The following is a 57,671-nucleotide window of genomic DNA, read 5'->3' as shown; positions in this document are numbered from 1 at the left end:
TGATGCCGGGGCCGGCGGCCAGATCGCGCACCGTAAACCCCTTCTGAATCAGGGCGTTGTTCAGCGCCTCGCTGAAGCTGGTGCTGTCGTCGTACTGCGTCTGTTTGCCGCCAGACAGCTGTCGGGCCGGCACAAACACCGCCACGGCGCTGTTCAGTGCCAGCGGAGCAATTGCATCCCGCGCCTGTGCCGGTTCAACGCAGGCCGCAACCCGCACGGTGATACTGTCACCATTGTTCTGCTCCTTGATCAGGCGATGGCTGGTCACCACACCCTGGGTGCGGGTGGTGATGATATCATCCAGCAGGGCCGAATCCTCAATAATGGTGCGGCTGTTGACCTCCACACCCGCCACCTGCTCCACAGCGGCCCATTTGGCGCGATTCATGGCTTCGATCCTGGCCGAAGGCAGATCGCCCCGCACAATCACCGCCTCTCCCTCGTTCTCCACACAGAGCGGCTTGGCAGAAACAGGGCAGGGCAGGGTGGTCAGCGCCAGAGCAAGACAAAGCGCTGCAGGTATGATCGAACGTACCATAGTGGCCTCCAGCAGACAGTATGGCTTATCTATACTGTAAAAACCGTATCCGTGCAAAGTCGAAAACCTGTAGCAACACCACTGGACAGACCATTCTCGGCTGGTATACTCTTTGACTACGCCGTTGAAAACGCTGTACCCGTTTGCCCCATCTTGCCACACAGTCAGGAACCCTACACCATGCCGATCAGCGTCTTTGATGCCATCAAACCGGCTATCAGCAGCCTGCTGGGAGATGCCGCCATAGCCTTTGTACCAGTTGACGAGTCGGAGACTACGCCCCACGGTGTCGAAGGTGGTCTGACGCAGACCATCGACATCGAGGGACGCAGCTATGCCTTCTCTGCTGTCAGGCCCGGTCTCCCCTTTACCAAAACCGAAACGCGCTTCTGTCATGAGCTGCTGGCGGCCTTCTCGGGCCTTTACAGCGGTTTCAAGCTTGAAGGGTTTGTCGCCCACTTTCGTACCGCCCTGTTGGCCTCCATCATGGATATCACTGTGGCCCGCTTTCTGCGGGGCGACAGCAGCAAAGGCTTTTGGCCGATCCAGCAGCTGATCCAGCTGCTCAAAAATCTCTCCTATCAGCGCTACGAAGGCAAACCGGCCACCACCGGCTTTCTGGTACACCGCACCACTGAACCGGCCCTGCGCAAGACCTTCCGGGCCCGTGGCCACAACTTGATTCCGTTGCAGCCACATCAGGGCATCTCACCCAATTTTCTGGAGAACCCGCTCACCTATCGCTTCATTGACGGCAACAACCTGTTCTTTGTGGCCGGCATCCAGATGCAGGTGATCGGTGTCCTGCGGACATCACCCACTATCGTTCAGGCCGATATCGAACGGCTGACCCAGCGTGAGATGTTTTCGATGGTCAGGCGGGCCGGCAGCGGTGCCTTTGCCATCACCGTCAATGAGGTCTCCGAGATCGAGGTGCTGATCAGCCCGGGCAAGCTGCTGATCCGCCGCAAGGGGATGTGGGCGATCTTTGATCCGGATATCTTCCGTTCCTTCCTGGGGGATGAGATGGACCAGGAAACCGTGGATGACCTGCTCTGGACGGTCTATGCCGTCTCCAAGCTGCGTCACGGCACCGTCATCCTGATCCATGCCGGCACGGCCCGTCAGCTGGCGCCGCTCAAGAAAGGTTCGGTGGGGGGCGATGACCCGATTGTGCGCCTATTGATCAGCCGGGTCAAAGGGCAGGGGATTGCCGCTTTGAAACAATCCGGCACCCTGCTGCGGATACTCTCCTCCGACGGTATGACGGTGCTGGACCCCCATGGCAAACTGCTGGAGACCGGCTTCATCATCGACACCTCCCATGCCCGCGAGATGGTGATCGGTGGCGGCCGTACCACCGCCGCCATTGCCGCCTCCTTCTTCGGCAAGGTGATCAAGGTGTCGCAGGATGGCCCGATCGAGCTGTATCAGGATGGCAGGCTGGTCTATCGGTTTGGCTAATACCGGCTAATACACCTGCAGAACGGTTGGGCTTGCTTGTCGTTTTTGCCGTATTTTTTAGGACGTTTTTGCTTTTTGTTAAATTTATAATATTAGATTGTTAGCTGTGCGAGTGACGGAAAAAACGACAAAATGTCGTTTTTGACAGAAATTTAGGGTGTCTAATAAACGTTGGGCTATACCAAGGATTTATAAATATGACATTTCCTATTCTTGAATACGACTCAACTCGTATAGCTTTTATTGAACCTTCAAAGGTCATCAAACCTCTGGACATGCCTGAGCTTTGTGTAATCTGCTTTTTCAGAGAAGTGATCGATAAAGTGGTAATCGAGCACAATGCAAAGGTATTGGTAACAGACTATTGGGAGGATGGACCTCATCCCATTTATGAAATTGAATACTGTGACCAGCGATTGGCATTCTTCCATCCAGGTGTCGGCGCTCCACTGGCTGCAGGCCTGCTCGAAAAGGTCATCGCTTATGGTTGTCGTAAATTCATGGTTTGTGGAGGTTGTGGAGTTCTTGACAAGCCTATAACGGTTGGTACCTTGGTTGTTGTATCCAGCGCAATTCGCGACGAAGGCGTTTCGTATCATTACCTGCAGCCAAGTCGAGAAGTGTTTGCGCACGAAGCGGGGGTGAAGGCCCTTGTAAACACCCTGAGCAATACGAACGTTCCGTATCATATCGGTAAAACTTGGACGACCGATGCGCCTTTCAGGGAGACACCGGATAGAATTGCCATGAGAAAAGAAGAAGGCTGTCTTACAGTAGAAATGGAAAGCGCTGGGATGATGGCAGTTGCTCAATTTCGTGGTGTAGTCCTAGGGCAGGTATTATATGGCGGTGACGATTTGAGCTGTTTAGAATGGGATGAACGTTCATGGCAATCAAGAGCCGCCATACGCGAGAAGCTTTTCTGGCTGTGTGCAGATGCCGTTTTACGTACCTGAGCAATGCGAACGAGAACAGCTTTTCCCCGGAGGTTTTTATGTTGCAGGAGAAAATGATAGAGCGCGTCCGCGAGCTTTGTGTGCAAGATGCCCGTATTGAGGGCGCGTTTATGTTCGGTTCATTTGCAACTGGAGAGGGCGACCGATTCTCCGATATTGAATTTATATTATTCTTTAAAGATGAGAGTTTCCCCAATATCGATCAGGAACACTGGGTTGCACAGATTGAAACGCTTGAGCTTTATTTTGCCGATGACTATGGACATCATACTGCGATTTTTACAAACCTGGTCCGGGGTGAGTTTCATTTCGAACCGGCATCAAGAATTCCGATTATCGAAACATGGCAAGGATATGCCTGGTTCCCTTCTCTAGAGTCAACGATCATTGTCGATCGAACAGGCGCAATCGAAAGATATCTGCGCCCCTTTGTCGGGAATCCTCCCGATCGCAATACGACCACCGAGGTAATGTCGGTTGCGGCTAACTTCATAAACCTGGTGCTGTTTGGAATAAACGTGCTGGCAAGAGGAGAATTTGCAAGAGCCTGGGCCTTATTGAGCGACAGTCACAGTAATCTACTCAAATTGGTCCGTCTGGCAGAAGGAACAACAGAGCATTGGCCAACCCCATCAAAGGGGCTGGAAAAAGATATCTCCGTGGAAGCATATGGGCGCTACCGTTCCTGTACAGCCGACCTCGATCAAGCAAGACTTTGGCATGCTTACCGTGAGACGTGGAAGTGGGGTTGCGAGTTGATGAAAAGAGCAGCACGAAACGATAACATCAGCTTACCTACAACAATTATCGAAGAACTCACCAAGCGCATCGAAACTGGGATAGATGCATGAGTATTGAACCAACCAGCCCAACAAAATAATCCACCGGACGGCTTTCAGCCGCCGGTGATCCTTACGTTAGGCATTGGTGACTCAGATGCAATCCATCCGCAGAAAAGACCGCAAAATTAGCTCCCAGGAAACCGCTGAATTACTCGCTTCTGCCGAATACGGCACCTTGTCGACGGTCGGCAAGGACGGGCAGCCTTACGGCGTGCCACTGAGCTACGCATACAATAATGGATGCATCTATTTTCACTGTGCACTGAGCGGACAGAAGCTAGACAACATCGTAGACAACCCAAGAGTTTCTTTTTGCGTGGTTGGTACGACCAAAATCCTGCCAGATAAATTTGGAACCGAGTATGAAAGTGCTGTGGCTTTCGGCATTACCTCGGAGATATTCGGGCAAGAACGCTACAATGCGCTTATTCTCTTGCTGGAAAAATATTGCCGGGACTTCATCGAAGAGGGAAAACAGTACATCGAGGCCAAGGACAAAGTTACAAGAGTTTTCAAAATTGAAGTCAGCCATATCAGCGGCAAAGCCAGAAGGTAACTTTGTCAAACAGGCCTAACGGCTCAATCAACTCGGACTGGCTTACTCTGCGCTGAATTTCACCAGTTCCTCAGTCGTCAGTTGGTCGGCAGTTCAGGCAGCATCGCTTCGGCATCGCCAGCCGGTTATCTCGTGAACGTTAGACCATAGCCGAACCTAGTTACCCCCAAAGGATATTTTCATCATGGTAGACATCCCACGGATATTCAATATCACCGAAAGCGCTCACCGTATCCACAACCCGATCACACCAGATAAACTCGCCACGCTTGGCGCAGCACTGCGTCTAGCACCAGGAACGAGGGTTCTCGACCTTGGTAGCGGTTCGGGGGAGATGCTGTGTGCCTGGGCACGTGATTACGGAATTATCGGCACCGGCATTGATATGAGCCAGTTGTTTACCGAGCAGGCACGACTCCGTGCTGTAGAGCTTGGTGTCACCGATCAGGTAACGTTTATTCATGGCGATGCTACGGGCTATATTTCTGAAGAGAAGGTCGGTGTGGCAGCCTGTGTCGGCGCCACCTGGATTGGCGGTGGAGTCGCGGGTACTATCGAGCTGCTGGCGCGGAGCCTGCGCACCGGAGGGATCATCCTGATTGGTGAGCCCTACTGGCGGCAGTTGCCGCCGACAGAAGCTGTTGCCAAGGGGTGTCTCGCTAACGCGATCTCTGACTTTCAGATGCTTCCGGGACTTCTCGCGTCTTTTGGCCAGCTTGGCTACGATGTTGTTGAGATGGTTCTGGCCGATCAAGACGGTTGGGACAGATATGAAGCGGCAAAGTGGCTCACTATGCGCCGCTGGCTTGAAGCCAATCCCGACGATGAGTTGGCCAAAGAGGTTCGCGCTCAATTGACCTCGGAGCCTGTGCGTTACGCCACCTATACGCGTGAATACCTGGGATGGGGAGTGTTCGCCCTGATGGCACGGCACTAGGGGGCGCTGTCTGATGGATTAATCAACTCGGACTGGCTTATTTGTAGGATATACAAAAGGGCAGCACAGCTTGACGCTGTCTGCCCTTTTGTAATTAGTAGCTGCAGAAGCAGGAGCTTATTTGGCCGCCTTCACCATCAGCTCGCTGACCAGCTTGGTGAACTTGAGCGGATCTTTGATCGGCGTGCCTTCGGTCAGCAGGGCTTGATCGTAGAGCAGGTCGGCGTAGTCCAACAGCCGGGCGTCGTCGGCGCTCTGCTGGTACATGTCGCCCATGACCCGCACGATCTGGTGATCTGGGTTCAGCTCCAGCACCCGCTTGGATTCAGGCACGGCCTGATTCATGGCCCGCATGATCCGCTCCATGTTGGCGTTCATGCCGTAGTCGTCAGCCACCAGGCAGCAGGCGCTGTCGGTCAGGCGGTTCGAGAAACGCACCTCTTTTACCTTGCTCTCCAGGCGGTTCTTGATCAGCTCCAGCAGGCTGCCGAACTCCTTCTTGGCCTCCTCCTGTTTCTTTTCTTTCTCCTTCTTTTCCTCTTCGCTGTCCAGGTCCACATCGCCCCGGTCAACGGCCTTGAGTTGCTTTTCCTGATATTCGTGCAGCGACTGCACCACCCACTCGTCCACCGGGTCGGTCATGAACAACACCTCAAACCCTTTGGCGTTGAAGGCCTCCAAGAGCGGCGACTGCTCCAGGGCGGCCCGCTCCTCGCCGGTGATGTAGTAGATCTCTTTCTGGTTCTCCGGCATCCGCTCTACGTACTGCTTGAGCGAGACAAATGCGCCTGCCTCGGTGCTGCTGCTTTGGAACAGCAGCAGCTCCTGCAGCTTCTCCTTGTTGGCAAAGTCGAAGTGCAGACCTTCCTTCAGCACCGGGCCGAACTCCTTCCAGAAGGTCAGGTACTCGTCGTACTCTTTTTCCTTCAGATCAGTGAGGGTGGAGAGGACCTTGTTGACCAGGCTCTTCTGAATCCGCTTGATCTGCACATCTTCTTGCAGGATCTCGCGGGAGACGTTGAGCGGCAGGTCGGATGAATCCACCACGCCGCGTACGAAGCGCAGGTAGTCGGGCAGCAGGGCGTCGCACTTCTCGGTGATGAAGACCCGCTTCACATACAGCTGGATGCCGCGCTTGCGCTCTGCCATAAACAGGTCGAACGGCTTCTTGGCCGGCAGGTAGAGCAGGGCCTTGAACTCGCTGGTGCCCTCGGCGGCAAAGTGGATCGTCTTGAAGGGGTCCTCGAAGTCATGGGAGACATGCTTGTAGAATTCCTTGTATTCCTCTTCGCTCACCTCGCTCTTGGAGCGGGCCCAGATCGCCTTCATGGAGTTTAAGGTCTGCTCCTCGGTCTTCTCGATGGTGCCGGCCCCTTCGATCTCCTTGCCGTCCGGATCGCGGGGTACCTCGCTGCGGGTGATGTCCATGCAGACCGGATACTGGATGAAGTCGGAGTACTTCTTGACGATCGAGCGGATCTTCCACTCGTCCAGGTACTCCTTGAATTCGTCCTTCAGGTGCAGCACGATCTCGGTGCCGCGCTCGGCCTTGGTGCAGTCCTCGATGGTGTAGGAGCCGTCGCCCAGCGATTCCCAGCAGGTGCCATGGGCCGCATCACCGGCCCGGCGGGTGGTGAGGGTCACTTTATCCGCCACCATGAAGGAGGCGTAGAAGCCGACCCCGAACTGGCCGATCAGTTCCGGCTGCTCAGCGGTAGCGGCGTCCTTCATGGCCTGCATGAACGATTTGGTGCCAGACTTGGCGATGGTGCCGATGTTCTCCTCCACCTCGGCCATCGACATGCCGATACCGTTGTCGCGGATGGTCAGGGTGCCGTTGTCTTTGTTGGGGATCAGCTTGATCTTCCAGTCGCTGTTGCCCTCCAGGATCGCTTCGTTGGACTGGGCCTCGAAGCGGGCTTTGTCAATGGCGTCGGATCCGTTGGAGATCAGCTCCCGCAGAAAGATGTCGCGGTTGGAGTAGAGTGAGTGAATCACGAGATCCAGCAACTGCTTTACTTCGGTCTGGAACTGTTTGGTGGCCTTGGACATGGTACGAAGACTCCTCCTGAACAAGATATAATTTCAATTGATAAGCATCCCCAGCGCCAATTTCAAGGGGCGGGCAACTATAGGGTGGAATCGGTTGAAATGCAAGGCTTGTCGGGAGTTAGCAATTGACGAACCTGGCCAAAAGCAGGTATATAAGACGATTCAATGCTGACCAAAAAACTGTACATAGCCACCTTCGGCTGCCAGATGAATGTGAATGACTCTGAGCGGATCGTGACCATGCTGGCCGAGTTGGGGTATGCCCCCACCGAGCATCTGCGTGAGGGTGACCTGATCCTGTTCAATACCTGCACCGTGCGGGGCGGCGCCTCTGACAAGGTCCATCAGCACTTGGCCAACCTGCGCAACCTGAAGAAGAAACGGCCCGCTACCCTGATCGGCATCGCCGGCTGTGTGGCCCAGGAAGAGGGGGATCGGCTGCTTAACGACTATCCCTGGCTGGATATCGTGGTCGGCACCCATAATCTGCATCTGGTAAAGGATATGGTGCGGGATGCCGAGAAAGGCGCGCGGCGCAGCGAGACCGATTTCCTGGACAGCAGCCAGCGCCTGGACCTGTTCCCGCCCATCGCCGGTATCAACCGCTCTTCGGCCTTTGTAACGGTGATGCAGGGTTGCGACAACTTTTGTGCCTACTGTATCGTGCCCTATGTGCGTGGCCGCGAGATCAGCCGCCGCTTTGACGAGATCATGCTTGAGGTGCGCGAACTGGCCGACCAGAGGGTGCAGGAGATTGTCTTGTTGGGGCAGAATGTCAACTCCTACGGCCTGAAAGGGGAGGGTCAGCCGCCCTTTCACGAGCTGCTGCGGGCCGTGGCCGAGGTGGCGGGGGTCAGCCGCATCCGTTTCATGACCTCGCACCCCAAGGATATGTCTGACCAGTTGATCGCCTGTTACGCCGATCTGCCCACATTGTGCGGCGCCTTGCATCTGCCGGCCCAATCGGGCAACAACCGTATCCTGAACGCCATGAACCGGGGCTACAGCCGGGAACGCTATCTGGAAACGGTTTACAAACTTAAAAGTGCCCGGCCCGATGTCAAGCTGACCGGCGATATGATCGTCGGCTTTCCAGGCGAGACTGAGGCGGAATTCGAAGAGACCCTCTCCCTGATGGAGGCGGTCAACTATTTTGACCTGTTCTCGTTTGTGTATTCACCCCGTCCCGGCACCAGGGCGGCTGAGCTGGCCGATGACCTGCCCAAGCAGGTCAAGCTGGAGCGGCTCGATCGCCTGCAAAAGCTGCAGCTGCAGCACAGCCGGGCCCACAACGAGGCCTATGTCGGCACCATCCAGCAGGTGCTGGTGGATGGGCTGGCCAAGCGGGAAGGGCAGGTCACCGGCCGGGTAGAGTCAGGCCGGATCGTCAATCTAAGCGGCACCCCCGACTTGATCGGCACGCTGGCTGAGGTGAGGATTTTAGAAGGTTACGCCAACTCCCTATTGGGAGAGCTGCTGTAATCTGTTTACATCTGAGAGGCATTCATGAGTACGACTGAAGCACCAACCACTCCCACCAACTTTCTGCGTACGATTGTCAGCGATGATCTCGCCAGCGGTAAGCATCAGTCCGTGGTGACCCGTTTTCCGCCGGAGCCCAACGGCTATCTGCATATCGGCCACGCCAAGTCGATCTGCCTCAATTTCGGCCTGGCCCGCGATTTCGGCGGGGTCTGCCATCTGCGCTTTGACGACACCAATCCGGTCAAAGAAGATAGCGAGTACATTGCATCCATTAAAGAAAGTGTACGCTGGCTGGGGTTTGACTGGGGCGAGCATCTCTACCACGCCTCGGAGTACTTTGAGCAGCTCTATCAGTGGGCTGAATACCTGATTGAGCAGGGCAAGGCCTATGTGGATGACCTGCCCCCGGAGCAGATGAAGCAGTACCGCGGCACCTTGACCGAACCGGGCACCGAGTCCCCCTTTCGCAGCCGTTCGGTTGAGGAAAATATCGACCTGTTCCGCCGCATGCGGGCCGGTGAGTTCGCTGACGGCACCAAGGTGTTGCGGGCCAAGATCGACATGGCCTCGCCCAATATGAACCTGCGCGATCCGGTGCTGTACCGGATCCTGCACGCCAGCCACCCCCATGTGGGCAATGCCTGGTGCATCTACCCGATGTACGACTTCACCCATGGCCAGTCCGATGCGATTGAAGGGATAACCCACTCGATCTGCACCCTGGAGTTCGAGTCCCATCGACCGCTGTACGAGTGGTTTCTGGAGCAGCTGCCGGTACCCTCCAAGCCCCGTCAGTACGAGTTTGCCCGCCTGAACCTCTCCTACACCGTGATGAGCAAGCGCAAGCTGCAGGAACTGGTGCAGACCGGCCTGGTCAACGGCTGGGACGACCCGCGCATGCCGACCATCATGGGACTGAAGCGACGTGGTTATACCCCCGGTTCAATCCGCACCTTCTGTGATCGGATTGGGGTAGGGCGTAGTGATGCCTGGATTGGCTATGAAGTCTTGGAGGAGTGTGTCAGAAACGATCTGAACGAAACCGCTTTGCGTGCCATGGCTGTGCTGCACCCGATCAGGTTGATCATTGATAATTATCCCGAGGGGGGCAGCGAGGAGCTTGAGGTTGCAAACCACCCGGCGAAGCCGGAGCTGGGCAGTCGCAAAATCCCCTTTTCTCGTGAAATACTGATTGATGGCGACGATTTTATGGAAGATCCCCCTAAGGGATTCCATCGTCTGACAGTGGGGGGGGAAGTCAAGCTGAAGTACGCGTACGTAGTCAAGTGCACCGGCATGATTAAGGACGAACAGGGTCGGATCATCGAGTTGCATGGCGAGTATGACCCCGGCTCCACCAACGGTCCGGTTACCTCCGATGGTCGTAAGATCAAGGGGGTGATCCACTGGGTCTCAGCACCCCATGCCGGTCAGGTCGAGGTACGCTTGTTTGACCGATTGTTCAGTGATGCCAACCCGGACCGAAGCGGGGCAGACTACAAACAGTTCCTCAATCCCGAATCCCTTTCGATCCTGCCGCAATGCCGGGTTGAGCCGTCACTGCTGCAGGCCGCACCGGGCCAGAGTTTTCAGTTTGAGCGCTTGGGCTATTTTTGTGCCGATGAGAAGGATTCACAGCCCGGCCAGCCGGTATTCAATAGAGTGGTTACCCTGCGCGACACCTGGGGCGGAAAGAACTAATCATGAGCGATGTAGCATACAAATCTGGCTTCGTGTCGATCATCGGCCGTCCCAATGTGGGCAAGTCCACCCTGCTGAACCGTATCCTGGGAGAGAAGATCGTGGCGGTCTCGGACAAGCCCCAGACCACCCGCAACGTGATCCGCGGCATCCTGTCCGACGAGGGCAGCCAGATCGTATTTGTTGATACACCCGGCATCCACAGTGCCCGTAACCGGATCAACAAGGCCATGGTTGATGCTGCCATGACCGCCGTGACCGGCATCGATCTGTTGCTGCTGGTGGTGGATGCCACCCAAAGGATCGACGAGCCGTTTGTAAAGGATATCTGTACCAGAGCCGGGGCCCCGGTCTGGTTGGTGCTGAACAAGATAGACCAGGTGGAACCCAAGGAAAAGCTGTTCAGCCTGATAGAGGGCTACACCAGGCTGCATGCCTTCCCCGAGATCATCCCGATTTCGGCCCAGAGCGGCAGTAACGTGGAACGGCTGGTGGGGTTAGTGCGGGAGCGGCTGCCGGAAGGGGAGGCACTCTTTCCTGAGGATATCCTGACCGACCTGCCGGAGAAGTTCATCTGCGCCGAGCTAATCCGCGAGAAGGTCTTCCGCCTGACCACCAAAGAGATCCCCTACGGCACCGCCGTGGTGGTGGAGGCCTTCCAGGAACGGGAGAACGGCGTGGTGGCCATCACCGCCACCATCATGGTTGAGCGTGACACCCATAAAGGGATCATCATTGGCAAGCGGGGCAGCATGCTCAAGAAGATCGGGGAGCAGGCCCGCCGCGATATCGAGCGACTGTTGGGCACCCGGGTCTTTCTGGAGCTGTTTGTCCAGGTGCAGGAACGCTGGACCGAGCGCACCGCCATGCTGCGGGAGCTGGGGTACGAATAGGCCCTGGTTTCTTGCTTGGCAACGGTCTGATCACTATGCTATATAACCAGCGTCCGCAGGTCGGCCGCAGTGCTCTCCGCACTGTGGCTTTTCTTGTGCATATCTTAAAACAAAGTTGGGAGTTTTGCCGTGTCGCATCACCGCATCAAATGGTCGCATCTGTCGCTGAAGCAATGTGCCTTGCTACTGCTCGTTGTCGTGTTTCTCTCCATGTTGTTTGTCGCCGGCTGTCAGGACCGTAAGCCTCCATCGTTGCCATCGTCGAATGTGGCGCAGCAAGTTATGTCGTCAACCGGCTTCCCGTCGCCTTCATCGTCAAAAATAGCACCCTTTGAGCACCACAGTACGGTTTTGGGCACTGAATTGGCGCCACTTCAGATGTACAGCAGCGCCAAGGGCAGGGTGAAGATCAAGTATAATTCCGGTGAAGACCCGGAGTTTGCCGCCCGCAAAGGGTGGCCAAAAAAGCATCCCGCACCGTTGCCGGGGGCGATCCTGCCCCAGAAGCGGATTGTGGCCTACTATGGCAACCCGCTTTCAAAGCGGATGGGAGCACTGGGTGAGTTTCCCAAGGACGAGATGCTGCGGCGGCTGAAAGCTGAGGTTGCCAAGTGGGAAAAGGCTGACCCGGCAACTCCGGTGCAGCCGGCCTTGCACCTGATAGCGGTGGTGGCCCAGGGTGAACCGGGTAAATCAGGTAAATATCGGATGGTCATGCCGGATGAGATCGTTAATCAGGTCTATGGCTGGGCCAAGGAGATCGGGGCAATCCTGTTTATCGATATCCAGACCGGCCATGACGACATCAGGGCCGTACTGCCGCGTTTTGAACATATCCTCAAAAACCCGGATGTGCATCTCGGTATTGACCCTGAATTTAACCTGATCAGCAGCCTGGCCAAGCCAGGCAAAAAGATCGGCACCTATGACGCTGCTGATATCAATTATGCCAGCGGCTATCTGAAGGAGCTGGTGAATAAGTATCAACTGCCGCCCAAGGTGTTGGTGGTGCATCGTTTTACCCGTAATGGTGTGACCAACGCCGACAAGATTGTGTTGCGGCCCGAGGTGCAGGTGGTGATGCATATGGACGGTTGGGGGGCGCCGTGGCTGAAGCGTGATTCGTACAAGGATTACATTGTCGCCGAGCCGGTTCAGTTTACGGGCTTCAAGTTGTTCTATCACAACGACACCAAGAAGGGCGATCCGTTGATGCTGCCCCAGGATGTTCTCAAGCTTAATCCCAAGCCGCTCTATATCCAATATCAGTAGGGGTGTGCAGACAAACAATACCTTATTTAGAGATACATAGCGTACTTTACATAATATATCTTATGGGCGCTATAGGGGTGGTTATCGATAAAACTTGCAAAACATGCTGAATGTAGGTACTGTTGCACGTTGTCGAATTTGTTGAAAAAGGAGCTTGCTGCTGCATGAGCAAAGAAGAAGCGATTGAAGTTGAAGGCACGGTGATCGAGCCGCTGCCCAATGCGATGTTCCGGGTTAAGCTTGAGAATGATCATGTTGTTCTGGCTCACATCTCCGGCAAGATGCGTAAGTACTTCATCAAGATCCTGCCTGGCGACAAGGTCACGGTGGAGCTCTCTCCCTACGACCTGAGTCGTGGCCGGATCACCTATCGCGCCAAGTAGCACATACAGTTTGACATACTTTAAAACTCATGCCTGACAGTTCCTGTAGTGCATGAGTTTTTTGTTCTTAACTATTTGATTTTAAGGAGATTGTATGCTGTCTGTTGCTGATTTGAAAAAAGGCACCAAGCTGATCATTGATGGTGACCCCTATCTGGTGACCGCCTTTGATTTTGTTAAACCCGGCAAGGGCCAGGCACTGTACAAGTGCAAGATGAAAAACATGATCAACGGGGTAACCCTTGATCGCACCTATCGCTCCGGTGAAAACTTCGAGCCGGCTAGTATGGATGAACGGGACATGGAGTATCTCTATAAGGAGGGTACTCACTATACCTTTATGGACCAGCAGTCCTATGAGCAGGTGGTGATGGAGGAAGAGACCGTGGGCGACTCCAAGAACTTTCTGCTGGAAAACACCAAGGTGTCGGTGCTGCTGTTCGGTGAAAAGCCGATCGGTGTTACCCTGCCCAACTTTGTGAACCTGCGGGTTGTTCAGACCGACCCCTGGCTTAAGGGCGACACCTCCGGCAGTGATTCCAAGCCGGCCACCCTGGAGACCGGTTACGTACTGCGGGTACCGCCTTTCATCGAAGAGAACGAGCTGATCGTGATCGACACCCGTACCGGCGAATACTCGACCCGCGTGAAAGGCTAGCATGATGCACTCGGCCCTGATACTCCGGGCTCAGGTGGTGCAGGCCATACGTCAGTTTTTTGTGAAGCGGGGGTTTCTCGAAGTGGAGACCCCTCTTCTTATTCCGGCCAATGCACCTGAAGACTATATTGATCCGATAGCTGCCCTGCCCTCCTGGCAGCTGCAAACCTCTCCCGAAATCTGCATGAAACGCCTGCTTTGTCGGGGGCATCAAAGGATCTTCCAGATCAGTCACTGTTGGCGCGCCGACGAACGGGGTTCTCGTCATCTATCGGAGTTCACCATGCTGGAATGGTATCGAGCCGATGCTGATTATCATGACCTGATGGATGATTGTATCAGTCTGTTGCGTCAGGTGGCGCAACAGTGTACCGCAGACGGCAATTTCACCCGTTTCAGTAAAAAAATTGACCCAAAGCCAGAATGGGAGAATGTCAGCGTCCAGGAGGCATTTTTGCGTTTTGCGCAGGCCGATGCCCTGGCCAGCGCCGAAAACGACCTCTTTGACGAATTGCTGGTGTCGCGAATTGAGCCTGCTCTGGAGAATATTCCGGTGCCGGTCATCATGACCGACTATCCGGCTCAACTGGCCGCCTTGTCGCGAACTAAGGTTGATGATCCTCGCTTTGCGGAGCGCTTTGAGTTGTATCTGGCTGGTCTGGAGCTGGCCAACGGTTTCAGCGAACTGAACAACCCCCAGGAACAGCGGGCACGCTTTGTGGAGACCAATCGCAGGAGAGCTGCGGCTGGTCGCTCAACACTTCCGTTGCCTGAGCGTTTTCTGAATGAGCTGTCGGTCATGCCCCCTTCGGCCGGCATCGCCCTGGGGGTTGATCGACTGGTAATGCTGGTTGCCGGGTTGGATTCGATTGATGACGTGGTGGCCTTCCGGCCCGAGGAGTTGTAAACCATGCTGCAATTCAGTTTACTGCATAAAGACCGTTCATCAGCGGCCCGCTTGGGTATGCTGACCACCAGTCGTGGCGAAATTCCTACCCCGATATTCATGCCGGTGGCTACCCACGGGGCCATGAAGCCGCTGACTCCGGTGCAGATTGAGGAAACCGGCGCCAAGATCATCCTTTCCAACACCTATCACCTGCACCTGCAGCCGGGGGAGGGCTTGGTACAAAAGGCAGGCGGCCTGCACCGTTTTATGGCCTGGGACAAGCCTATTCTGACCGATTCAGGCGGTTTTCAGGTCTTTTCTCTGCCAAAAAAGCGGATCACTGAAGATGGCGTTTTTTTTAAGCATGAGCTGACCGGTGAAGAGATCTATCTTGACCCGGCCGCTGCGATCCGCATCCAGCAGGATCTGGGGTCGGACATCATGATGGCCTTTGACGAGTGCATCCCCTACCCCTGCGACAAAAAGTACGCCGAGCAGTCCACCAAAAAGACCATCCGCTGGCTGAAGGAATGCCAGAAGGCCTGGACCAGTCCGGATCAGGCCCTGTTTGGCATTGTGCAGGGCAGCGTGTATGAAGATCTGCGCATGATGTGCGCCCGTGAGATGGGCAAACTGGATCTGCCAGGCTACGCCATCGGCGGGGTCTCGGTGGGCGAGGGGCTGGAGCTGCTGAAAAAGGTGGTGGGCTGGACTGCGCCCCATCTTCCTGAACATAAGCCGCGCTACCTGATGGGGGTCGGCCTGCCGGAGGATATCCTGGAGAGCGTTGAGCGGGGTATGGATATGTTCGACTGCGTGATTCCCACCCGCTATGCCCGCAGCGCTACCCTGTTCACCCGGCGGGGCAAAATCCGTCTGACCAACAAGAATTACAAGCGGGATTTTTATCCGATTGATCCCTCATGTTCCTGCTATACCTGCCGCACCTTCAGTCGGGCCTACCTGCATCACCTGTTCGTGGCCAATGAAGTGCTGTCGGCCGTGCTGTCGGCCATCCACAACATCAGCTTTTACTTGACCATGATGGCGGAGATACGGCAGGCCATTGCCGACAACCGCTTTATGGCCTACAAAGGGGCGTTTTTGCAGGAATACCTTGGAGGGGACAAGCAGGGGCAGGGCCGAAAAGGGTAAGCCGGATTATCGCTTCCGCTTCTTCTCCATTTCTAGATCAAGGTCTTTCAAACGTTCGATGTTTTGACGCAACTCTCTGTTTTCACGTATTAATTCCCTGTTTTCACGCAGCAGGTGTGTAATCTGTTCCCGGTCACGATCACGCCCCCCTTTGGGGCTGGTCAGCCAGGCAAGCAGCAGATTGGCCTGCGGCGTCCAGCTACTTTGGGGGTGTTCTTTACGCAACCGCTCCAGTAGCGCCTGAGCACGCGGCGCACTCTTGGGACCCACTTCTTCGGTGATCAGCAGCAAGGATAGCCTGAAGATCGCCTCGTCCGTTACTCCGCTGACTGCTGGTGCATTGACCACATCTTCAAGCAGATCATGGGAACGCCGTACCTCCCCCGCCTTGAGCATCTCAAGGCTGGCGCTGAGTTGTTGTTCCTGACGGTTTTGCCAGCCCAGTCCCGTACAGCCGGCTAAAAACAGTGAAGATACGGTTAAAACTGTTTGTAACTGCCGTCGAGTCAGCTTAACCACTGCCTGCCTCCCGCACGATGATGTAGTTACTGCCCGATGATTCCTTGACCCGGTCCTTGACTTCGGCGGCTGCCGTGGCGATCTCGGCTGCCGTGCTATATTTACCAGGCTGACAGTTCAGGACCGCAATCGAGATGGTCACCAGCGGGAAACGACGGGCAACGCCATAGCGGTCAACCCCTTCAATAAATCCGGCTGCCCGGTCATGTTCCGAATAATAGCGCGGTATCATGGCGTCGAAATCCCGGATAATGGTCTGGCAGGCGGTCTTGGCAAGCATATGGTTGATAATAACCACAAAGTCGTCACCGCCGATATGCCCCACAAACGCTTCAGGATCTCCCAAGCCCTCAACCACAGTATGGATTAGATAACCGGCCTCCTTGATCAGTTCGCTGGCTTTGATGTAACCATAGTGATCATTGTATGACTTGAAGTTATCCAGATCGAGGTAACACATGGCAAAGGGTTGCTGTTCCCGTAGACGTTTGGTGATGGAACGCTCAATAGCTATGTTGCCCGGCAATCTGGTCAGTGGGCTGGCATCAAGGCTGATCTGCTCGAGCTCCTTCAGCCGTTGCCCCATCCGCATGAAATCCTGGGCCAGGGTGCCGATCTCATCACCGGCAGGAATCTGGGGGTCGTGCTCGAAATCACCGGCAGCAATACGGTGCGTTGCCTGCTGTAGTTTGTTGATTGACGTGGAAAAAGTATACACAAGCACGACAGCAACCACCACCGACAATGCGACACCGCTGAACGCCAGGACAAGTGCCCAGGCAGAGGTTTGGGCCTCCTTTGATTTTGCAGCCATCAGCTTTTGTTCCAGGATCTGTTGCTGTTCAGCGCGGAGGCGTTCGATGGCCGTCTCCACCGTAACAGCAGCTGATTTGAGTGCAGACTCACGCACTGATTTTTCATTGAAGAGTTTGACGGTTAAGGCGAGATAGGCGTCATGACTGGCGATGAGATGCGGCAGAGTGCTGAGTTGGGTCCGCTCCTTGAGCAGGTTGATCGACTTTTTGAAAACTTCAGCCTGACGAGCATGCACCTCAATCAGTTCAGCTTGGCCGAGGATCATGAATCTGCGAGCGGTTCGTTCCTGGGCCAGCATGCCGTCGCGTAATGTAATAGTCGCTGTAGCGGCAGCGAGGTCATTGTGGGCAATATCACCCACCGTGCGGTGCATGGTGGTGAGGCCGGCAATGGCATACACTAAAGCCGCCAGCATACAGGCGCCGTTGATGACGAAGCTTAAGATCAGTTTGCGCCTGAAGGGCAGGTGTAGATGCTTTCGCTTCTGCATAGGTGGGTGTATGCTACTCCAAACAGGTGTCTAAGGAAACACAAAACCTTTGCTGGTACGACTTTTCACTAGTGCTAATCGAGGAGTTTTTCGCATGTCTGATGACCGTACAAATCGCTTTGACCAGATTATATCCATTATGCGTCGCCTACGCGCACCGGGTGGCTGCCCCTGGGATGCTGAACAAACCCATGAGTCCCTCAAACGCTATCTGATTGAAGAGGCTTACGAGGTGCTTGAGGCCGTTGATAGCGGTTCTGACGAACACCTGAAGGAGGAGCTGGGCGACCTGTTGCTGCAGCCGGTGTTTCATGCCGCCATCGCCGAGGAACGCGGCAGTTTTACCATGGATGATGTGCTGGATACGCTGGCTGACAAATTGATCCGTCGCCATCCGCATGTCTTTGGTGATCTTGAGATTACCGACAGTCAGGCCCAGATTGAAAACTGGGAAAAGATCAAAAAAGAGGAAAAAGGCGAGGAACGGCGCTCGGCATTGGCTGGAGTGCCACCCCACCTACCCGCCTTGCTCAAGGCCCAGAAGATCACGGAAAAGGCCTCACGGGTCGGTTTTGACTGGGAGCATGTGGATCAGGTGATGGCTAAGGTGATGGAAGAGCTGCATGAGTTTGAGGAGGCATTGGCCAGCGGCAACCAGGAACATACCGAAGCAGAGCTGGGCGACCTGTTGTTTGCCATAGCCAACCTGGGGCGTTTCCTGGCCCTGGACACCGAGGAGGCGTTACGCAAGACGATCAACCGGTTCCAGAGCCGTTTTGGGTATGTTGAGGAGCAACTTCACACCAAGGGTATCAATCTTCAGGACGCTGGATTGGATCAAATGGATGCTTTGTGGGAAGAGGCTAAACGCAAGGAACGTAATATATGACTTTTCTCATGTAATCACCCGCTTCATGCAATTCCAGCGGGTTAAATCCTTATCCACACAATCTGTGGACAAGCTGTTGATAACGGTGTGGATGAATCGGAAAAGCAACACGCTTACAAACGATTTTTTCCCATTGCCTATTTTTTAATCACTTATTTTATATTGAAAAAACAGCTGGTTACGGCCTTGGTGCCTGATTACAGCAACTTCTGCAGCTAAAGTTGTGTCAAGGAAAATAAATTATTTTTGGATTAAAAGTTCCTGTGTAAAACAGTCGATTTTGGAAGCAGTTTTCTTGCCCATGAATTCAATACCTTCCAGGGACAATAGGATTTTTTTCATTGCTATGCCACCTGGTCCACTGTAGCCGGTTAAGGCACCCGATGTTGCGACTACCCGGTGACAAGGGATGATGATCGGGATTGGGTTGGCCGCCATGGCACCACCAACCGCACGCGCTGCCCCAGGGTAACCCGCCAGCTTCGCGAGACAGCCGTAACTGACAATCTGACCGTAGGGGATCTGCATGGCAAGCCTAAGTATCTGCTGCTGAAACCCGGTACGACCATGCAGATCAACCGGAAGTTGCGCAAAGTTGATCGGTGTATGATTGAAATAGCACTCCAGCAGCTCAGCTGCCCTGCGGGTGAGTGCTGAACTGTTGCAGTCCCCGGTGGTGCCTCCATCTTTAAACGGTGGCAATTCCAGGCGGCATATACCGATCTCGGTGGCAGCCACTAGGCCCACCCCATAGGGAGTCTGGAAAAAGGTCTGATAGATCATGCTAACCTCTGCCAAGCCTGCGCTTGAGGATAGCTCCGAATTCCAGCATTTCTTCTGACCTGAGCAGGTACATCACCACGCTGTAACAACCAACGGCAAGCAGCACCGCCAGAGCAAGTCCGCCTGCCTTCACAAGTTTCTGCCCATCCAGAGACCAATCTACCAGACCGATTGCCCACCAGGCGACTGTACCAGCCAGTAATGCCCCAACCAACGCGGAAAGCGCCGTGCGCAGCATCCGGCGTCCACCCAGCAGACCTGTCTTGCGACGCAGTAACCAGAACAGAAGCGACATATTGACCAGGGCAGACAGCGAAGAGGCCAGCGCCAGACCGCCATGCAAGAGCGGCCCCATCAGCCAGAGACTAAAGACCAGGTTGAGCAGAAAGGCTATGAAGGCGGTGGCCACTGGTGTTTTGGTGTCTTGCAGGGCGTAGAAGGCCGGAGCCAGCACCCGCACCAGGGCGACGCAGGACAGGCCCAGCGAATAGTAGATCAGCGCCTTGGCGGATTGCAGCGCCATGGTGTGATCGAACTGCCCACCCATAAACAACAGCGTCATCAGCGGCTCTGCACAGACCATCAGCCCTACCAAGGAGGGGATGGTTATAAACAGTGTCAAGCGGACTCCGTAATTAAGGGAGTCTTTCATAGAGCCCAGGTCGCCCTCAGCCGCCTGGCGGCTCATGGTAGGCAACACCGCCTGGGCCACCGAAACGGTGAAAACCCCCTGCGGAAACTCGAACAGGCGCTGGGCATAATAAAGATAAGAAACGCTGCCTTGCGGCAGCAGCGAGGCCAGTATGTTGCCAACAGTGATATTCAGGTAGTAGACCCCTACCCCCAGTGTGGCCGGCAGCATAAGCAGGGCGATCTTTTTAAGTTTGGGGTGGTTGAATCCGAAGTGCGGCTTGATCGGATAGCCCATCCGCCACAGCACCGGCAGTTGCAGGGCCAGCTGTATCAGCCCCCCCACCAGTACCCCTACCGCCAGGGCCGTTATCGGATACTGGTAGAGCGGTCGCAGCGCCAGGGCACAGACGATCATGGCAATATTCAGGAAGACGGTGGAGATGGCTGGTGTGAAGAAGTGTCGCAGGGTGTTGAGGATGCCCATGCACAACGCCACCAGCGCGATAAAGAACAGATAGGGAAACATCACCCGGTTTAGCAGCACAGTCAGTTCGAATTTGCCGGGGGTGGTGCTGAAGCCGGGGAACATCAGCTGAACGACCAGCGGCGAGCATACGATGCCCAGGGCGGTCACCAGGCCGATCACTATCGTTAACAGGGTAAAACAGAGATTGGCCAGTTCACGGGCTTTTTCTTCCCCTTCCTGGACGAGGGTCTCGGAAAAAGTCGGCACAAAGGCGGCGGTAAGCGCCCCTTCGGCGAAGAAGCGCCGCAACAGATTGGGAATCTGAAAGGCGGCAAAAAAGGCATCGGTGGCCATCCCGGCACCGAATAGCCGCGAGGTAACCATATCCCGCACCATACCCATAACGCGGGAGAGGATGGTAGCTGACCCTAGGATACCGGCAGCCTTGAGAATCCCTTTGCGCTCAGACATCGTCGCCCTCATCCGCCAACTCCAAGAGTCCCTGCGCCTCACCGCTGGGCAGTGCCTGCACATTTTTCAACTTGCGCTCCATCTGGCGGGTGCGGGTGGCGGCGGTTTCAATATGATTGCCGGCCTCTTGCAGTTTTTTGCGGGTTTTGTCCAGGATGTCGCTGAATTTGCCGAACTCGGTGCGTACTGCCCCCAGCAGGTTCCATACCTCGGCCGTACGCTTCTCAATCGCCAAGGTGCGAAAGCCAAGTTGTAAACTGTTTAACAGTGCTGCCAGGGTGGTGGGACCGGCTGCCATCACCTTAAACTCCCGCTGCAATGATTCGAACAGGCCGGGGCGACGCAGCACCTCGGCGTACAGCCCCTCGGTAGGCAGAAACATCACGCCGAAATCGGTGGTGTGAGGAGGGTCGAGATACTTGTCGCGTATATCCCCTGCTGCAGTCTTGATGGCTCGCTCAAGCAATTTGCCAGCCTCTTCTGCCGCAGCGACATCGGCCCGCTCCTGTGCCTCTACCAACCGCAAATAATCTTCTTGTGGAAACTTGGCATCTAGGGGCAGAAAGACGGCACTGCCCTCTTGTCCATCGCGTCCCGGCAGCTTGACGGCAAACTCCACCCGCTGGTTGCTGCCGCTGCGGGTCTCGACGTTGGTTTCAAACTGGCCTGGAGCCAGAATCTGTTCCAGTAGTGAAGCCAGCTGCACCTCGCCAAAGGTGCCGCGGGTCTTGACGTTGGTCAGCACCCGTTTTAAATCCCCTACCCCATTGGCTAGGGACTGCATTTCTCCCAACCCTTTCTGGACCTGCTCCAGCCGTTCGCTGACCAGTTTGAACGATTCACCCAGCCTTTTTTCCAGTGTGGCGTGCAGCTTCTCATCTACGGTGGCCCGCATTTGTTCAAGTTGCTTGGCATTGTCTTCCTGAATGGATTGGAGACGGCTCTGGAGTGTTTCGCGCAGTTTCTCCATCCGGGCATCGTTGGTGCTGGTCAGGGTCTTCAATTGATCGCCAAACAGCTCCAGCTGGTTCTTCTGCAGGCCGGCCAGTTCACTCATCCGTTGCAGCAGTCCGTCCCCCAATACCTTGACGGCATTCAGCGATTCCTCGCGCCCCTGTCGGCCTATGGCCTGTGCCTCCTCCCGTCCGCGGGCCAACTCTTCGCGCTGGGTGCGCTCATTACGCTCCAACAACCGCTCCAACGCCTCAAGGCGGGCTTCCAACGGGGATGGTGCAGCCCCCAGCCGCGACAGTTTTACCAACAGGATCACCAACAGCAGCAAACATGTGGCGGTTGCAGCTATGAGTAGCGCAAGTAGAGTTTCGGTCATATCGTTCTCCAGATCGATGCCGTAGCAAAAAACCGCCTGGCAGCGGTAGCTGCACCAGGCGGTTGTGATTGTATCAATGCAGGTACTCTATCACAGCTTTCGTTTGTCGATCACCCGGGCAGCCTTGCCTTCAAAGCGCGGGATGCTGTTAGGCTCAACCAGCTTGACGGTGATACCGACGCCAATCACCGACTCGATCCTCTTCTCAACCAACTCCAGAAAGGCCCGTTGACGCTTCATCTCGTCAAAGAAGATATGTTCGGTGACCTCAATGTTGACCTCCAGCACGTCGCTGGTGCCACGGCGATCAACAAGCAACTGGTAGTGGGGCTCGCAGCCTTCGATGGCGAACAGCACCTCTTCAATCTGGGAGGGGAAGACGTTGACCCCTTTGATGATCAGCATGTCATCGCTACGACCCATGGTCTTTTTCATCCGTACCGTGGTGCGGCCGCAGTCGCAGGGCTCGTAGTTTAAACTGGTGATGTCGCGGGTGCGGTAGCGGATGATCGGAAAGGCCTCTTTGGTAAGGGAGGTCAGCACTAGCTCCCCTACGCTGCCCGGAGGTAGCACGACACCGGTTTCAGGGTCGATGATCTCGGCTATGAAGGCGTCTTCCGAGATATGCATACCGTTTTTACAGGGGCACTCCCCAGCAACACCAGGGCCGATCACTTCAGAGAGGCCATAATTATCAGTAGCGCTGATCTGCAGTCGCTGCTCGATCTCATTGCGCATCGCCTCGGACCACGGTTCGCCGCCGAACAGTCCAACCTTAAGAGAGAGGGACTTGGGGTCGATGCCCTGCTTTTCCATCCGCTCGGCCAGGGTCAGGGCGTAACTGGGGGTACCCACCAGGACGCTGGATTTATAATCCTGCATGATCATCAGCTGTTTATCAGTATTGCCGCCGCCCATCGGTATCACGGCTGCGCCGATCGTTTCAGCACCATAGTGCAGGCCAAAGGCGCCGGTGAACATACCGTAGCCAAAAGTAATCTGGATCACATCGTCGTGCGTCACGCCGGCGGCGGTCATGAAGCGGGCCACCAGGTTGGACCAGGCCTTGAGGTCGTTCTTGGTGTAGCCCACCACGGTCGGTTTGCCGGTGGTGCCGGAAGAGGAATGGATGCGCACCACTTCTCGCAGCGGCACGGCAAACATGCCGTAGGGGTAGTTCAGCCGCAGATCCTCTTTGGTGGTAAAGGGTAGCTTGGACAGATCAGCCAGGGAGGTGATATCCTCAGGCACGATGCCCAGCTCATTGAACTTGTTCTGATAGCAGCGCACGTTCTTGTAGACCCGGTTCAGCGTGGCCTGCAAACGCTCCAGTTGCAGCTGTTCCAGTTCTTCGCGTGGCATGCACTCGTGCTGGGGATCCCATATGCCGCTCATCGGACACCCCCGCAGGCGTTGCGCACCGCCTCCAGCACTCGGGCGGCGGCTTCAGCCGGCGTCAGCAACAGCATTTCGCCCCCTGCCCGCTGCTTATACTCCACCTTGCCGTCGGCCAGGTTCTTGCCGCCCACCACGATCCGCAGCGGGATGCCGATCAGGTCATGGTCCTTAAACTTGAAGCCCGGGCGTTCGTCGCGGTCATCCAGCAAGACCTCGACTCCGGCAGCCTCCAACTGGTCATGCAGCTGTTGTCCCATGGCCAGGGCCGCCTCGTCCTTCTGGGCATTGATCACCACTACCGAACAATGGAACGGTGCCAGTGCTAGCGGCCAGATGACGCCGTTTTCGTCGTGGTTCTGCTCAATGGCGGCGGCCACGGTGCGACCAATGCCGATACCGTAACAGCCCATGAAGATGGTCTGTTCCTTGCCGTCTTTGTCCAGATAACAGGCGTTCATGGCGCTGGAGTACTTAGTGCCCAGTTTAAAGACGTGTCCGACCTCGATCCCGCGCCAGACCTCCAGGGTGCCGCTCTGGCAACGGGGACAGGGATCACCGGCACCGACCAGACGGATGTCGGCGGTGCGGGTGATGTTAAAATCACGCCCTTGATTTACTCCGCAATAATGTTGGTCAGTCTCGTTGGCCCCCACCACCACATCGGACATGGCGTTAACGGCATAGTCAGCCACGATCGGCAGTTCCTCCTGCAGGCCGATCGGCCCCAGGAAACCGGGCGGTGATCCGGTAAAACGCAGGACCTCGTCGTCAGTGGCCATCCGGATATCGTCCCATCCCAAATGGTTCTTCAGCTTCAGCTCATTCAGCTCGTGGTCGCCCTGCACCAGCGCCATCACGAACTGTCCTTCACCGTTGGAGCAGATCAGGGTCTTGACCAGCGTTGCCGGGGGCAGATTCAGGAATTCTGCCACCTCGGCAATGGTTTTTTTGTCGGGGGTATGCAGCTTGGTCAGCACCTGCTGGCCTGCTCCGCTCTGCGGCAGCGGCACGCCTTCGGCCTTTTCCACGTTGGCGGCATAGCGGCAAGCATTACAGGAAACAATGGCGTCCTCGCCGGAAGAGGCCAGCACCATAAATTCGTGGGAGGTTGAACCGCCAATGGAGCCGGTGTCGGCCTCAACGGCCCTAAAGTTGAGGCCGCAGCGTTCAAAAATTCGGTTGTAGGCCTGATACATCTTGTCGTAGGAGAGATCAGCCGCAGCGGAATCCACATCAAAGGAATAGGCATCCTTCATGATGAACTCACGGCCACGCATCAGGCCAAAGCGTGGACGGATCTCGTCGCGGAACTTGGTCTGTATCTGGTAGAAGTTGACCGGCATCTGGCGGTAGCTCTTGACCTCACGCCGGGCAATGTCGGTGATCACCTCTTCATGGGTTGGTCCCAGACAGAATTCGTTGTCCTTACGGTCTTTGAAACGCAACAACTCCTTGCCGTACTGTGCCCAGCGTTTGGATTCGATCCACAGCTCGGCCGGCTGTACGCCAGGCATCAGCAGCTCAATGGCGCCGGCCCGGTTCATCTCCTCCCGCACGATCTGCTCAAACTTGCGAATCGAGCGCAGTCCCAGCGGCATATAGGTATAGATACCAGCAGCAATCTTGCGGATCATGCCAGCCCGCATCATGAGTTGGTGTGATACAACCTCTGCATCGGACGGAGTTTCCTTAAGAGTTGGAATAAAAAAACTGCTATAACGCATTGCAATAACTCCGTATCATATCAATTTGTAACGACTGAGCATCTGAGTGACCGCCTCGCGACGAAACGGCTTGACAACATAATCGTCACAATCCCCTTCGAAAAAGGCGTTTTCAATATCCTGCGGCGAGTTGCACGCTGAAATCATGAAGACCTTGGTGCGGCCGCCCCGCTTTTGATCACGCTCCCGAATTTGGCGCAGGGTCTCGGTGCCATCCATAACCGGCATGATGATATCGAGGCAGATCAGTTCGTAGGGGGTGCTTGCAGCCACCGCGTTGTCGAGCAATGCTAAAGCCTCTTTGCCGTTTTCGGCCTGATCACAGGGGCCAAACTCTTCCAACAGCGTGGCCAGCATCATTCGACCCATTTCATCGTCGTCAACGATCAAACTACGCATAGACTTTTCCTCCATGATTACAGGCGGTTGATTTCTTCCAGCAGTGCATCGGCCAATTCAGCCTCAGCAACTTTGCGGACCACTTCTCCCTTACGGAAGATCAGCCCTTCCCCCTTGCCGCCAGCTACACCAACGTCGGCTTCACGGGCCTCACCAGGGCCGTTGACGGCACAGCCCATCACCGCCACAGTGATCGCCTTGTCCACCGATTGCAGACGACGCTCCACCTCTTCGGCCACCCGGATCAGGTTGATCTGACAACGGCCGCAGGTGGGGCAGGAAACAAAATTGACCCCCCGCTGTCGCAGTCCCAGTGATTTCAAAATCTCAAAGCCGACCCGCACCTCGTCCACGGGGTCGCCGGTCAAGGATACTCGCAGCGTGTCACCGATACCGTCGTACAGCAGGATACCTAACCCCACCGATGACTTGATGGTGCCGGAGAAGATGGTGCCTGCCTCGGTGATGCCGATATGCAGCGGATACTCAACCTGCTGCGACAGCAGTCGATAAGCTGCCACGGTCTTGGGTACGTCGGAGGCCTTGAGCGAGATCTTTATCTCCCGGTAGTTCAGATCTTCCAGTATCCGCACATGTCCCAGTGCCGATTCTACCATCGCCTCAGCCGTCGGATGACCGTACTTCTCCAGCAACTGTTTTTCCAGAGAACCGGCGTTGACGCCGATCCGGATCGGCACCTTACGCTCGGCAGCGCTCTTTACTACTTCGGCCACCTTCCAGTACTCGCCAATGTTGCCGGGGTTAAGCCGCAGGCCGTCAATGCCGCCGTCCAGCACCCGCAAGGCCAGCTTGTAGTCGAAGTGTATGTCGGCAATCACCGGAATCGGGCTTTGGGCCTTGATGGTTGCCAGGGCTTCTGCCGCCTCACCATCGGGAACGGCACAGCGTACAATCTCACAGCCGGCAACGGCCAAGGCGTTGATCTGAGCCAAGGTTGCCGCCACATCACGCGTGTCGGTGGAACACATCGACTGTACAGCGCAGGGAGCTCCGCCGCCTATTGCCACCGGCCCAACATGAATCTGTCTGGTTAAGGGTTTCATAAGCTATGAATACTAGCCGAACACCGCCTCAATTGCAACATCGCCTAACGCCGCGTCTGGGGTAGATGCACATACCAATAGACGCAGGCGACAAACAACACTCCGCCTACGATATTACCCAGGGTTACCGGCAGGATGTTTCCCCAAAGAAAACCACCCCAGGTGAGGTTTGGCTCCTGGATGCCCAATTTGGCCGACAGCAGCAGGCCGGCCGGGATAAAATACATGTTGGCCACTGAATGCTCGAAACCACTGGTGACAAAGGCCATGATCGGCGCCAGACAGCAGAGCAGTTTGGCAGTGACATCACGGGAGGCCACCGCCATAAAGACCGCCAGACAGACCAGCCAGTTGCATAGCACACCGCGAATGAAGGCCACTTCAAATGAAAGCCGACATTTGGCAGTGGCAACCATCATCGCCTGCTTAGCCACAACGCCATTCTGCCATAGCTGTGATTCAAACAGCAGCCAGGCCATAAACAATGAACCCAGCAGATTGCCCAACAGTACCAGCCCCCAGTTTTCAGCCAGCTTACCCCAGGAAATTTCACCATCCAGCGCAGAACTGACCAACAGAGAGTTGCCCGTAAACAGCTCGGCCCCACAGACCACCACCAACATCAGGCCGACTGAAAAAACCATGCCGCCCAGTAATCGGCTGATGCCGAGTCCCACAAAGACTGTGCTATCCTGGGTGACCACCGTTGACAGCTGTGCCCCGAAGGCGATGTAGAATCCAGCCAGCAGTGCCAGCAGAAAGGTGTGACGACGACATTGGGTCATCACCCGCTTGCCGTTCTGGATAATAACGCCGATGGTTTCGGTGGGTGTCAGGAACAGCTTGGGTTCCATAGCGGCTCCGGTAGTATGAAATGATCAAAATCCAGCAACAGCGCCGCCGGGATCAGTGTGTCCAACTCGTTAAACGGTTGTCCCAGCAGGCGTGTGGTAAATTTGCGAAACAACCGTAACTCGCGGGTGAAGATGTCGTTGAATGGGGCCCGTAACGCCTCCATCTGAAGTGGGTCGCAACCAGCAAAGTTCATGCTGCACCACTCATCAAACAAGGTCTCACCGCTGTTATCCACCATCGGGATACCGTGCAGACGACAGGTCATGGGGCGACTGTCGTAAATCAGGCAGGTTCCGTCATCACCCAACAGTGAGCAGGGCGTCTCGTCATCTTCCGGCATCACCTCATCCCACTCCTCTTCCGGATAGCCGTTGAGCAGGTACGGTGCAGCAAAATCAGGCCATCTGCAGCGGATGATCTCCAGACGATGTCGGGCCAGCTCCAGGGGGCGTTCACGCACCTTCTGAGGCAAGCGGTCAAAGCCGTCCTTTATCAGAAAGGCGTCCAGCAGCGTGATGTCAAACAGACCTCGGCAACAGGCAGAACAGCCCCGCTGACAGGCAATCTGCTCACCTGCCGCGAGGCTGCAGCGGCGAAACCAGGTATCTACTTTATTCAAAAGCTCCCGATAGGGGGGCAGCAGGGCGTGTGTATCGGGCATTACATGTAGATCATTACCTTGAGGTTGGCACTGCCGTCCTTGTTGGTGAACGGAATCGTCACCCCCTTGCACTGGACGTTCATGCTGGCAGCATCCTCGGCCGGCTCGGCAACAGTGCGCAGTTGGCCGGAAACCACCAGCGGCAGGCCCATCGCCACGTTGCCGTACTGGTCATGATATTTGGTCTTAAAGGAGCCGGCGATATTGTTGACCAGTTCACCAATGGCGTCTCTGATCGAATCCTCATCCGGATCGTCATCCATCAGCATCTCTCGGGCCACCAGGTTAGCGGTCGCCCGGTCGGCAGCGATGATGATGTAGCCCACCCGGTCGCCAGCCACACCGATGATACCGGTAACATCGGAATCGACCGGCGCCATCCTGCGCTCCACCTGGCCGGCGTACAGATCAACATTCATGTAGCATTTAAAGGTGTCCTGGGTTGCAGACATGATGGTGAACATGATTTCTTCGAAACTAAGACCAGACACGGTAGCTCCTTCACGTAAGAATTGTCATTGTATATACCACAGCAAAGTACTTCTGCCACTCACAACGTACGGCCGTCTACCTTGAAGACAAAATCGTAGTTCAGGATATCTTCCCACTGGAATCCTTTGGCGGTCGAACGGGTGTCGTCACCACCACTGTATGGTTTGCCTGGAATGAAGAACCAGTTCATGATCGCCTCACCAGAGGCGCGCAGGACGATCCAGTATTTGCCGGGCGCGAGCTGGTGCGGCCGACTCCCTTCTGGAGGGAATGAGAAATCCACCCAGTAGTAACCCGGTTTATGACGAGAAATCTTCTCCAGGTCCACCAGATTGGAGCGGATGCCCTGCATGATGTCCGGCTTGTTTCCCGCGTCCTTGACCAGATCAAGATAGACCGAACCATCGCCGCCAAACTTGCGCATGGCCAACGAAATTCTGTCCAGGCTCATTCGGTCTTTGACAATGAAGGCCTGGGCGTAGATATGTTGCGAAGTGACATACTCCGAAGTTTCGCGCTCAAAAATCCTGGTACCGGTGTTTCCCTTGACATTGTACAGGGATACCAGGTTGGGAAACTCCAGGTTGCCGAACACGAGACGGCTGCCAGCCACAGGCTTTTTACGTTCCGGTTTTGCAACCACCACCGATTTCGGCGGCAGCGGTGTGCTGGGCTTGGATGGCGTGATTACGCCTGCCGGCTTGGGCTCTACAGGTTTTTTGCCATCGTCGTCCACGGTCTCGATCCGGGTCACTACCGGGCCGGCTCCGGTAGCTGGAGGAGCCGTCACAACAACGGGAGGCTTGACCGGCACAACGGGAGGAGCGGTTGGCGTAGGAACAGGTGGCTTTAGTACTGGTGCGGCTGGTTTATTGTCTGTGGCTGGGGGCGCCGGTCGTGACGGCACGGCAGGTGCGACCGTGTCAACTGCCTTGGCGATGCTGGCACGTGCAATCTGATTGCTGAGCAGATACGGCCGCGGCGCGCTGTCGTAGCGCTTCATCTTAAGGTTGATGGCGTCGTTGACGAACCGTCCGTTGATGGTCTCACTATAGGCAGGCAGATACGGTCCACCACGCCAGGTATCATTAATATCCCTGGAATCGATGCCGTGGGACTGTTTGATGTGGCGGGTAGAGGTAAACTGTTTTGACTGCTGGGGGTCGTAAGGCAGCCACCCCAGGTCAGGAAACCATACCTCCAGCCAGGCATGTCCCCCCTGCCCCATGCTCTGCACAATCCAATTGCGGGCATCGATCGGCACCTTCCAGGAATCTTTGAGGGTGATGCCGCCCACAATACGGGCCGGAATACCGAGGCTGCGTAACAGGGCGATTGAAAGATGGGCGAAGTTCTGGCAGTTGCCGCTTTTGGTGGCCAGGGTGTAAGCAGCGTCGTACTGGGGCGGGTTGAAGGTGTATTTGATGTTGTCGGCCACCCAGTTGGTGACCGCCATCACCGCATCATGTTCGTTGGCGGCGCCAACGGTAAGTTGACGAGCCAGTCGCTGGATGGCGTCGTCGTTGGATTGCACCAACTCGGTTGGCTTGAGATAGCCGGCTTCCTGCTCAGCCAGACGACCCAAGGGAAACGGCGCTGTGCTGGTCAAGGTGGTTAGTTCGCTGCGGATGCTGGCGGTATAGGTCAGCCTGATCCGGATATCCCGGTCAACCTGTTGCCAGGCCACCTTTTGAAAACGGTTGCCGAAGCGGTCGGTTTCGATATTTGAGCTTGCTGGCCGAGGGCTGAAATCAGCCTGAAACCCGTCGATTGACTGGCTTACTGTGCGGCCATTGAACGTGGCCGGTAATGCAAACCGAAAAGAAAAGCTGGATACCGTTCCCTTGTTAACCGCAAACTCCACGGCCTGTTGCATGGCCACAGTGCCATCCAGCTCCCCTTCCAGGATCAGGGTCTTGGCGACGGCCGTGCCGCTGGCCAAGATGGTACAGCAGGCTGCGGTTACAACGGAAAGGATCAGTCTTTTCATGACAGCGCCCTCCTGCCGGTGTGGTCCTGGTTATTCCCACTCAATGGTTGCAGGCGGTTTTTGGGAGATATCGTAGACCACCCGATTGACCCCCTTGACCTCATTGATGATACGGGTCGAGATGCTGCCCATCACCTCGTAGGGCAGCTTGACCCAGTCGGCGGTCATACCGTCCAGCGAGTTTACGGCCCGTAGCGCAATGGTGTAGTCGTAGGTGCGGGCATCGCCCATCACGCCCACTGAACGGACCGGCAGCAGCACAGCAAAGGACTGCCATATCTCGCGGTACAGACCGGCCTTGCGAATTTCATCCAGTACAATGGCGTCCGACTCCCTCAGGATCTCCAGCCGGTCAGCGCTGATCTCGCCGATACAGCGGATCGCCAGGCCAGGGCCAGGGAACGGTTGACGGTGGATAACCTCGTCCGGCAGGCCCAACTCCTTGCCCAGCAGGCGCACCTCGTCCTTGAACAGTTCCCGCACCGGTTCGATCAGCTTCATCTTCATCCGTTCCGGCAGGCCGCCCACGTTGTGGTGGCTCTTGATGACTGCCGAAGGCCCCTTGGTGGAGACCGATTCGATTACATCCGGATAGAGGGTGCCCTGGGCCAGCCATTCTACGCTACCCAGCTTCTTGGCCTCATCCTCAAACAGATAGATGAATTCGTTACCGATGATCTTGCGTTTCTGCTCCGGGTCAGTGATCCCTTTCAGCTTATCAAGGAAGCGGGATGACGCCTCCACATAATCCAGATTGATCTTGAAGTGGCGGGTAAACAGGTTGACCACCTTTTCGGCTTCACCCTTGCGCAGCAGGCCGTTGTTGACGAAGATGCACTGCAGCTGGTCGCCGATCGCCTTGTGCAGCAGCACGGCCACCACCGACGAATCAACCCCGCCGGACAGGGCACAGATCACCTTGCCGTTACCCACCCGGGCCCGAATGGCAGCGATCTCGGTCTCGATGAAATTGGCCATGGTCCAGAGTGGCTCACAGCCGCAGACCGTAAAGACAAAGTTCCCCAGCATCTCGGCCCCTTTGGGGGTGTGTGCCACCTCGGGATGGAACTGCACCGCGTACAGGCGGCGCTGCTCGTCCTTCATGGCCGCCGCCGGGGTGTTGTCGGTATGGGCGATGGCCTTGAACCCTTTCGGCATCTGCTCGATCTTGTCGCCATGGGACATCCAGACCTCTTCTTTGCCGGCAAGACCGGAGAACAGGTCGCTGGTGTCATCGATGGTCATGGCAGCCCGACCGAACTCGCGCTTGTCGGAACGCTCCACCTTGCCACCCAGCTGACTGGTCATCAGCTGCATGCCGTAGCAGATGCCCAGCACCGGCACGCCCAGGTCGTACACGCCGGCATCGGAATGGGGCGCATCGGCGTCATAGACGCTGCTTGGGCCTCCAGACAGGATAATTCCCTGCGGGGCAAAGGCTTTGATCTTTTCCAGGGAGATATTGTAGGGATGTATCTCGCAATAGACTGACTGCTCGCGAATGCGGCGTGCGATCAGTTGGGTAACCTGGGAACCGAAGTCGAGGATCAGGATCTTCTGGCTGTGAATATCGGTGGAGCTCATATCACTCAATTCCTTACTGTGCTCTATAGTTAGGTGCTTCCTTGGTAATGGTGACATCGTGGACGTGGGACTCTTTCAAGCCGGCGCCGGTGATACGGATGAAACGTCCGTTTTCCTGCAACTCTTTGATGGTGGCGCAGCCGGTATAGCCCATGCCCGAGCGCAGTCCGCCGATCAACTGATGGATGTTGGCAGACAGGGGGCCGCGCAGCGGTACCATCCCTTCGATTCCTTCCGGCACCAGCTTGACGTCATCGCCCACATCTGACTGGAAATAGCGATCCTTGCTGCCCTCTTTCATGGCGCCGATCGAGCCCATGCCACGATAGCTCTTGTAGGTTCGGCCCTGATACAACACCGTGTCGCCGGGAGATTCCTCGGTACCTGCAAACAGCGACCCGATCATGATCACGTCGGCGCCGGCCGTGACCGCCTTGGGCAGATCACCGGAGAACTTGATGCCGCCATCGGCAATCACCGGTACGCCATGCTTGTGGGCTACGCGGGAGCACTCCATGATGGCGGTAATCTGAGGCACACCGACACCGGCCACCACACGGGTGGTACAGATGGAGCCGGGTCCAATACCCACCTTGATGCCATCGGCGCCGGCCTTGATCAAGGCCTCGGCAGCAGCGGCAGTGGCAATATTGCCGGCAATGATTTCAATGCCGGGAAAGGTCGCCTTGGCGCGGATCACCGCGTCAATCACCCCTTGTGAATGCCCGTGGGCCGTGTCAATCACCACCACATCCACACCGGCCTTCATCAAGGCCTCAATGCGGGCTTCCATCTCGGCGGTGGGACCCACCGCAGCACCTACCCGCAGACGACCCAGGCTGTCTTTACAGGAATGGGGATATTTTTTGACCTTCTCGATATCCTTAATGGTGATCAGGCCCTTCAGGTTGCGATCATCATCCACCACCAGCAGTTTTTCAACCCGGGTGTGCTTCAGGTGTTCCTTGGCCTGCTCCAGCGTGGTGCCCACCGGCACCGTCACCAGATTTTTCTTGGTCATCCGCTCGGAGATAGGCAGATCAAAATCGGTCTCAAAACGCAGATCACGGTTGGTCAGGATACCCACCAGTTTGCCGCGCTTATTGATGACCGGCACCCCGGAGATGCGATAACGGGCCATGATCTCCAGCGCCTCGCGGATCTTCTGGGTGGGACGCATGGTGATCGGGTCAACGATCATGCCGGATTCGCTCTTTTTGACCTTGTCCACCTCATGGGCCTGTTCCTGGATAGTCATATTCTTGTGGATGATGCCGATGCCGCCCTCGCGGGCCATGGCAATGGCAGCGCGGGATTCGGTCACCGTATCCATGGCGGCGCTCACCAGCGGAATATTCAGGGCGATGTTACGGGAAAGCCGTGTGGTCAGGTTTACATCGCGGGGCAGCACCAACGAATGGGCGGGGAGCAGCAGGACATCATCAAAGGTCAGACCTTCGGGGAGTTTTTCGTACGGCATGGCGTCGCTACCTCATGGTGAGATAAATTTTATCGACGTTAGTACAGCCTAACGTCGAAGTCAAGACTGTCTACACGATCTCAGCGCGGCACAAAGGCATCCTTGGTCTTGATCCGTTTCAGGGCGGCCACGATCAACTTGGCAGCCGCCTCCAGATCGGCAAGCGACAAAACCTCCACCGGGGTGTGCATATAACGTAACGGCAGCTTGACCAGGGCGGTGGCAACACCGTTGCGGGAGATCTGCATCACGTTGGCATCGGTGCCGGTGGCCCGCGGAGCAGCGGTTAATTGCACTGCAATCTTGTCTTTCTGCGCCGAGGTGTATAACAGCTCAAACAGTTCATGGTTGATGTTGGCGCCACGGGGCAGAATCGGCCCCTTACCCAGGGCCACCTCGCCGTTGTGTTTGCGTTCAACGTCCGGCTGGTCGGTGGCAAAATCCACCTCCACACAGATGCCGATATCGGGATTCACCGTATAACTGCTGGTGGTGCCTCCCCGCAGTCCAACCTCTTCCTGTACCGATGAGACGCCGTACAGGTCCACCGGCAGTTTTTTGTCTTCAGCCGCCACCAGACGCAACACCTCGGCCACCACAAATGCGCCGGCCTTGTCGTCAAAGCCGCGGCTGGCCACACGATCACCCTGCAGGCGGGTAAAGCAGCTGGCAAAGGTGACGCAATCCCCTACCCGCACCAGTTTCTGGGCCTCTTTTTTGTCCTTGGCGCCGATGTCTATGTACTGGGCATCCAGCTTGACCACGGTCTCTCGATCCTTGCCATCCATCAGGTGGATCGGTCGTTTGCCGATCACCCCGGCCAGGGGGCCGTTGGTTGTATGGATGTTGACTACCTTGCCCGGGGTCAGATGAGCATCCACACCGCCGATGGCGGCGAAATAGAGAAACCCTTTATCGTCGATATACTTGATCTGTAGGCCGATTTCGTCTGAGTGCCCCACCAGCATAACCTTGGGGCGATCTTTACCCTGTCCGGGAATAAAACCGTAAACGTTGCCCAGCACATCACTGCTGACCTGGCAATAGGGTGTAATGTAGTCGCGGAACAGCCGCTGGGCTGGTTGTTCGTAGCCGGATGGACTGGGGGCGGACAACAACTGCTCAAGAAATGTGATCGACTGCTTGCGCATAAACTGATACTCCTTGAATTAATATATAGTTAGCCAAGAACCGCTAAAGCTGAAGGTGAGCGCTTCCAGGCGAACATGATGCTGATCCAGCAACGGATCGGGCTGCACACCGGAGACGGCGATACCGGCCTGCCGCCAACGCTGAAGATTGCGGTTGCCGTGCCCCCGCACCTCGGAAACGCGCTGGGGGTGACAGTGAACAAGTACCGGGTCGGCGGCGGGCAGCTGCTCTGACAAGTGCAGGACCAGCTCAAAAAACAGCTCATCCTTCACCAGGTGTCCCAAGGCCGGATGCCAGCATCCTGCCAGAATTGTCTGACCGGACACCAGGCCCTCGTCGGCCTGCAGGCCGATGCGGATCACCGGACAGCCTGCCCTGGTGGCTTCGCGCAACAGTGCGGCGCAGAGCCGGGTGCCTTGTTCCAGATCTGGCGGGTAATAGCTGCCCTGCTGATAAAGCCGGGCAAGTCCGGTACCAGCCAGCACTACCGCCGGATAGATCCTGATAAAGTGTGCACCGGCGGCAAGCACGCCTTGTAATGAATCAAGCGCCTTTGCTTTGGTGTCACCAGGCAGGCCGGGCAACAATTGGGCGCCGACGGCAAAATCTCTGCCGGCAACACGCTGAATCGCCTCCAGCGCCTGTTGCCCACTATGACCGCGACCCGTGCGTTGCAACACCTCATCATTGAGAGATTGTACCCCGATTTCAATGGTCCGCACCTGGTGGGCAGCCAAAAAATCCAGCGTGGCAGTATCAAGGGCATCAGGACGGGTGGATACACGCACCCCATGCACACGGCCCGTTGCAAGGAACGGCAGCACCGCCTGCAGCATTTGTTGCTGCCGCGACTGCGGCAACAGGGTAAAGCTGCCACCGTAAAAGGCCACCTCGGCTGGACGGCCAGGCGAACGTGCCAGCCATTCCTCCACGGTTGCTGCAATCAGCTCTGCTGACGGCAGCTCAGCCTGCTCGCCGCTGATCAGATGCTGATCACAGAACAGGCAGGTGTGGGGGCAACCGGCATGAGGAATGAAAAACGGGATGATCAACGGGCGCATGGCACTATAGTGTTACCGGCCCTGAAGTTGTTGCAGTGCCACCCTGGCCGCCGCCTGCTGGGCAGCTTTCTTACTACGCCCCTCCCCTGTTGCAATCCGCTCGCCATGCAGGATGACAGAGACGGTAAAACAACGGTCATGGGCAGGGCCATCTTCGGCAATCAGCTCATAGGTCGGCACGGCTCGATGCCGGGCGGCCAGCCATTCCTGCAGTTCGCTTTTGGGGTCGTTGAGCGGTGCGTCGTTCATGGCCCTGGTAAGCAGAGGGGTGTAGATCTCATGCACCACAGATTGCACAGCCGCAAAGCCTCCATCCCGATAGATAGCGCCTAAAAGGGCTTCCAGCACGTCGGAAAGGATCGAAGGCTTGTCGCGGCCACCATCCTGCTCCTCCCCGCGTCCCAGCAGGATATGGCGGGCAATGCCCAGCTCCGACGCCAGGTCAGCCAGTCGAGGCTGATCTACAAGTGAGGCCCGCAACCGTGACAGGTCGCCTTCCGACAGTTGAGGATACTGCTGCGACAACAGGTCGGCCAGGCAGAGGCTCAAGACGGCGTCCCCCAAAAATTCAAGCCGTTGATAATCAGACAAACCTGACTCCCGCGATTCATTGACAAAGGAGGGATGGGTCAGGGCCTGACGCAACAGGGATGTATTCTGGAAGGTGTAGCCAAGGATGGTTGCGGGCAATGCTGGCATTGTGGCTCCTTGGATACGGAGTATAGCGTCTCGCTGAAGCCGCTGCAAGGTTGTTCGCTTTGCGGTTGCCAAGCAGTACGCAGATGCCTATAATGTCCCATTTTCGAGGACAGCAAACCAACGATGTTTCTAACTTTTGAAGGCATAGAGGGTTGTGGCAAGAGCACTCAGGTCCGCTTGCTGGCCCAGACACTGACGGCTGCCGGCCATCAAGTGATGCTGACCAGGGAACCGGGGGGCTGTCCGATCGCCGATCAGGTGCGGTCAGTGCTGCTGGATGCCGCCAACCGGGCCATGGTGCCGATGACCGAGCTGTTATTGTACGGCGCAGCCAGGGCCCAGCATCTGGCCGAGGTGATCCGCCCTGCCCTCAGTCAGGGCAAGATCGTGCTCTGTGACCGGTTCAGCGATGCCACCCGTGCTTACCAGGCCTTTGGTCGTGGACTTGATCGTCAACTGATCGAACAGGTCAACCAGTTGGCTTGTCAGGGGCTGGCGCCAGATATGACTCTGCTGCTGGACTGCCCGATTGAGGTTGGGTTAGCGCGGGCGCGGCAACGGATTGATGCAGCCAGCGGACCACGTGAAGAACGGTTCGAACTGGAGGCATTGACCTTTCACCAACGGGTACGTGACGGCTATCTGACCCTGTCGCACGAGGAGCCGCAACGCTTTGTGCTGGTGAACGCCAATCAGAATCCCGAACAGGTTGCGGAACAGATTGCCGCAGCAGTTCTTCCTCGTCTGAGTGGACAGCTATGATACGCTTTGATGAGCTGCTGGGGCAGGATCGGGTGGTGGACGCTCTGCGCCGTTCGATAGCTGCCAATCGGGTGGCCCATGCCTACCTGTTTGAGGGTATTCCCGGTTGTGGCCGACGAACCACTGCAATGGCACTGATTGCTACTTTGTTTTGTCATCAACCGACGGCGGACGGGGCCTGTGGCAGCTGTCCCAGCTGCAAAAAACTGGCGGCCGGCAACCATCCTGACCTGCACCAGTTGGAACCACTGCCGGACAAGCGGGATATCAGTATTGAACAGGTGCGAGAGCTGCAGCAGATGTTGTCCTTGCGGCCGTTTGAGGCCAAGCGTAAGGCATGCCTGATCGAACCGGCCGAACGAATGTCCGTTGGGGCCGCCAACTCGCTGCTCAAGACCCTGGAGGAGCCACCGGGCCACGGCCTGCTGATTCTGTTGACTAGTCAGGCCGATCTGCTGTTGCCGACAGTCCGCTCACGTTGTCAGCACCTCAGGTTTGCGCCGCTTGGCATTGATGATCTGACCAGCTTGTTGGTCCGTCAAGGTATGACGCCGGATAGCGCCGCCACGCTGGCGCCGCTGGCTGAAGGCAGCCTGGAGTTAGCCTGCAACCTCAAGGAAGAAGATGCCAGCGCCAGTCGCCAGGTGCTGCTGGATGCATTGCGTCAGGTGCGTCATCAACAGGTTGCCACCGTGTTTGACACCAGTGAGCGTTTGGCCGGAGGGCGGAACGAAGCCTTGGAACTATTTGCCCAGTTGATCTCCCTGCTGCGGGATATGCTGCTGCTCCGTTCAGCCGCGTCGGATCGGATCGCAAATGTCTCGTTACAGGGGCGTCTGCTTGAAGAGGCCGACCGTTTCCTTCCCGCTCGCTTGATGGAAGCCCTGGAGTTGGCCATAGAAACGCGCCGCGCAATACAGGGTAACGTCAACCCGAAATTGGCGCTGGATCGTTATCTGCTGCGGTATAGTCGTTTGAGAATCACCTGACCCAATTCAGGGCGGGCTAGAGATAAAAGGAGCGTGCACGTGGTACGTGTTGTTGCAATACAATTCAACCATGCCGGTAAGATCTATGATTTTAATGCCGGAGAGATGGACCTGAAGCCGGGCGATCGCGTGGTGGTCGATACTGAACGGGGTGCCGGCCTGGGGATGGTGGTTGCCGAACCGGTGGAGAAGGACCCTGCCCAGTATGCCCAGCCTTTGGCGATGGTACGCCGTCTGATGACCCCGGAAGACGAACAGACCCAGGCCCACCATGCCCGTCGCGAACAGGAGGCACGTGAATTCTGCCTGCGCCGTATTAAAGAACGGGGCATGGATATGAAGCTGGTGCGGGTGGAGTACCTGTTCGACGGCAGCAAGGCGGTCTTTTACTTTACCGCCGATGGTCGGGTGGATTTTCGCGAACTGGTCAAAGACCTGGCCCATACCTTCCACACCCGAATAGAGATGCGTCAGATCGGCGTACGTGACGAGTCAAAGATGGTGGGGGGACTCGGCATCTGCGGACGAGAGCTGTGCTGTGCCTCATTCCTGAGGGATTTTCAGCCGGTTTCCGTCAAGATGGCCAAAGAGCAAAACCTGGCTCTGAACCCCACCAAGATATCAGGACAGTGTGGTCGTCTACTCTGCTGCCTTGATTACGAGTACGAAGCCTATTGCGAGCTGCGCAAGAATTTTCCTAAGTGCGGCAAGCGGGCCTGTACCGTTACTCACTGTGGCACGGTGGAAAAGATGAACCTGCTGACCGGCGAACTGACCTTGCGTCAGGGGGACGGCAAGCTGGTCAGCGTGAAGGTCAACGAACTGGTGGATGAGTCCAGCCTTGCGGCAGCACCCAAGGCTGCAGCAGCTGAGCGCCCACAGCAGCCCAAAGAGCGCCGTGACCGCGAACAGCAGGCAAAACAGCAGCCACAGAAACAGCGTCAGCCACAACAACAGCAAGCCAAAGCTGTGCCAACTGCCGCTGAACAACCGATTGCGCCCCCCCCGGCAGCAGCGCCGGCACAAGAACCAGCAGCATCCGACGAGCAGAAACCGAAACGGAAAAGGCCTCGCAACCGGCGCCATGGCCACCGTAAGCAGCACGATAAAAAACCTGATGCACCAACCCAGGAGTAAGCACCATGAAGCCGACCTTTTACCTTACCACCCCGATCTACTATGTGAATGATGTGCCTCACATCGGCCATGCCTACACAACGCTGGCGGCAGATGTGCTGGCCCGCTACAAACGACTTAAAGGGTATGATGTCTTTTTTCTGACCGGCAGCGACGAGCATGGACAGAAGGTTGAAAAGGCAGCCCAGGCGGCCGGTGAAACGCCGCTTGAACTGGCCGACCGCGTGGTCAAGCGATTTCAGGCCCTGTGGGAAAAGCTGGGTATCTCCAACAGTGACTTCATCCGCACCACTCAGGAGCGCCACAAGCAAGGTGTCAGCCACATCTTCAAGCAGCTGATGGATCAGGGCGATATCTATCTGGGTGAGTATGAGGACTGGTACTGCACCCCCTGTGAGACCTTCTGGACCGAGACCCAGGCTGAGGACGGCAAGTGCCCTGACTGCAACCGGCCGGTGGAGAAACTGAAGGAAGAGTCCTATTTTTTCAAAATGAGCGCCTATGGCGAACGCCTGTTGGCCCACATTGAAGCCAACCCCGACTTTATCCAACCCCGCACCAAGCGGAACGAGATCATTTCGTTTCTGAAGGAGGGGTTGCGGGACCTCTCGGTATCCCGTACCTCCTTTTCCTGGGGTATTCCGGTGCCGGGCAACGAGCGGCATGTGATCTACGTCTGGTTTGACGCCTTGACTAACTACATCACCGCCCTGGGCTATCCGGACGCCAGTGGCAACTTCGGTACATACTGGCCGGTTGATGTCCAGTTGATTGGTAAGGATATCCTGCGTTTTCATGCGGTTTACTGGCCCACCTTCCTGATGGCGGCCGGCCTGCCGCTGCCCAAGAAGGTCTTTGCCCACGGCTGGTGGACGGTGGAAGGCCAGAAGATGAGCAAATCACTGCAGAACGTGGTGGAACCGAACATGCTGATCGACAAGTACGGCGTGGATGTGGTGCGCTACTTCCTGCTGCGCGAGGTGCCGTTTGGCCTGGATGGTGACTTCTCCCATGCCTCGCTGATCAGTCGAATCAACTCCGACCTGGCCAACGACATTGGCAATCTGTTGTCCCGTTCCACTGCCATGCTGGTCAAATATTTTGACGGCGCCCTGCCCGCTCCTGGTCAGTTGACTGAACTTGACCTGGCCTTGAAGTCAAAGGCGGAGACTATGATCACCACCGTGGATGCCTGCATGGATGAACTGGCCTTCAGCAAGGCGCTGCAAGCCATCTGGGAGGTAATCGGCGCCGGCAACAAATACATTGACGAGACCACCCCCTGGTCTCTGGCAAAGGACCCGGCCAATCAGGAACGTCTGGCTACGGTCATGTACTGCCTGCTGGAGGTTCAGCGTCTAATCCACAGTCTGGTGGCGCCCTTCATGCCTGAGACCGCGCACAAGGCTCTGATCTGCCTGGGGTGGACTGCCGAAATCAGTCAGCACGACCTGGTCTGGGGCAGGCTGGCTGCCGGCACTATGATCAACAAGGCAGAGGCGCTGTTCCCGCGCATCGAGACCAAAGAATAAACAAGAGCGTCACACGCAAAAAAGGCCCGATCAGAGAGTAGCTGATCGGGCCTTTTTTGCTATGCAACTGATACCTTGATGCTATGAACAGGAAGAGGCTCCCCATGCCGGCGCAATCACCAGGCCTTCACCCTCTGCCGACTTGATATAATCAATTACCTGTTGATCCACAAACGACAGCAAGCCCTTCTCCAGCACCACGTTAATTTCATTCAGCACCATGCTGGCGTCCTTCTCGGTTGGCTCATCCAGAGCCAGTCCCAAACGGGGACCTCCTCAGCCAAACCCTTCAAACACCACCCGCAGGCTCTTGCCAGGATTTTCGGCAAGCACCGGCAGCAGCATCTCTTTAGCAGCATCAGTAATCTGCATAACCACCTCCCGTGGAATATATTCAATTATTCATATAGGTCAAAAATTGCATTTTGTCCAGCGAAGAATGAGGAGGGTTTAAACGTGATTCCGCAGCATCAAGTCTTGGGGGTGGGGAGAAAGATAGACCTGTTGTAGCAGATAGTCATGCTGGTACTTGCGGATATAGTGATTGAGCAGGGTAATCGGCACGATCAACGGCAGCAGGCGCTGACGATAGGCCTCAATCAGGTCGAGCAACTCCTGTTTTTCCCACGGCTCGAGCTGTTTTTTAAAGAAACCCATCACGTGCTGCAGGGTATTGACCTGTTTCGCAGGGGTGGCCTGTAACGACAGGGCCTTCATGAAAGTGGCCAGATACTGCTCTCGCATGGTAGGGAGCGGCATCTGCTTGCCCTGGGCCACCAATCGGCCCAGCTCTCGAAGCTGTTGAGGACTATGGCTGAGAATCAGAAACTTGTGACGGGCGTGGAAGGAAACCAGGCCGGACAGGCTACCGTCATGTTGTTCAAAATCCTTCCAGCGACGGTAACAAAAGATACGCTCCAGAAAGTTCTCCCGCAATGCCGGATCGTATAGACGACCTTCCTCCTCCACCGGTAGCAGTGGAAACTGTTTACAAAAAGCAGCCGCAAAGAGCCCCCTGCCATTGGGTGATGGCATGCCGTTTTTTTCCTGGTAGACCTTGACCCTGAACAGACCGGAGCTGGGAGAGTTTTTTTTGAAGACAAAACCACACAGATCATCTTGAGCCAGTTCAGCAAGTTTACGCTCGCAAAAGGACTGCATCTGCCCGGTGAGATCCTTGCCGGAACGGATGGTCACCAATCGCGGCGCCGATGGATCACCCACCAGGCGCATCGCCTCACGGGGCACCGGCATACCGGACTCCTTCTCGGGACAGACCGGCACCAGCTCGAAATAGCGGCCCAGGGTGTCGGTGATATAATGGTCATGTTTGTGACCACCATCATACCGAACCGGCTGACCGAGCAGACAGGTACTGACCCCCACTCGAATCGGTTGCGCAATCGGTGCTGGCTTGGAGAACATCATAATCAGGGCAGAAAGGAACAGCAGTAGTCGGATACGGCCTTAACCCGCATGGTGAATGAGGAGTTGGCCGGTACCTGAAAAGACTGACCGCCGAGAATCGTTTTCCATCCGGTTTCACCAGCCAGTTGCAGTTCAAGCTCTCCGGAAAGTATTTCCATCACCTCGGCCGCCGCAGTGTTAAAGGTGTACTCGCCTGCCTGCATGATGCCCAAGGTCTTCTTGGTGCCATCAGCAAACAGCACCGTGTGGCTGGTTACTGCACCGTTAAAATAGATGTTGGCTTCACGAACGACGGTTACATTGGCAAATTCAGACATTCACGTCTCCTGTACAAGATATTTTTGCAAGCTTACCAGACAGACACGGCGGCATAGGCTACTACTTCACTGAGATCACCGGTCACCTCACCACTGGTGGTGTAGGCCACCAATTCAGCTTGCGTGGCACCAAGCTCTCTGGCTGCCACCAACATCACGGCAGCCGGCACTACCCCGCACATGGTGATATGCCGTAAGCGGCACACCTCCAACAAGCCTTCAGCATCGAGAGCAAGTACCTTCTTCAATGCCTGCATATCCTTCTGTTTAGCGGTTTCGGCTGATTCGTAGTGCGTCATGTCGGAACTGGCCAGTATCAGCACCGGCTCTCCGAAACCGCGGATCGCAGCAGCCAACCCTTTGCCCAGCAGTTCGCACCCTACAGTATCGCCAAAGGAAAGGCACAGCGGCACGATACTGACATCAGGGCGTAGATGTTGTAGCAGGGGAACCTGTACCTCCAACGAGTGCTCAAGGGCATGGGCAGCAGCATCAGACTGAACTGCCGGGATCAGTCGCTGAATCAGACCGCTCAATCGCTTTTCAAGCGGCACCACTCCCAGAGGTGTCTGCCAGCCATCTTCAGGGGCCAGTGCAGCCAAGGCGCCTGTGCCTCGGTGGTTGGGGCCGAGCAGCACCACCGTGCGCGGGATTTCGATGCCAGCCAACAGACGTCCGGCGGTACTGCCGGAGTACTGATACCCGGCATGGGGAGAGATCACTCCGATCACCGACCGTTTGTCAGTACATTCGGGAACCAGCTGATGCAGCACGTTACGCAGATCATCTGCGTTGCCTGGATAAAACTGTCCAGCTACGGCCGGTTTGCGGATCATGACACACCTCCTTCAAGGGTTGTCAGTCTTAAGCGGCAGTTCCTCCTGCACCTCGAATACCGGCACCTCATCCAGGGCCTGCATCTCACGCAACGTGGGCAACCCTTTTAGGTCATTAAGATTGAATATCTCAAGGAACTCGCGCGTAGTGCCGTAGATGATCGGGCGACCGGGAATGTCCTTTTTGCCCAGTATCCTGATCAGCCGTTTTTCCAGCAGCGACTTCAGTACGGCGCCGGTATCAACCCCACGCAGATATTCTACTTCCTGTCGCGTGATCGGTTGCCGATAGGCTACGATGGCCAGGGTCTCCAGGGCAGAAGGAGAAAAACGGGGCGGCTTGCCTTTCACCAGACGGGAGAGATAGGGCATCAACTCCGGCCAGGTGCGCAACTGCCAGCCACCGGCCACCTCCACCAGATGGATACCGGCGTGGCGGGCCTGGTAATCATCACGCAGCTCTTGCAGCGCAATCCTGATGGCGGCACGCTCATATTCTGGCAGTAGCTCACTGAGCCGATCCACCGTCATCGGAGAATCAGCTACAAACAGCATCGCCTCGATGATTGCGTTAAGAGAGGGTGTCGCCACCGCGAACTCCATCGGCGGTTTCAATAGCTACCGCCGGATATATATAAATTATACCACAATCTGAATTTTGTAATACTTTTGACATCTTCAGGCGACACAGTTCAAGCAGGGCCAGAAAGTTTACAATCAGGCGTTCACGGCTGTCATCCAGACTGAACAGCTCATCAAAGGCCAGCATCTCCCGTTCCTGCAAAAGTGACAGTATCTCGTTAATGGCGTCGGCGATGCTGACACTTTCGAAGCCGATCACCTCATGCACACGGGCGGTGGGCACCCGCGCCAGGAGCGAACGAAACGCCTCGGCCAGTTCAAACAGGTCCAGCTCCAGCTGACCTTCTTCAGAGGCCACAGGAAGCAGATCCGGGTCCGTGATGCGTCTGGCAAACACCTCGCGCCCTAGCAGCTCTCGTTCCCCCAGATGCTGGCCAGCCTCCTTGTAACGCTGGTAGTCCAGCAGTCGGCGCACCAGCTCGGCCCGCGGATCTTCTTCCTGCTCACCCTCCCCCTCTTCCGGCTCCGGGTTGGGCAGCAACATCCGCGACTTGATCTGCAACAGGGTGGAGGCCATTACGAGAAAATCGCCGGCCACCTCAAGATTCAGCTCCTTCAGAAACGAGAGGTATTCCAGATACTGCTTGGTGATCAGGGCGATCGGAATATCGTAGATATCCAGCTCGTTTTTGCGAATCAGGTGCAGCAGCAGATCAAGCGGGCCCTCAAAGGTGTCCAGCTTGACACTGTAGGCGGATGAACTGCCCTCAAACAGTGATGAACTGCTATCCGCCGTTGGGGGCACAACTATACCCTCAGGGCCGCACGGACATCCTGGATGGTTTTCTTGGCTTCCACTGTGGCACGTTGGCTGCCGTCTGCCAGCAGATCGTTGACAAAGCCCGGATCCTGAGCAAGCTCTTCACGCTTGGCGCGGAACGGGGCCAGACGCTCATTCAGGTGCTCGGTCAGTATTTTTTTGCAGTCCACACAACCGATTGAGGCGTTTTTGCAGGCCGGTACAATCTCATCCAGCTTGTCCTGCGGGAGATAAATCCGGTGCAGGTTAAAGGCCACACACTGTTCAGGGTCGCCGGGATCGGCCCGCCGAATCCGTTGAGTATCAGTTACCATCCCTTTGATCTTGGCGGCGGTTTCCTCGGCAGTTTCGGACAGGTAAATCGAATTGCCGTAGGATTTGCTCATCTTGCGGCCATCCAGTCCAAGCAATTTGGGCGTCTCGGTCAGGAGTGCCTCCGGCTCGGGGAAGACCTGGCAATTGTAGAGGTGGTTAAAACGCCGTGCAATCTCACGGGTAATCTCCAGATGGGGCAGTTGGTCATGTCCAACAGGCACCCGCAGTGCTTTATAGAGGATGATATCGGCCGCCATCAGCACCGGGTACCCCAGGAAACCGAAGGTGGAGAGATCGCGCTGTTCAATATTGTCCAACATCTCTTTGTAGGTAGGGTTGCGCTCAAGCCAGGAAACCGGCGTGATCATCCCCAGGATCAGGTTCAGTTCGGCATGCTGGTCCACCTGGCTCTGCTCAAACACAAGGCACTTCTGCGGATCAAGGCCAAAGGCAACCCAATCCAGTACCATCTCGCGGGTTGAATCCTTGATTCCGGCGGTATCGGCATACTCAGTGGTCAACGAATGCCAGTCAGCCACAAAAAAGAAGCAGTCAAACTGATCCTGAAGCTTGACCCAGTTTTCCAGGACGCCGTGATAATGACCAATATGAAGGCGCCCGGTGGGGCGCATGCCGCTAACGATGCGCTGCTTTTGCATGGACTGACTACCTCATTTCAGAAGAGCTTAAAACTGGCCGCGTTGTAGACTAAAAGACTGTAAGGACCTGCCAGCAGCTTGATGCCAGCCGACAGAAATGGCAGCAGGATATAGGAAAAGACCGGGGTAAAGAACACCAGCAGAATAATGATGATCATACCGTAAGGCTCAAGCCGCCCAAGGGCCATCGACTGCCGGTAGGGTAACAGCCCCATCATCACACGGCCACCATCCAGGGGCGGAATCGGGATCATGTTAAAGACCGCCAAGAGCAGGTTGATATAGATCGAAAAGGCCAGCATGTATTCAATCGGTTTTAGCACCTGCAGCGTGGTTGATGTCTCAAGCCCACCCACGGATATACCGGAAATGGCACGTAACAAAACGGCAGACAGGATGGCAATGCCGAAATTGGTGATCGGTCCGGCCGCTGATACCCAAATCATGTCACGCTTGGGATTACGCAGGTTTTCAATCAGCACCGGCACCGGTTTTGCCCAGCCAATACCAATGATAAACAGCATCAGGGTGCCGATGATATCGAGGTGTTTCAATGGGTTGAGCGTGAGGCGTCCCTCCATTTTAGCGGTGGGATCACCAAACCGCCACGCCACAAAGCCGTGGGAGACTTCATGACAGGTAATGGCAAACAGTCCCGGCACCAGCTTGATGGACAGTTTGAGAAAAAAATCTTCCACAACACCTCCGATTATTATTGGTCAGTTTTTGTAGCATGAAAGCTGTTCTGGCGTCAATTAAGCCAACAGCAAAGGGCGGGATTGCTCCCGCCCTTTGGCTACACCTGTTTGTGAATAAAAAACCGTCTTTTTGCCTAGATGTCGTAGTACAAGGCGAACTCCAGCGGTACCGGACGCATCCGCATCGGGTTCACTTCAGACTCCATCTTGTACTCGATCCACTTTTCGATTACGTCCGGGGTGAAGACATCGCCCTTCAGCAGGAAGTCGTGATCGGCTTCCAGGCACTTGAGCGCATCTTCCAGGCTGCCCGGAGCGGACGGGATGTCCTTCAGTTCTTCAGGAGAAAGACCGTAGATATCTTTGTCCAGCGGTTGGCCCGGATCAATCTTGTTCTCGATACCATCCAGGCCGGCCATCAGCATGGCGGCAAAGGCCAGGTAGCCGTTGCAGGATGGATCAGGGGTGCGATATTCAATCCGCTTGGCCTTGGGGTTGGTGGACATCATTGGAATCCGTAAGGAGGCGGAGCGGTTGCGGCTGGAGTACGCCATGTTAACCGGCGCCTCAAAACCTGGCACCAGACGCTTGTAAGAGTTGGTGGTCGGGTTGGTGATGGCGCACAGGGCCTTGGCGTGCTTGATGATACCGCCAATGTACCAGAGGGCCATCTGGGACAGCCCGCCGTATTTATCGCCGGCAAACAGATTCTGTCCGTCTTTCCAGATGGACATATGGCAGTGCATACCGGAACCGTTGTCGCAGTAGAGCGGCTTGGGCATAAAGGTAACGGTCTTGCCATTGCGCCAGGCAACATTCTTGATCACATATTTGAACCACTGCAACTGGTCAGCCATATCGACCAGCGAGGAGAAGCGCATGTCGATTTCGGCCTGCCCACCGGTGGCCACTTCGTGATGCTGACACTCGACACGAATGCCCACCTTCTGCAGCTCTATCACCATCTCATTACGCAGGTCGTTCTGCGAATCAACCGGCGCGCACGGGAAATAGCCTTCCTTGTGGCGTGGTTTGTAGCCAAGGTTGGGGAACTCTTCACGGCCGGTGTTCCAGGCGCCCTCTACCGAGTCAACCATATAGAAGGCCTGGTTGGCGCTGGAATCGTAACGCACTTCGTCGAAGATGAAAAACTCGGCCTCAGGTCCGAAGAAGGCGGTGTCGCCAATGCCGGTCGACTTGAGATAGGCCTCTGCCTTGCGTGCAATGTTACGCGGATCACGGGTGTAGTCTTCCTTGGTGATCGGGTCAAAGATGTTGCAGATCAACGACATGGTCGGCACGGCAACAAACGGGTCGATCTTGGCGGTGGTCGGATCGGGTAGCAGGATCATGTCAGAGGCGTGGATAGGCTGCCAGCCGCGAATGGAGGAGCCATCAAACCCCTGGCCTTCCTCGAAGGTGTCCTCGTCAAATTCGGTGATCGGCACCGATACATGCTGCCAGGTGCCAATAAAGTCCATGAACTTGTAATCAACCATCAGGACGCCGTTTTCTTTTGCAAACTCAACCACCTGTTTCGGGGTCATTGAACGTCTCCTTTCTAAACTGTCTCTGTAGAGTATACGAGCGGACTCGTTAAAGTGCCTCTTCGCCGGTTTCGCCGGTCCGGATACGAACCACGGCTTCCACCGGGGTCACGAAGATCTTGCCATCTCCAATGCGACCGGTTTTGGCTGCTTTTTCAATTGCCTCAACCACGTTTGGTAACATGCCGTCAGCAACAATGATCTCCAACTTTATCTTGGGGATAAAATCAACTACATACTCAGCGCCGCGGTACAGTTCAGTGTGCCCTTTCTGACGACCAAACCCCTTTACTTCGCTGATGGTGATGCCCTGAATGCCGATTTCGTTCAAGGCCTCTTTGACCTCGTCAAGTTTGAACGGCTTGATGATTGCCTCTACTTTTTTCACGCTCTGTACCCTCCCCTCTCAATCACCGGGCTTGTGGAATCTTGAAGCGTCTTGGTTTCGCCCCATCCATTTGCAAGCAGTTTGCCAATTTTGGAAACAGTGTAACAAGCTAAAATCACGTAATTCAACGTGGTGTCTGATAACGTGGCCAAAAGATATCTGCACAAATAAAGTGCACAACACGCATGCATGCCTATTTATTGATCATAAATCAGACGACTAAACGGTCAGTTCTTTCAGTTCGCGAATAATCTCGACCTGGCGTTGGTTGATGTAATAGGCAAGGGACTGCTGTGAGTGTCGTTCGGAATGAAATTCGAGGAAGCAGGTGACGGATGGGGTTGTTTCAACGATCTTGACAACCGTTGCGGTGACGCCGATCTCACGCACCGAGAGATCATCAGGGGCTTCAAGTTTGAGTATCAGGTTGACTTCCTTACCCGATTTGAGGGGACCAAGTTCGCCATGTACCTGTAGAGCAACGCCGCCCAGGGAAATATCCCGGACCGTGGCAGGAACTATTTCAGAATCGCAGTAGATATCAGCATCAGAACGACGGCCGTGTTGTCCGTCGAGGCAGACCCGTACGAAGCGACGCAGGTCGGAGCGGATCTTTGCATAGCGGAAACGACTGAGGATTACCTTTTTACGACTGGCGTTGACATAAAATACTTCGCCAACCAGATCTTCCGGCACCGGGCTTTTTTCGTGAGAGCGGATCAGCACCTTTTTTTCAAGGGTGATTACCTTTGCCTGGTACTCATGCACTTCGAACTCGGCCATCTCGTTGTCAACTGACACAAGACGAGCATCGTATGATACGGGGATTTCTTTGTAGTAGTTGAGGAACGAGAAGGTCTCTCCTACCATTCCCTTCAAAAATTGTATGATGAGCAGGTTGTCTTCCCGCTCGGAGCCACGAACCACATTATCGTAGTAGGAAAAATCCACGTCGGATCCTTGGAAGTTGGCCTGGTTGGCGTAGAGAAGCGATTGCAATGTGGTTTAAAAAAAGCGTATAGTTACAGCGACTTCTTTTTTTATCAAAAAACAGGACCGACCACAAGCACTCATATGCAAAAAAAACGTATGGTTCACGGCACACGTCTCAGGTTGTTTTCGGGGCTGATTTGTATCTGTATACTGGTGTTGTGCTACCTGTCCTCTCCTGCTATGGCCGACATTTATCGTTTTGTAACCATTGACGGTGTCGAGACTTTCACCGATGCGCCGCTTAAGAAGGAGGCGCGGGTTGTCATTAAAGACACGGCTAAAAATGCTCGTAAAACCTCTGCCAAACGCCTTTCAAAAACAACCAGGCTTACACCGGCCCCTTCTCTGCACGAAATCATTGAAAAGACCATTCAGGCCCAGGCCGCAGTGCCTGACACCACATTACACGACACCTTACTGCCGGTGGATGGCCAGATCACTTCAGGGGTTGGTATGCGCATCGACCCCATTGACGGCACCTGGCGCAACCACAATGGGATCGACATCGCCGTGCCTGAAGGCACTCCGGTCAGGTCGGTGGCCGGCGGTACGGTCCTGTATGCCGGGCTCCGCTCCGGTTACGGCTGGACCGTGCTGATTGAGCACGACAACGGCATGATCACGCTTTACGCCCACAACAGCAAAATAACGGTAGACGTCGGTCAAGGCATCAAAAAAGGCGATGTTGTGGCCCTGGCCGGCAGTACCGGTCGCTCGACAGCCCCCCATGTGCATTTTGAGGCATGGCAGACAGGCAACAACGTCACCCCGGCCTTTATGCCCGGCAGCACCATCAAGATTGCCTCATTACCCGGCTACCAACGCACCCGGGCCAGCTTCCGCAAGCAGGTGCTGGCTGATGGGTCATTGCTGATTACCAACGTGCCCAACGCCATTCCGTAGTGAATCATATGTTGACCCGATACAACCGTTTGCTGGCAGACGAGGGCTGCGTGCGACCCGGCAGAGTGGCCTTGGCCGGCCGTAACGATGCCATGACGTGCATTGGACCGGCTGATCTCTCAACACTGGCTGCAGCAGTCATGGAGCGCCTGTCCTGCACGGCGCTGGTTGTGGCAGAGCCACTGCTCCCCTATTCCGCATTATTGCAGCGTCGTGCCACTCCTGATCAGAAGATCATTGTACCTCGCGACTCAGAGTCACGTGCCTCGCTGCACGATATACCGCTTATTGCTGCCACAGATGGTCATTCGTTGCCAGATATGATTGCAACGGCACTTGCATGCCGCAAAGGCGCCATTGTCAGTGGCGTCGGCATGGTTGCACATGGCGCGTTAACCGTGGAGCAGGCCTATATTGGCTGGTCGTCACTGTATCACGCCACCTGCATCAAATATCTCGAAGACCTGCTTGCCTACGGCCCCCAGCTGTCGGAGGAGGCAGACACCATTAAACAGCTGCTGGCCCCCTTGCCAGCCATAAACGGCGAGCAACCAGATTTTTGTAGTGCCTCCCTGACCGATGCGACCAGTATCATCCGCGAGCTTGCCGCTGTTGGGCGCGCCACTGTCAAGATGGGGCTGGTTGATTCTTTTTTTGGCAACATTTCCTACACCAGTCATGACACACTCTACATCTCCCAGACATCAGCCCGCCTGGATGAACTGGAACACCAGATCGATCCGATTCCCCATGACAACTCTTCAACAGCGGGTATTACGGCATCCAGTGAACTTCCTGCTCACCGGGCCATTGTTGCGGCAACCGGCTGTCGTGCTGTTCTGCATGGGCACCCCCGTTACCCGGTGGTTATGAGTTTTTTCAGCAGCTCTACTGAACATGAAGGGATCGATCAAGTCTGTGGTATTCCGGTGGTGGGAGGTGAAGGTGGACAGGGCGGTCTGGCCCAGACTCTGCCTCGCGCCTTTAAACTCTCCGGAAAGAGGACAGTCATTGTGCGCGGACATGGTGTCTTCTGTATCGGACAGGATAGTTTTAGCGAGCCGTTTGCCGCTCTTGTATCGGTGGAGCGTGCCTGTCGTAAAGAATATCAGCAGCGGCTCGCCAGACTGATTGTTGATAGAAGCTAACGAAAAGGGCGCTGAGAATCTCAGCGCCCTTTTCGTGTCTGACACACGTATCTCAGTATCTAACAGCCTGCTGTCTTGCGGAACAGCTTGCTGACGTTCTTGCCCTCTGCATCGTAAAACTTGCAACGTATTTCATCCCCCACGCCGATCCGTTTATCGCGCAACTTATCCAAGGTAAGGTCATCAGTGACGGTGATCGGCACTTTATTACCGGTCTTGTTGTCTTTCAGCATGACCGTGGCACTGTTACCAGAAAACTGTATTTTTTCAACCACCCCGACAATTTTCTGGTCAGCGGCAAAAGCAAGCGATGAAAGGCCGAGCATGACGACTACCATAAAAACAGAAAAGCTTTTTTTCATGATGCAAACTCCTTTTCGGTGCTGATTTAAAAACTGAACCGGCAAAACAGCGTCAAAAACATAAGCAACAATTACTTTTTTAGCAAGAGTTTTCACATCTTCTTCGACGTGGCAAGTCGTCCGTAACGCTTGACAAGCTGACGATAATGCGCCGCCAATGCTGGCGTCAACGATTTTGGTGGCATGCGCCACCCCCAGTTCCCGTAAGCCGTGCCGGGAAGATTCATGCGGGCCCCTGTTGGCAACTTCAAAATGTCCTGCATCGGCAGGATAGCATCGGTTGCAACCGACATCAGGCAGGTCCGGATCAGGTCATCGGCAAGATCGTCTCCGGTAACCCCCAGGTATTCGCGCATTGCCTGAGCCACCTCCGGACGTAACGATGCAGCCCAACCGTAGCTGGTATCATTGTCGTGGGTGCCGGTATAAACCACACTATTAGTCAGATGGTGGTGAGGCAGATACGGGTTGGACGCATCCGAATCGAAGGCAAATTGCAAAATTTTCATTCCGGGCAGCCCAAACCGGTCACGCAACGCCTCAACCGGCGGGGTGATCACGCCGAGGTCTTCGGCAATGAATGGCAGGCTGCCGATGGCGTTCTGCACTGCAGTAAAAAATCCAGCACCAGGCCCCGGGACCCAACTTCCCTCGACGGCGGTCAAAGCATCGGCCGGCACCTGCCAGGCAGCCTCAAACCCTCTGAAATGGTCAATCCGTACCAGATCGAACTGCGTCAACATCTGCCTGATGCGTGCAACCCACCACGCATAGCCGTCACGGGCCATCTCTTCCCACCGATACAATGGGTTACCCCACAGTTGACCGGTACTGCTGAAATAATCAGGCGGTACACCGGCCACCTCGGTCGGAAGCCCCGTATTGTCCAGCAGAAACAGATTGCGGTTGCACCAGACATCGGATGAATCATGGGATACAAAGATCGGCAAATCACCGACGATAGCTATGTCACGTTCAGCCGCATAGTCTCGCACCCGTTGCCACTGAAGCCAGAATTGCCACTGCTGATATTTCTGGACACCGATCTCGACCCCCAGAGATAACGAGGCGCGTTCGCAGGCCGCCTGATCACGCAGAGCCAGATCCTGGGGCCAACTGGTCCAGGGCTGACCATGAAAGTGACCTTTCAGTGCCTGAAACAGCGCATAGTCGTGTAGCCAGTCGGTAGAGTCGCAAAAACGCCAAAAAGCCTCGAGTCGCGGCGTTCGGCCCTGCGCAAAAAAATTGGCTGCGGCCATAGCCAGCAGCCGTTCCTTATGGTTTGTAACAGCGCCAAAGTCGATACGATCAGTGGAAAACTCATCGAACTGCGTATCAGCGGGCAGATCACCGTCTTTCACCATTGCTTCGATATCGATCAACATCGGGTTGCCGGCAAAGGCTGAATAGGATGAATAGGGGGAATTGCCAGCCGCTGGCGGAGTAAGTGGCAGCACCTGCCAGAGTGAAAATCCGGACTCGGAAAGAAAGTCGAGAAAACGGAACAGCTCAGGCCCCAGGCAACCGATACCGCCGTTGCCCGGCAGTGAGGTCGGGTGCAGCAATACGCCGGCACGACGTCTGACAGTCATGGATACCCCCTTTAAAACACGGCTACTGTTTGAATTAACGGAATTGTACGCTATAGTCAAAACATTCCCCGCGCTGGAGTAGCTGTGTTCGATTCCGTCATCCAAAACATGACCGTCTCTATTGATCAGGAGAAGGCACTCAGCCTGCTGATCACCGATCTGCACCTGATCCGTCGCCACTGGATCGCCTACCCCCCTGGCCATCCAGTGGTGCAAAACGGACTGCTAAAAATACAGCAATCGTTTCAACAACTGCTAACCATCCAGCCACAGGTGACGATCGGCGTAACGCGTGACGGCTTATTGCTGGGCGAAGACTACCTCGACAAAGCCAGCCCAAACTGCCGTGCCATGGCAACCGCACTCTTTGAACGTGGCATTGGTGCACTGGTGATCTGTCAGCAGCCATCTCTGGACGAACTACAGGCATTGTTGCGCATTCTGGCGCTCAAGCGCGAAGAGATCCTGGCATCAGGCGGCATTGAAGCGGTCTGGCAGCAAACTGGCAGTAGTGCCATTAAGCTGCGTGGTATCCGCTATGACCGCTTCAGCGGTACTGAAGAGCTGAAGTTGACTGGTGATGATGCTGATAGCGGCTCGTTGTGGCAGCGGTTTGTACAGCTGTTGATGCAGGGACAGGTCGGCCTGGCAGGTCAGGAACATACCGGAGAGACACGTCCTGAGGTGCTGGCGGCTACACTGAATGCCCTGTTTACGCAGCGCATGGGTGTGGGCAGTGGTCTCGCCTTTAATCAGATCAGAGATGCGCTGTCAACCATGCAGGCCATCGTAAATGCCAAGGGCACGGTAGCACCTGACACTGCATCTGACGTGTCGCCGTACCCTGCCACCGGTGACCAGGCTGGTCTTGCTGCCTTTGTTGCTGCACTTGATCCCGCGCTCCGTCGTCAGATTCTGGACGGTTTCTGCGAGATCGGTTCGGGCGATGCCACAGCCATGGAGAGCTTCTTCCGTCATCTTGGACCAGGTCTCCTGCAGGAAACCTATGCAACAGCTGAGCAGTTTACAACCGCTCCTGAGTTGTTAAAGGGTATTTTACGCAAACTGGTTCCGCAGATGACAACATCATACGAAACCAGCAGCGAAGAGGAAGAAATCCGCGACAAGGTGCGTGTACTGCTACAAGAACACCGTCAGGAGACCTATATCCCCGACGACTATCTGGATGGCTTGCAAGACCTTTTAAGCGGCACACCGTTACGGCAGCTTGCCCCCGCTATCCTGCAGGAGGAATTAGAAACTCTTGCTGTAAGCGCCATTGAATGCCGAGCCAGCGAAATTATTCTGCAGTTGGTGGTTACTGACCCGGAAGGAGAGGATCTCGAACAACTGATCCACAACCTGTCCGATATGTGCGGATATTTTCTGGAATTGGGTGATTACGCACAGGTACTGCGGATTCTCAGCCAGGCAGCCTCACCGCAGGTGCCGCAACAGCTTCGTCTGGCATTGCGCGATGCCTTCAGCCGCCGGGAGTTTTTAGATGAGATTCTGTCGGGATTGACCATCTGGGGCAAACCCAAATATGAGCAGGTAGGCCTGTTGATCCAGGTTATCGGCAGGCCGTTCCTCGACCCGCTGCTTGACCGGTTGGCCGAAGAAGAAACCATGTCGCTGCGCAGATTCATGATGGATCGTGTGCTGGCCTTTGGCGAGGCCGCCCGTCCAGCGCTTTTGGAACGGCTCGCTGATAGTCGCTGGTATGTACTGCGCAATATCATCGTCATGCTACGCACTCTGGCGCCGGGCCAGGAAACAGACCGTTTACGGCCGCTCCTGAAACATGCAAACGCCAAGGTCCGTCAGGAAGTACTCAAATCACTGCTGTTAGGTGGAGATCCGATCGCCCAACGCCAGGTGATGCGCGACCTTGATTCAGCAGACCGCGAGACCCAGCTGGCTGCTTTAAGCCTGGTTGACCGCTCCAGCCCTCCAGAGATGACCGCAAAACTCGTGCAGCTGCTTTCAACTGGCGGCTACAGCCCAGTCGAGTACGAATTAAAGGCAGCCTGCGTGCAGGCCTTGGCCGAAACGGGGCGTCCCGAGGCGCTGCCCGAGCTGACAAAAGTGCTTGGCAGTCGCAGTTTACTGGCTTTTAAAACTCTCAACCGACTCAAGGCTGATATCGTCAGGTCTCTGGATCGCTATCCCTCCCAGGCAGCACTTCCGCTCCTCGAACGCCTCGCAAAGGGTTCTGACGAACTGGCTTCATTGGCGTCGGAACAGCTGAAGCTGGTACGGAGCAAGACCATATGAATAAAGCTGTCATGACTGAAAATATTCATGAATTCATCAGGCACCTGCTTTCGTCGTCGGCTGCGGCCGGCTTGTATGGCATGTCTCATCAGCAGGTACAGCGTCTGGTGGGAGTTGCCTACGCCAGCCTGAGCAAAGCCTTGGCTGTCCGTCCCGATATTGCCATGCTGGAGGTGAATGGTGAGCTGGTGATTGATGCTGAACCGCAACCGTTTTCGCTGGTGTTGGAGCGTTTTGCCCGCATGTTGCAAGACAACGGTATCGGTCACCTGCGCTTCCTGGCCGGTGTTTCACTGGATGAACTAAGCTCTTTTATCAGCACCTTGGCACAACAGACCGATCAACCATTGGGGTCTGGTGAGTTTATTCGGGTCGGTCGGGTCGAACTGCCGGAACAAGGTGATGATGTGGGCAGTCTTGGGGCGGGTAGCACGGGCAGCGGAAGCGGGCAGATCAGTCTTGAGGAGCTGTCAGGGGTCGAGCTGGCCCGCTTGACGGAGGTCTATGAGGCCATCAAGCGAAACGAACGGCTCAAGCCGAGCGGTATTGCGACAACCGTTGCCGAGCTGCTGGAGGCTTTCAGGCGGGAAGGTGAAGCGTTGCTGGTGATGGCTGCCTTACGTGAAAAGGATGAGTACACCTTCACCCATAACGCCAATGTCAGCATCCTGGTTATGGCACAAGCCATGTCGCTGGGGATCAAGGGACAGCTCTTGAACGACATTGGCATGGCGGCCATGCTGCACGATATCGGCAAGATGTTTGTGCCGGATGAGATTCTGACTAAACCGGGCAAGCTGACGGATGAGGAATTTACCATTATGAAGCGACATCCGGTAAAAGGGGCCCGCTATCTGCTGGAGACACCCGGGGTGCCAAGATTGGCCGCGATCGTGGCCTATGAGCATCACATGCGTGACAATCTGAGCGGTTATCCAGCAGCCCCCAGAGGGTGGCGGCTCAACCTGGCCAGCCAGATGACCTCGATTGCCGATGTCTTTGATGCCATGCGTACCCGCCGTCCCTATCAACCCCCCAGGGATACCGACGAGATTGCCAACCTGTTGTTGTCAAAAACCGGCACCGAGTTTCCCCAGCCACTGGTTCAAAATTTTCTGCTACTGCTTGACCGCCGCAAGCAGTCATCCTAAGACATTTTGCGCTGTTTTTTGTCCTCGTACATCGCCAGGTCAGCCTCGCGAATGGTCTCATGCAAACGAGCGGGGACATGCGTGGTTGAGGCTCCCAGTGAAAACAGAATCGGCAGATCGTGTTCAGTGCGGCTGTTACCACTGGAAAGCAGTTCCCGGGCGCGCTGCATGATGGTTTCAAGCAGTTCCTCCCCCACCCCTTTCAGCAGCACCGCAAACTCATCTCCTCCCAGCCTCACGATGGTATCACCGCCGCGAAATGCCTCCCGCAGCAAATTGGCCGCTGCCTTGATCATGGCATCACCATGGTCATGCCCATACTGATCGTTCACCGTCTTGAGGCCATCCAGATCAGCAATCACCACCGAAATGGGGGCTGTCCGGCCTTGGCGCAGGTTCTCAAGTTCTGCCTCGAAAAAGGCCCGGTTAAATAGCTGGGTAAGCTCGTCATGGGTACTGAGATAGCGCAGCCGGTCCTCCATCTCGCGCCGTTTGGTG

Annotated in this window: 56 protein-coding genes (2 of these 56 cut by a window edge); 22 read left to right on the top strand and 34 right to left on the bottom strand. The window is 55.8% G+C overall.

The genetic code is table 11. The annotated features are described in order from the left end of the window. Positions 1–538 carry the 5' end (the start) of a hypothetical protein gene (locus RBQ93_RS06635; RefSeq protein WP_320371305.1) on the bottom strand. 593 nt of this gene lie to the left of the window's left edge, so the window shows 538 of its 1,131 coding nt (coding positions 1–538); the start codon lies at positions 536–538; its stop codon lies off the left edge, out of view. 180 nt (positions 539–718) lie between these two features. Between RBQ93_RS06635 and RBQ93_RS06630 the strand changes: the two genes are divergently transcribed. The 5 genes from RBQ93_RS06630 to RBQ93_RS06610 all read left to right on the top strand — a co-directional run bounded on the left by RBQ93_RS06630 (position 719) and on the right by RBQ93_RS06610 (position 5,293). Then, positions 719–2,002: a hypothetical protein gene (locus RBQ93_RS06630; RefSeq protein ID WP_320371304.1), complete on the top strand. Its 1,284-nt coding sequence runs from the start codon at positions 719–721 to the stop codon at positions 2,000–2,002. Between the two features lie 197 nt (positions 2,003–2,199). Beyond that, positions 2,200–2,958 (top strand): nucleoside phosphorylase, encoded by a 759-nt coding sequence (locus RBQ93_RS06625; protein ID WP_320371303.1) that lies wholly within the window; start codon positions 2,200–2,202, stop codon positions 2,956–2,958. 38 nt (positions 2,959–2,996) lie between these two features. Then, positions 2,997–3,809: a nucleotidyltransferase domain-containing protein gene (locus RBQ93_RS06620; protein ID WP_320371301.1), complete on the top strand. Its 813-nt coding sequence runs from the start codon at positions 2,997–2,999 to the stop codon at positions 3,807–3,809. 85 nt (positions 3,810–3,894) lie between these two features. Further along, complete coding sequence (locus tag RBQ93_RS06615) at positions 3,895–4,356, top strand: pyridoxamine 5'-phosphate oxidase family protein (RefSeq protein WP_320371300.1); 462 nt, start codon at positions 3,895–3,897, stop codon at positions 4,354–4,356. 184 nt (positions 4,357–4,540) lie between these two features. Beyond that, on the top strand, positions 4,541–5,293 hold the full coding sequence (locus tag RBQ93_RS06610; RefSeq protein WP_320371299.1) for a class I SAM-dependent methyltransferase: 753 nt from the start codon (positions 4,541–4,543) through the stop codon (positions 5,291–5,293). A gap of 117 nt (positions 5,294–5,410) precedes the next feature. Here the strand turns inward: RBQ93_RS06610 and htpG are convergent, their stop codons facing one another. Then, complete coding sequence (gene htpG / locus RBQ93_RS06605; protein ID WP_320371298.1) at positions 5,411–7,345, bottom strand: molecular chaperone HtpG; 1,935 nt, start codon at positions 7,343–7,345, stop codon at positions 5,411–5,413. A gap of 165 nt (positions 7,346–7,510) precedes the next feature. On the opposite strand from htpG, the gene miaB reads away from it, so the two are divergent. From miaB to tgt, 8 genes are all read left to right on the top strand, one after another. Beyond that, positions 7,511–8,827, top strand: a complete 1,317-nt coding sequence (miaB, locus tag RBQ93_RS06600; protein ID WP_320371297.1) for a tRNA (N6-isopentenyl adenosine(37)-C2)-methylthiotransferase MiaB — start codon at positions 7,511–7,513, stop codon at positions 8,825–8,827. A gap of 24 nt (positions 8,828–8,851) precedes the next feature. After that, positions 8,852–10,531 carry a glutamine--tRNA ligase/YqeY domain fusion protein gene (locus tag RBQ93_RS06595; protein ID WP_320371296.1) on the top strand — a complete coding sequence of 560 codons (1,680 nt, stop codon included), beginning with the start codon at positions 8,852–8,854 and terminating at the stop codon, positions 10,529–10,531. Between the two features lie 2 nt (positions 10,532–10,533). After that, positions 10,534–11,424 carry a GTPase Era gene (gene era, locus RBQ93_RS06590; RefSeq protein ID WP_320371295.1) on the top strand — a complete coding sequence of 297 codons (891 nt, stop codon included), beginning with the start codon at positions 10,534–10,536 and terminating at the stop codon, positions 11,422–11,424. Between the two features lie 210 nt (positions 11,425–11,634). Further along, positions 11,635–12,696 carry a hypothetical protein gene (locus tag RBQ93_RS06585; RefSeq protein WP_320371321.1) on the top strand — a complete coding sequence of 354 codons (1,062 nt, stop codon included), beginning with the start codon at positions 11,635–11,637 and terminating at the stop codon, positions 12,694–12,696. A gap of 164 nt (positions 12,697–12,860) precedes the next feature. After that, the gene (gene infA / locus RBQ93_RS06580; protein WP_149210216.1) at positions 12,861–13,079 is read left to right on the top strand and encodes a translation initiation factor IF-1; all 219 of its coding nucleotides are present in this window, start codon (positions 12,861–12,863) and stop codon (positions 13,077–13,079) included. A gap of 94 nt (positions 13,080–13,173) precedes the next feature. Beyond that, positions 13,174–13,737 carry an elongation factor P gene (gene efp, locus RBQ93_RS06575; RefSeq protein ID WP_320371293.1) on the top strand — a complete coding sequence of 188 codons (564 nt, stop codon included), beginning with the start codon at positions 13,174–13,176 and terminating at the stop codon, positions 13,735–13,737. 1 nt (position 13,738) lies between these two features. Then, positions 13,739–14,644: an EF-P lysine aminoacylase EpmA gene (gene epmA / locus RBQ93_RS06570; protein ID WP_320371292.1), complete on the top strand. Its 906-nt coding sequence runs from the start codon at positions 13,739–13,741 to the stop codon at positions 14,642–14,644. Positions 14,645–14,647: 3 nt separating this feature from the next. Then, complete coding sequence (gene tgt / locus RBQ93_RS06565) at positions 14,648–15,781, top strand: tRNA guanosine(34) transglycosylase Tgt (RefSeq protein WP_413818362.1); 1,134 nt, start codon at positions 14,648–14,650, stop codon at positions 15,779–15,781. Between the two features lie 6 nt (positions 15,782–15,787). On the opposite strand, the gene RBQ93_RS06560 is transcribed toward tgt, so the two are convergent. Beyond that, complete coding sequence (locus RBQ93_RS06560; protein WP_320371291.1) at positions 15,788–16,300, bottom strand: hypothetical protein; 513 nt, start codon at positions 16,298–16,300, stop codon at positions 15,788–15,790. Beyond that, positions 16,293–17,606, bottom strand: coding sequence for a diguanylate cyclase domain-containing protein (locus tag RBQ93_RS06555; RefSeq protein ID WP_320371290.1), 1,314 nt, complete (start codon positions 17,604–17,606; stop codon positions 16,293–16,295). Before RBQ93_RS06555 ends, RBQ93_RS06560 begins: the two co-directional genes overlap by 8 nt. A 94-nt stretch (positions 17,607–17,700) precedes the next feature. On the opposite strand from RBQ93_RS06555, the gene mazG reads away from it, so the two are divergent. Beyond that, on the top strand, positions 17,701–18,495 hold the full coding sequence (gene mazG / locus RBQ93_RS06550; protein ID WP_320371288.1) for a nucleoside triphosphate pyrophosphohydrolase: 795 nt from the start codon (positions 17,701–17,703) through the stop codon (positions 18,493–18,495). A gap of 240 nt (positions 18,496–18,735) precedes the next feature. Here mazG and RBQ93_RS06545 read toward each other — a convergent pair whose 3' ends face one another. The 16 genes from RBQ93_RS06545 to rnc form a co-directional block, all read right to left on the bottom strand. After that, positions 18,736–19,278 carry a methylated-DNA--[protein]-cysteine S-methyltransferase gene (locus RBQ93_RS06545; RefSeq protein WP_320371286.1) on the bottom strand — a complete coding sequence of 181 codons (543 nt, stop codon included), beginning with the start codon at positions 19,276–19,278 and terminating at the stop codon, positions 18,736–18,738. 1 nt (position 19,279) lies between these two features. Further along, a complete protein-coding gene (gene murJ, locus RBQ93_RS06540) occupies positions 19,280–20,848 on the bottom strand; it encodes a murein biosynthesis integral membrane protein MurJ (protein WP_320371285.1) in 1,569 nt (522 codons plus the stop codon). Continuing rightward, entirely contained in the window at positions 20,841–22,178 is a 1,338-nt protein-coding gene (rmuC, locus tag RBQ93_RS06535) for a DNA recombination protein RmuC (protein ID WP_320371284.1), read from the bottom strand. The genes murJ and rmuC overlap by 8 nt, the downstream gene beginning before the upstream one ends. Before the next feature lie 90 nt (positions 22,179–22,268). After that, positions 22,269–23,573, bottom strand: a complete 1,305-nt coding sequence (locus RBQ93_RS06530) for a phenylacetate--CoA ligase (RefSeq protein WP_320371283.1) — start codon at positions 23,571–23,573, stop codon at positions 22,269–22,271. Then, positions 23,570–25,300, bottom strand: a complete 1,731-nt coding sequence (locus RBQ93_RS06525) for a proline--tRNA ligase (RefSeq protein WP_320371282.1) — start codon at positions 25,298–25,300, stop codon at positions 23,570–23,572. The genes RBQ93_RS06530 and RBQ93_RS06525 overlap by 4 nt, the downstream gene beginning before the upstream one ends. Before the next feature lie 15 nt (positions 25,301–25,315). Further along, complete coding sequence (locus RBQ93_RS06520) at positions 25,316–25,699, bottom strand: response regulator (protein WP_320371281.1); 384 nt, start codon at positions 25,697–25,699, stop codon at positions 25,316–25,318. A 17-nt stretch (positions 25,700–25,716) separates the two neighbouring features. Continuing rightward, complete coding sequence (ispG, locus tag RBQ93_RS06515) at positions 25,717–26,763, bottom strand: flavodoxin-dependent (E)-4-hydroxy-3-methylbut-2-enyl-diphosphate synthase (RefSeq protein ID WP_320371280.1); 1,047 nt, start codon at positions 26,761–26,763, stop codon at positions 25,717–25,719. A gap of 44 nt (positions 26,764–26,807) precedes the next feature. Further along, positions 26,808–27,617: a formate/nitrite transporter family protein gene (locus RBQ93_RS06510; RefSeq protein ID WP_320371279.1), complete on the bottom strand. Its 810-nt coding sequence runs from the start codon at positions 27,615–27,617 to the stop codon at positions 26,808–26,810. Beyond that, a complete protein-coding gene (locus tag RBQ93_RS06505) occupies positions 27,596–28,279 on the bottom strand; it encodes a YkgJ family cysteine cluster protein (RefSeq protein WP_320371278.1) in 684 nt (227 codons plus the stop codon). Before RBQ93_RS06505 ends, RBQ93_RS06510 begins: the two co-directional genes overlap by 22 nt. Then, positions 28,279–28,770: a chemotaxis protein CheX gene (locus RBQ93_RS06500; RefSeq protein WP_320371277.1), complete on the bottom strand. Its 492-nt coding sequence runs from the start codon at positions 28,768–28,770 to the stop codon at positions 28,279–28,281. Before RBQ93_RS06500 ends, RBQ93_RS06505 begins: the two co-directional genes overlap by 1 nt. A 59-nt stretch (positions 28,771–28,829) precedes the next feature. After that, positions 28,830–30,761: a transglutaminase-like domain-containing protein gene (locus RBQ93_RS06495; protein ID WP_320371276.1), complete on the bottom strand. Its 1,932-nt coding sequence runs from the start codon at positions 30,759–30,761 to the stop codon at positions 28,830–28,832. Positions 30,762–30,791: 30 nt separating this feature from the next. Beyond that, the gene (gene guaA, locus RBQ93_RS06490; protein ID WP_320371274.1) at positions 30,792–32,345 is read right to left on the bottom strand and encodes a glutamine-hydrolyzing GMP synthase; all 1,554 of its coding nucleotides are present in this window, start codon (positions 32,343–32,345) and stop codon (positions 30,792–30,794) included. Positions 32,346–32,358: 13 nt separating this feature from the next. Beyond that, positions 32,359–33,825 carry an IMP dehydrogenase gene (gene guaB, locus RBQ93_RS06485; protein ID WP_320371273.1) on the bottom strand — a complete coding sequence of 489 codons (1,467 nt, stop codon included), beginning with the start codon at positions 33,823–33,825 and terminating at the stop codon, positions 32,359–32,361. Between the two features lie 80 nt (positions 33,826–33,905). Beyond that, on the bottom strand, positions 33,906–34,976 hold the full coding sequence (locus RBQ93_RS06480) for a M42 family metallopeptidase (RefSeq protein WP_320371272.1): 1,071 nt from the start codon (positions 34,974–34,976) through the stop codon (positions 33,906–33,908). An 18-nt stretch (positions 34,977–34,994) separates the two neighbouring features. After that, positions 34,995–36,038, bottom strand: a complete 1,044-nt coding sequence (locus tag RBQ93_RS06475) for an elongator complex protein 3 (protein WP_320371271.1) — start codon at positions 36,036–36,038, stop codon at positions 34,995–34,997. Positions 36,039–36,050: 12 nt separating this feature from the next. Beyond that, positions 36,051–36,737, bottom strand: coding sequence for a ribonuclease III (rnc, locus tag RBQ93_RS06470; protein WP_320371269.1), 687 nt, complete (start codon positions 36,735–36,737; stop codon positions 36,051–36,053). A 123-nt stretch (positions 36,738–36,860) separates the two neighbouring features. On the opposite strand from rnc, the gene tmk reads away from it, so the two are divergent. Genes tmk through metG form a run of 4 tightly spaced genes read left to right on the top strand, consistent with a single transcriptional unit; the run spans position 36,861 to position 41,157 of the window. Beyond that, a complete protein-coding gene (tmk, locus tag RBQ93_RS06465; protein ID WP_320371268.1) occupies positions 36,861–37,499 on the top strand; it encodes a dTMP kinase in 639 nt (212 codons plus the stop codon). Next, positions 37,496–38,488: a DNA polymerase III subunit delta' gene (gene holB / locus RBQ93_RS06460; RefSeq protein ID WP_320371266.1), complete on the top strand. Its 993-nt coding sequence runs from the start codon at positions 37,496–37,498 to the stop codon at positions 38,486–38,488. The genes tmk and holB overlap by 4 nt, the downstream gene beginning before the upstream one ends. Before the next feature lie 39 nt (positions 38,489–38,527). Next, a complete protein-coding gene (locus RBQ93_RS06455) occupies positions 38,528–39,625 on the top strand; it encodes a stage 0 sporulation family protein (RefSeq protein WP_320371265.1) in 1,098 nt (365 codons plus the stop codon). A gap of 5 nt (positions 39,626–39,630) precedes the next feature. After that, positions 39,631–41,157, top strand: coding sequence for a methionine--tRNA ligase (gene metG, locus RBQ93_RS06450; protein WP_320371264.1), 1,527 nt, complete (start codon positions 39,631–39,633; stop codon positions 41,155–41,157). An 81-nt stretch (positions 41,158–41,238) separates the two neighbouring features. On the opposite strand, the gene RBQ93_RS06445 is transcribed toward metG, so the two are convergent. The 11 genes from RBQ93_RS06445 to RBQ93_RS06395 all read right to left on the bottom strand — a co-directional run bounded on the left by RBQ93_RS06445 (position 41,239) and on the right by RBQ93_RS06395 (position 49,698). After that, a complete protein-coding gene (locus RBQ93_RS06445; protein WP_320371263.1) occupies positions 41,239–41,529 on the bottom strand; it encodes a HesB-like protein in 291 nt (96 codons plus the stop codon). 78 nt (positions 41,530–41,607) lie between these two features. Next, positions 41,608–42,582: a DUF523 and DUF1722 domain-containing protein gene (locus tag RBQ93_RS06440; protein WP_320371262.1), complete on the bottom strand. Its 975-nt coding sequence runs from the start codon at positions 42,580–42,582 to the stop codon at positions 41,608–41,610. Between the two features lie 5 nt (positions 42,583–42,587). Beyond that, entirely contained in the window at positions 42,588–42,902 is a 315-nt protein-coding gene (locus RBQ93_RS06435) for a pyrimidine/purine nucleoside phosphorylase (protein ID WP_320371261.1), read from the bottom strand. A 32-nt stretch (positions 42,903–42,934) separates the two neighbouring features. Beyond that, positions 42,935–43,738, bottom strand: a complete 804-nt coding sequence (gene amrB, locus RBQ93_RS06430) for an AmmeMemoRadiSam system protein B (RefSeq protein WP_320371260.1) — start codon at positions 43,736–43,738, stop codon at positions 42,935–42,937. Between the two features lie 12 nt (positions 43,739–43,750). Continuing rightward, positions 43,751–44,329 (bottom strand): SMC-Scp complex subunit ScpB, encoded by a 579-nt coding sequence (scpB, locus tag RBQ93_RS06425; protein ID WP_320371258.1) that lies wholly within the window; start codon positions 44,327–44,329, stop codon positions 43,751–43,753. Then, on the bottom strand, positions 44,310–45,125 hold the full coding sequence (locus RBQ93_RS06420; RefSeq protein WP_320371256.1) for a segregation and condensation protein A: 816 nt from the start codon (positions 45,123–45,125) through the stop codon (positions 44,310–44,312). The genes scpB and RBQ93_RS06420 overlap by 20 nt, the downstream gene beginning before the upstream one ends. A gap of 2 nt (positions 45,126–45,127) precedes the next feature. Beyond that, entirely contained in the window at positions 45,128–46,114 is a 987-nt protein-coding gene (gene trpS, locus RBQ93_RS06415; RefSeq protein ID WP_320371255.1) for a tryptophan--tRNA ligase, read from the bottom strand. 17 nt (positions 46,115–46,131) lie between these two features. Next, entirely contained in the window at positions 46,132–46,812 is a 681-nt protein-coding gene (locus tag RBQ93_RS06410; protein ID WP_320371254.1) for a site-2 protease family protein, read from the bottom strand. Positions 46,813–46,946: 134 nt separating this feature from the next. Next, on the bottom strand, positions 46,947–48,359 hold the full coding sequence (glnA, locus tag RBQ93_RS06405; RefSeq protein ID WP_320371252.1) for a type I glutamate--ammonia ligase: 1,413 nt from the start codon (positions 48,357–48,359) through the stop codon (positions 46,947–46,949). Positions 48,360–48,408: 49 nt separating this feature from the next. Beyond that, entirely contained in the window at positions 48,409–48,747 is a 339-nt protein-coding gene (locus RBQ93_RS06400) for a P-II family nitrogen regulator (protein WP_320371251.1), read from the bottom strand. A gap of 219 nt (positions 48,748–48,966) precedes the next feature. Next, on the bottom strand, positions 48,967–49,698 hold the full coding sequence (locus RBQ93_RS06395; RefSeq protein ID WP_320371250.1) for a PilZ domain-containing protein: 732 nt from the start codon (positions 49,696–49,698) through the stop codon (positions 48,967–48,969). Between the two features lie 123 nt (positions 49,699–49,821). On the opposite strand from RBQ93_RS06395, the gene RBQ93_RS06390 reads away from it, so the two are divergent. Together RBQ93_RS06390 and RBQ93_RS06385 are read left to right on the top strand one after the other, a co-directional pair. Next, a complete protein-coding gene (locus tag RBQ93_RS06390) occupies positions 49,822–50,643 on the top strand; it encodes a M23 family metallopeptidase (RefSeq protein WP_413818364.1) in 822 nt (273 codons plus the stop codon). Positions 50,644–50,693: 50 nt separating this feature from the next. After that, positions 50,694–51,791, top strand: coding sequence for a class II aldolase/adducin family protein (locus tag RBQ93_RS06385; protein WP_320371247.1), 1,098 nt, complete (start codon positions 50,694–50,696; stop codon positions 51,789–51,791). A gap of 59 nt (positions 51,792–51,850) precedes the next feature. On the opposite strand, the gene RBQ93_RS06380 is transcribed toward RBQ93_RS06385, so the two are convergent. After that, a complete protein-coding gene (locus RBQ93_RS06380) occupies positions 51,851–52,249 on the bottom strand; it encodes a hypothetical protein (RefSeq protein ID WP_320371246.1) in 399 nt (132 codons plus the stop codon). Further along, positions 52,246–53,745: a 4-alpha-glucanotransferase gene (malQ, locus tag RBQ93_RS06375; RefSeq protein ID WP_320371245.1), complete on the bottom strand. Its 1,500-nt coding sequence runs from the start codon at positions 53,743–53,745 to the stop codon at positions 52,246–52,248. The genes RBQ93_RS06380 and malQ overlap by 4 nt, the downstream gene beginning before the upstream one ends. An 84-nt stretch (positions 53,746–53,829) precedes the next feature. Here malQ and RBQ93_RS06370 point away from each other — a divergent pair, with 84 nt between their 5' ends. Both RBQ93_RS06370 and RBQ93_RS06365 read left to right on the top strand, forming a co-directional pair. After that, the gene (locus RBQ93_RS06370; RefSeq protein WP_320371244.1) at positions 53,830–56,022 is read left to right on the top strand and encodes a hypothetical protein; all 2,193 of its coding nucleotides are present in this window, start codon (positions 53,830–53,832) and stop codon (positions 56,020–56,022) included. Further along, entirely contained in the window at positions 56,019–57,173 is a 1,155-nt protein-coding gene (locus RBQ93_RS06365) for an HD-GYP domain-containing protein (RefSeq protein ID WP_320371242.1), read from the top strand. Before RBQ93_RS06370 ends, RBQ93_RS06365 begins: the two co-directional genes overlap by 4 nt. Here the strand turns inward: RBQ93_RS06365 and RBQ93_RS06360 are convergent. Further along, positions 57,170–57,671, bottom strand: partial view of a diguanylate cyclase domain-containing protein gene (locus RBQ93_RS06360; RefSeq protein ID WP_320371240.1) — the 3' end only. The gene runs 1,322 nt beyond the window's last position; only the last 502 of its 1,824 coding nucleotides appear in the window; its start codon lies beyond the right edge, outside the window; its stop codon occupies positions 57,170–57,172. The genes RBQ93_RS06365 and RBQ93_RS06360 overlap by 4 nt on opposite strands.

The organism is Trichlorobacter sp. (genome assembly GCF_034008105.1).
Taxonomy (GTDB): domain Bacteria; phylum Desulfobacterota; class Desulfuromonadia; order Geobacterales; family Pseudopelobacteraceae; genus Trichlorobacter.
Note: the sequence above shows the minus strand (reverse complement) of the source record. Positions and strands in the feature narration are given on the sequence as shown.

Excerpts from the sequence above, each read along its gene's own strand:
- guaB (WP_320371273.1), bottom strand. The coding sequence starts at position 33,825 with ATGCCGTACGAAAAACTCCCCGAAGGTCTGACCTTTGATGATGTCCTG.
- RBQ93_RS06620 (WP_320371301.1), top strand. The coding sequence starts at position 2,997 with ATGTTGCAGGAGAAAATGATAGAGCGCGTCCGCGAGCTTTGTGTGCAA.
- RBQ93_RS06435 (WP_320371261.1), bottom strand. The coding sequence starts at position 42,902 with ATGTCTGAATTTGCCAATGTAACCGTCGTTCGTGAAGCCAACATCTAT.
- RBQ93_RS06625 (WP_320371303.1), top strand. The coding sequence starts at position 2,200 with ATGACATTTCCTATTCTTGAATACGACTCAACTCGTATAGCTTTTATT.
- epmA (WP_320371292.1), top strand. The coding sequence starts at position 13,739 with ATGATGCACTCGGCCCTGATACTCCGGGCTCAGGTGGTGCAGGCCATA.
- RBQ93_RS06545 (WP_320371286.1), bottom strand. The coding sequence starts at position 19,278 with ATGATCTATCAGACCTTTTTCCAGACTCCCTATGGGGTGGGCCTAGTG.
- trpS (WP_320371255.1), bottom strand. The coding sequence starts at position 46,114 with ATGCAAAAGCAGCGCATCGTTAGCGGCATGCGCCCCACCGGGCGCCTT.
- rnc (WP_320371269.1), bottom strand. The coding sequence starts at position 36,737 with ATGCCAGCATTGCCCGCAACCATCCTTGGCTACACCTTCCAGAATACA.
- infA (WP_149210216.1), top strand. The coding sequence starts at position 12,861 with ATGAGCAAAGAAGAAGCGATTGAAGTTGAAGGCACGGTGATCGAGCCG.
- RBQ93_RS06615 (WP_320371300.1), top strand. The coding sequence starts at position 3,895 with ATGCAATCCATCCGCAGAAAAGACCGCAAAATTAGCTCCCAGGAAACC.
- RBQ93_RS06530 (WP_320371283.1), bottom strand. The coding sequence starts at position 23,573 with ATGAGCGGCATATGGGATCCCCAGCACGAGTGCATGCCACGCGAAGAA.
- RBQ93_RS06610 (WP_320371299.1), top strand. The coding sequence starts at position 4,541 with ATGGTAGACATCCCACGGATATTCAATATCACCGAAAGCGCTCACCGT.
- efp (WP_320371293.1), top strand. The coding sequence starts at position 13,174 with ATGCTGTCTGTTGCTGATTTGAAAAAAGGCACCAAGCTGATCATTGAT.
- tgt (WP_413818362.1), top strand. The coding sequence starts at position 14,648 with ATGCTGCAATTCAGTTTACTGCATAAAGACCGTTCATCAGCGGCCCGC.
- mazG (WP_320371288.1), top strand. The coding sequence starts at position 17,701 with ATGTCTGATGACCGTACAAATCGCTTTGACCAGATTATATCCATTATG.
- guaA (WP_320371274.1), bottom strand. The coding sequence starts at position 32,345 with ATGAGCTCCACCGATATTCACAGCCAGAAGATCCTGATCCTCGACTTC.
- RBQ93_RS06585 (WP_320371321.1), top strand. The coding sequence starts at position 11,635 with ATGTTGTTTGTCGCCGGCTGTCAGGACCGTAAGCCTCCATCGTTGCCA.
- RBQ93_RS06495 (WP_320371276.1), bottom strand. The coding sequence starts at position 30,761 with ATGAAAAGACTGATCCTTTCCGTTGTAACCGCAGCCTGCTGTACCATC.
- tmk (WP_320371268.1), top strand. The coding sequence starts at position 36,861 with ATGTTTCTAACTTTTGAAGGCATAGAGGGTTGTGGCAAGAGCACTCAG.
- htpG (WP_320371298.1), bottom strand. The coding sequence starts at position 7,345 with ATGTCCAAGGCCACCAAACAGTTCCAGACCGAAGTAAAGCAGTTGCTG.
- murJ (WP_320371285.1), bottom strand. The coding sequence starts at position 20,848 with ATGTCTGAGCGCAAAGGGATTCTCAAGGCTGCCGGTATCCTAGGGTCA.
- RBQ93_RS06520 (WP_320371281.1), bottom strand. The coding sequence starts at position 25,699 with ATGCGTAGTTTGATCGTTGACGACGATGAAATGGGTCGAATGATGCTG.
- RBQ93_RS06475 (WP_320371271.1), bottom strand. The coding sequence starts at position 36,038 with ATGCGCCCGTTGATCATCCCGTTTTTCATTCCTCATGCCGGTTGCCCC.
- holB (WP_320371266.1), top strand. The coding sequence starts at position 37,496 with ATGATACGCTTTGATGAGCTGCTGGGGCAGGATCGGGTGGTGGACGCT.
- RBQ93_RS06480 (WP_320371272.1), bottom strand. The coding sequence starts at position 34,976 with ATGCGCAAGCAGTCGATCACATTTCTTGAGCAGTTGTTGTCCGCCCCC.
- RBQ93_RS06595 (WP_320371296.1), top strand. The coding sequence starts at position 8,852 with ATGAGTACGACTGAAGCACCAACCACTCCCACCAACTTTCTGCGTACG.
- ispG (WP_320371280.1), bottom strand. The coding sequence starts at position 26,763 with ATGAAACCCTTAACCAGACAGATTCATGTTGGGCCGGTGGCAATAGGC.
- RBQ93_RS06630 (WP_320371304.1), top strand. The coding sequence starts at position 719 with ATGCCGATCAGCGTCTTTGATGCCATCAAACCGGCTATCAGCAGCCTG.
- amrB (WP_320371260.1), bottom strand. The coding sequence starts at position 43,738 with ATGATCCGCAAACCGGCCGTAGCTGGACAGTTTTATCCAGGCAACGCA.
- metG (WP_320371264.1), top strand. The coding sequence starts at position 39,631 with ATGAAGCCGACCTTTTACCTTACCACCCCGATCTACTATGTGAATGAT.
- RBQ93_RS06365 (WP_320371242.1), top strand. The coding sequence starts at position 56,019 with ATGAATAAAGCTGTCATGACTGAAAATATTCATGAATTCATCAGGCAC.
- RBQ93_RS06505 (WP_320371278.1), bottom strand. The coding sequence starts at position 28,279 with ATGCCCGATACACACGCCCTGCTGCCCCCCTATCGGGAGCTTTTGAAT.
- malQ (WP_320371245.1), bottom strand. The coding sequence starts at position 53,745 with ATGACTGTCAGACGTCGTGCCGGCGTATTGCTGCACCCGACCTCACTG.
- RBQ93_RS06440 (WP_320371262.1), bottom strand. The coding sequence starts at position 42,582 with ATGTTCTCCAAGCCAGCACCGATTGCGCAACCGATTCGAGTGGGGGTC.
- RBQ93_RS06510 (WP_320371279.1), bottom strand. The coding sequence starts at position 27,617 with ATGGAACCCAAGCTGTTCCTGACACCCACCGAAACCATCGGCGTTATT.
- glnA (WP_320371252.1), bottom strand. The coding sequence starts at position 48,359 with ATGACCCCGAAACAGGTGGTTGAGTTTGCAAAAGAAAACGGCGTCCTG.
- RBQ93_RS06390 (WP_413818364.1), top strand. The coding sequence starts at position 49,822 with ATGCAAAAAAAACGTATGGTTCACGGCACACGTCTCAGGTTGTTTTCG.
- miaB (WP_320371297.1), top strand. The coding sequence starts at position 7,511 with ATGCTGACCAAAAAACTGTACATAGCCACCTTCGGCTGCCAGATGAAT.
- era (WP_320371295.1), top strand. The coding sequence starts at position 10,534 with ATGAGCGATGTAGCATACAAATCTGGCTTCGTGTCGATCATCGGCCGT.
- RBQ93_RS06525 (WP_320371282.1), bottom strand. The coding sequence starts at position 25,300 with ATGCGTTATAGCAGTTTTTTTATTCCAACTCTTAAGGAAACTCCGTCC.
- RBQ93_RS06555 (WP_320371290.1), bottom strand. The coding sequence starts at position 17,606 with ATGCAGAAGCGAAAGCATCTACACCTGCCCTTCAGGCGCAAACTGATC.
- rmuC (WP_320371284.1), bottom strand. The coding sequence starts at position 22,178 with ATGACCGAAACTCTACTTGCGCTACTCATAGCTGCAACCGCCACATGT.